This is a genomic window from Lacrimispora sphenoides (assembly GCF_900105215.1).
Classification (GTDB): Bacteria; Bacillota; Clostridia; order Lachnospirales; family Lachnospiraceae; genus Lacrimispora; species Lacrimispora sphenoides_A.
Genome location: NZ_FOIP01000001.1, coordinates 692,057 through 749,727 on the forward strand (window position 1 = coordinate 692,057; position 57,671 = coordinate 749,727).

49 protein-coding genes and 1 pseudogene (2 of these 50 running past the window's edge) are annotated in these 57,671 nt (G+C 43.6%); 15 read left to right on the forward strand and 35 right to left on the reverse strand.

Annotated elements, in window-relative coordinates; genetic code table 11:
* The 5 genes from fusA to rpoB all read right to left on the reverse strand — a co-directional run.
* Positions 1 to 1,779: the 5' portion of an elongation factor G gene (fusA, locus tag BMW45_RS03145; protein WP_092240485.1), read on the reverse strand. The gene continues 342 nt to the left of window position 1, outside the view; 1,779 of the gene's 2,121 nt are visible here — the first part of the coding sequence; the start codon lies at positions 1,777 to 1,779; its stop codon lies off the left edge, out of view.
* A 15-nt stretch (positions 1,780 to 1,794) separates the two neighbouring features.
* Positions 1,795 to 2,265 carry a 30S ribosomal protein S7 gene (gene rpsG, locus BMW45_RS03150; RefSeq protein WP_013274355.1) on the reverse strand — a complete coding sequence of 157 codons (471 nt, stop codon included), beginning with the start codon at positions 2,263 to 2,265 and terminating at the stop codon, positions 1,795 to 1,797.
* Positions 2,266 to 2,444: 179 nt separating this feature from the next.
* Positions 2,445 to 2,864, reverse strand: a complete 420-nt coding sequence (gene rpsL / locus BMW45_RS03155; RefSeq protein ID WP_025231299.1) for a 30S ribosomal protein S12 — start codon at positions 2,862 to 2,864, stop codon at positions 2,445 to 2,447.
* Positions 2,865 to 3,128: 264 nt separating this feature from the next.
* Positions 3,129 to 6,791: a DNA-directed RNA polymerase subunit beta' gene (gene rpoC, locus BMW45_RS03160; protein ID WP_025231298.1), complete on the reverse strand. Its 3,663-nt coding sequence runs from the start codon at positions 6,789 to 6,791 to the stop codon at positions 3,129 to 3,131.
* A gap of 18 nt (positions 6,792 to 6,809) precedes the next feature.
* Positions 6,810 to 10,688 (reverse strand): DNA-directed RNA polymerase subunit beta, encoded by a 3,879-nt coding sequence (rpoB, locus tag BMW45_RS03165; RefSeq protein ID WP_207649045.1) that lies wholly within the window; start codon positions 10,686 to 10,688, stop codon positions 6,810 to 6,812.
* A gap of 263 nt (positions 10,689 to 10,951) precedes the next feature.
* Between rpoB and BMW45_RS03170 the strand changes: the two genes are divergently transcribed.
* From BMW45_RS03170 to BMW45_RS03180, 3 genes are all read left to right on the forward strand, one after another.
* Positions 10,952 to 11,347, forward strand: coding sequence for a hypothetical protein (locus tag BMW45_RS03170; RefSeq protein WP_051515324.1), 396 nt, complete (start codon positions 10,952 to 10,954; stop codon positions 11,345 to 11,347).
* 546 nt (positions 11,348 to 11,893) lie between these two features.
* On the forward strand, positions 11,894 to 12,514 hold the full coding sequence (locus tag BMW45_RS03175; RefSeq protein ID WP_092240487.1) for a superoxide dismutase: 621 nt from the start codon (positions 11,894 to 11,896) through the stop codon (positions 12,512 to 12,514).
* A 16-nt stretch (positions 12,515 to 12,530) separates the two neighbouring features.
* Complete coding sequence (locus tag BMW45_RS03180) at positions 12,531 to 12,962, forward strand: Dps family protein (protein WP_092240488.1); 432 nt, start codon at positions 12,531 to 12,533, stop codon at positions 12,960 to 12,962.
* A 170-nt stretch (positions 12,963 to 13,132) separates the two neighbouring features.
* Here the strand turns inward: BMW45_RS03180 and BMW45_RS03185 are convergent, their stop codons facing one another.
* The gene (locus BMW45_RS03185; protein ID WP_092240489.1) at positions 13,133 to 14,833 is read right to left on the reverse strand and encodes a cell wall-binding protein; all 1,701 of its coding nucleotides are present in this window, start codon (positions 14,831 to 14,833) and stop codon (positions 13,133 to 13,135) included.
* Positions 14,834 to 15,062: 229 nt separating this feature from the next.
* Here BMW45_RS03185 and BMW45_RS03190 point away from each other — a divergent pair, with 229 nt between their 5' ends.
* The 3 genes from BMW45_RS03190 (at position 15,063) to BMW45_RS03200 (ending at position 18,071) form a co-directional block, all read left to right on the forward strand.
* Positions 15,063 to 15,926 (forward strand): tyrosine-type recombinase/integrase, encoded by an 864-nt coding sequence (locus BMW45_RS03190; RefSeq protein WP_092240490.1) that lies wholly within the window; start codon positions 15,063 to 15,065, stop codon positions 15,924 to 15,926.
* A 6-nt stretch (positions 15,927 to 15,932) separates the two neighbouring features.
* The gene (locus BMW45_RS03195; protein WP_092240491.1) at positions 15,933 to 16,778 is read left to right on the forward strand and encodes a tyrosine-type recombinase/integrase; all 846 of its coding nucleotides are present in this window, start codon (positions 15,933 to 15,935) and stop codon (positions 16,776 to 16,778) included.
* Between the two features lie 72 nt (positions 16,779 to 16,850).
* Entirely contained in the window at positions 16,851 to 18,071 is a 1,221-nt protein-coding gene (locus BMW45_RS03200; protein ID WP_092240493.1) for an AAA family ATPase, read from the forward strand.
* A gap of 43 nt (positions 18,072 to 18,114) precedes the next feature.
* Here the strand turns inward: BMW45_RS03200 and BMW45_RS03205 are convergent, their stop codons facing one another.
* Genes BMW45_RS03205 through BMW45_RS03215 form a run of 3 tightly spaced genes read right to left on the reverse strand, consistent with a single transcriptional unit; the run spans position 18,115 to position 20,516 of the window.
* Positions 18,115 to 18,561 carry a YwiB family protein gene (locus BMW45_RS03205; protein ID WP_025231289.1) on the reverse strand — a complete coding sequence of 149 codons (447 nt, stop codon included), beginning with the start codon at positions 18,559 to 18,561 and terminating at the stop codon, positions 18,115 to 18,117.
* Positions 18,562 to 18,573: 12 nt separating this feature from the next.
* Positions 18,574 to 19,392: a glutamate racemase gene (murI, locus tag BMW45_RS03210; protein ID WP_025231288.1), complete on the reverse strand. Its 819-nt coding sequence runs from the start codon at positions 19,390 to 19,392 to the stop codon at positions 18,574 to 18,576.
* A 59-nt stretch (positions 19,393 to 19,451) separates the two neighbouring features.
* Positions 19,452 to 20,516: a D-alanine--D-alanine ligase family protein gene (locus BMW45_RS03215; protein ID WP_092240495.1), complete on the reverse strand. Its 1,065-nt coding sequence runs from the start codon at positions 20,514 to 20,516 to the stop codon at positions 19,452 to 19,454.
* A 97-nt stretch (positions 20,517 to 20,613) separates the two neighbouring features.
* Here BMW45_RS03215 and spoIIR point away from each other — a divergent pair, with 97 nt between their 5' ends.
* Positions 20,614 to 21,273 carry a stage II sporulation protein R gene (gene spoIIR, locus BMW45_RS03220; protein WP_092240496.1) on the forward strand — a complete coding sequence of 220 codons (660 nt, stop codon included), beginning with the start codon at positions 20,614 to 20,616 and terminating at the stop codon, positions 21,271 to 21,273.
* Here spoIIR and BMW45_RS03225 read toward each other — a convergent pair.
* The 13 genes from BMW45_RS03225 to rbsK all read right to left on the reverse strand — a co-directional run bounded on the left by BMW45_RS03225 (position 21,242) and on the right by rbsK (position 35,608).
* The gene (locus BMW45_RS03225; protein WP_092240498.1) at positions 21,242 to 22,438 is read right to left on the reverse strand and encodes a TolC family protein; all 1,197 of its coding nucleotides are present in this window, start codon (positions 22,436 to 22,438) and stop codon (positions 21,242 to 21,244) included. The two genes, spoIIR and BMW45_RS03225, sit on opposite strands and share 32 nt — an antisense overlap.
* Positions 22,439 to 22,441: 3 nt before the next feature.
* A complete protein-coding gene (locus tag BMW45_RS03230) occupies positions 22,442 to 23,593 on the reverse strand; it encodes a TolC family protein (protein ID WP_092240500.1) in 1,152 nt (383 codons plus the stop codon).
* 133 nt (positions 23,594 to 23,726) lie between these two features.
* Positions 23,727 to 26,768, reverse strand: coding sequence for an efflux RND transporter permease subunit (locus BMW45_RS03235; protein WP_092240502.1), 3,042 nt, complete (start codon positions 26,766 to 26,768; stop codon positions 23,727 to 23,729).
* A 12-nt stretch (positions 26,769 to 26,780) separates the two neighbouring features.
* Positions 26,781 to 27,920 carry an efflux RND transporter periplasmic adaptor subunit gene (locus BMW45_RS03240; RefSeq protein ID WP_092240504.1) on the reverse strand — a complete coding sequence of 380 codons (1,140 nt, stop codon included), beginning with the start codon at positions 27,918 to 27,920 and terminating at the stop codon, positions 26,781 to 26,783.
* A gap of 22 nt (positions 27,921 to 27,942) precedes the next feature.
* The gene (locus tag BMW45_RS03245; protein WP_092240506.1) at positions 27,943 to 28,566 is read right to left on the reverse strand and encodes a TetR/AcrR family transcriptional regulator; all 624 of its coding nucleotides are present in this window, start codon (positions 28,564 to 28,566) and stop codon (positions 27,943 to 27,945) included.
* A gap of 198 nt (positions 28,567 to 28,764) precedes the next feature.
* Entirely contained in the window at positions 28,765 to 28,953 is a 189-nt protein-coding gene (locus BMW45_RS03250) for a hypothetical protein (protein ID WP_092240507.1), read from the reverse strand.
* A gap of 15 nt (positions 28,954 to 28,968) precedes the next feature.
* Positions 28,969 to 29,643 (reverse strand): GntR family transcriptional regulator, encoded by a 675-nt coding sequence (locus BMW45_RS03255; RefSeq protein WP_092240509.1) that lies wholly within the window; start codon positions 29,641 to 29,643, stop codon positions 28,969 to 28,971.
* A complete protein-coding gene (gene ispE, locus BMW45_RS03260; protein WP_092240511.1) occupies positions 29,633 to 30,538 on the reverse strand; it encodes a 4-(cytidine 5'-diphospho)-2-C-methyl-D-erythritol kinase in 906 nt (301 codons plus the stop codon). Before ispE ends, BMW45_RS03255 begins: the two co-directional genes overlap by 11 nt.
* Before the next feature lie 320 nt (positions 30,539 to 30,858).
* On the reverse strand, positions 30,859 to 31,785 hold the full coding sequence (locus BMW45_RS03265) for a D-ribose ABC transporter substrate-binding protein (RefSeq protein ID WP_092240513.1): 927 nt from the start codon (positions 31,783 to 31,785) through the stop codon (positions 30,859 to 30,861).
* A gap of 22 nt (positions 31,786 to 31,807) precedes the next feature.
* Entirely contained in the window at positions 31,808 to 32,749 is a 942-nt protein-coding gene (locus BMW45_RS03270; RefSeq protein WP_092240515.1) for an ABC transporter permease, read from the reverse strand.
* Entirely contained in the window at positions 32,749 to 34,236 is a 1,488-nt protein-coding gene (locus tag BMW45_RS03275; RefSeq protein ID WP_092240517.1) for a sugar ABC transporter ATP-binding protein, read from the reverse strand. Before BMW45_RS03275 ends, BMW45_RS03270 begins: the two co-directional genes overlap by 1 nt.
* A 17-nt stretch (positions 34,237 to 34,253) precedes the next feature.
* The gene (rbsD, locus tag BMW45_RS03280; RefSeq protein WP_092240519.1) at positions 34,254 to 34,673 is read right to left on the reverse strand and encodes a D-ribose pyranase; all 420 of its coding nucleotides are present in this window, start codon (positions 34,671 to 34,673) and stop codon (positions 34,254 to 34,256) included.
* Positions 34,670 to 35,608 carry a ribokinase gene (rbsK, locus tag BMW45_RS03285; protein WP_092240521.1) on the reverse strand — a complete coding sequence of 313 codons (939 nt, stop codon included), beginning with the start codon at positions 35,606 to 35,608 and terminating at the stop codon, positions 34,670 to 34,672. Before rbsK ends, rbsD begins: the two co-directional genes overlap by 4 nt.
* 224 nt (positions 35,609 to 35,832) lie before the next feature.
* On the opposite strand from rbsK, the gene BMW45_RS03290 reads away from it, so the two are divergent.
* Positions 35,833 to 36,834: a LacI family DNA-binding transcriptional regulator gene (locus BMW45_RS03290; protein WP_092240523.1), complete on the forward strand. Its 1,002-nt coding sequence runs from the start codon at positions 35,833 to 35,835 to the stop codon at positions 36,832 to 36,834.
* Positions 36,835 to 36,924: 90 nt separating this feature from the next.
* Here the strand turns inward: BMW45_RS03290 and BMW45_RS03295 are convergent, their stop codons facing one another.
* Together BMW45_RS03295 and BMW45_RS03300 are read right to left on the reverse strand one after the other, a co-directional pair.
* Positions 36,925 to 37,503: a GTP pyrophosphokinase gene (locus tag BMW45_RS03295; RefSeq protein ID WP_092240525.1), complete on the reverse strand. Its 579-nt coding sequence runs from the start codon at positions 37,501 to 37,503 to the stop codon at positions 36,925 to 36,927.
* 164 nt (positions 37,504 to 37,667) lie between these two features.
* Complete coding sequence (locus BMW45_RS03300; RefSeq protein WP_092240527.1) at positions 37,668 to 38,453, reverse strand: YesL family protein; 786 nt, start codon at positions 38,451 to 38,453, stop codon at positions 37,668 to 37,670.
* 172 nt (positions 38,454 to 38,625) lie between these two features.
* Here BMW45_RS03300 and BMW45_RS03305 point away from each other — a divergent pair, with 172 nt between their 5' ends.
* A complete protein-coding gene (locus BMW45_RS03305; RefSeq protein ID WP_092240529.1) occupies positions 38,626 to 39,327 on the forward strand; it encodes a hypothetical protein in 702 nt (233 codons plus the stop codon).
* On the opposite strand, the gene BMW45_RS03310 is transcribed toward BMW45_RS03305, so the two are convergent.
* The 4 genes and pseudogenes from BMW45_RS03310 to BMW45_RS03325 form a co-directional block, all read right to left on the reverse strand.
* A complete protein-coding gene (locus BMW45_RS03310; RefSeq protein ID WP_092240531.1) occupies positions 39,263 to 40,012 on the reverse strand; it encodes a GNAT family N-acetyltransferase in 750 nt (249 codons plus the stop codon). The two genes, BMW45_RS03305 and BMW45_RS03310, sit on opposite strands and share 65 nt — an antisense overlap.
* Positions 40,013 to 40,016: 4 nt before the next feature.
* Positions 40,017 to 40,535 (reverse strand): peptidylprolyl isomerase, encoded by a 519-nt coding sequence (locus BMW45_RS03315; RefSeq protein WP_092246123.1) that lies wholly within the window; start codon positions 40,533 to 40,535, stop codon positions 40,017 to 40,019.
* Between the two features lie 458 nt (positions 40,536 to 40,993).
* Complete coding sequence (locus tag BMW45_RS03320) at positions 40,994 to 41,959, reverse strand: choloylglycine hydrolase family protein (protein WP_092240532.1); 966 nt, start codon at positions 41,957 to 41,959, stop codon at positions 40,994 to 40,996.
* 233 nt (positions 41,960 to 42,192) lie between these two features.
* Positions 42,193 to 44,256 (reverse strand): annotated as a pseudogene (locus BMW45_RS03325) (thioredoxin domain-containing protein).
* Positions 44,257 to 44,665: 409 nt separating this feature from the next.
* Between BMW45_RS03325 and BMW45_RS03330 the strand changes: the two are divergent.
* Positions 44,666 to 45,139 carry a nucleotidyltransferase domain-containing protein gene (locus BMW45_RS03330; protein WP_092240534.1) on the forward strand — a complete coding sequence of 158 codons (474 nt, stop codon included), beginning with the start codon at positions 44,666 to 44,668 and terminating at the stop codon, positions 45,137 to 45,139.
* 67 nt (positions 45,140 to 45,206) lie between these two features.
* Here BMW45_RS03330 and BMW45_RS03335 read toward each other — a convergent pair whose 3' ends face one another.
* Both BMW45_RS03335 and BMW45_RS03340 read right to left on the reverse strand, forming a co-directional pair.
* Positions 45,207 to 45,800 (reverse strand): ATP-dependent Clp protease proteolytic subunit, encoded by a 594-nt coding sequence (locus tag BMW45_RS03335; protein WP_092240536.1) that lies wholly within the window; start codon positions 45,798 to 45,800, stop codon positions 45,207 to 45,209.
* A 17-nt stretch (positions 45,801 to 45,817) separates the two neighbouring features.
* Positions 45,818 to 46,207 (reverse strand): helix-turn-helix transcriptional regulator, encoded by a 390-nt coding sequence (locus BMW45_RS03340; RefSeq protein WP_092240538.1) that lies wholly within the window; start codon positions 46,205 to 46,207, stop codon positions 45,818 to 45,820.
* 206 nt (positions 46,208 to 46,413) lie between these two features.
* On the opposite strand from BMW45_RS03340, the gene BMW45_RS03345 reads away from it, so the two are divergent.
* The 3 genes from BMW45_RS03345 (at position 46,414) to BMW45_RS03355 (ending at position 48,158) form a co-directional block, all read left to right on the forward strand.
* A complete protein-coding gene (locus tag BMW45_RS03345) occupies positions 46,414 to 46,827 on the forward strand; it encodes a GNAT family N-acetyltransferase (RefSeq protein WP_092240540.1) in 414 nt (137 codons plus the stop codon).
* A 46-nt stretch (positions 46,828 to 46,873) separates the two neighbouring features.
* On the forward strand, positions 46,874 to 47,785 hold the full coding sequence (locus BMW45_RS03350) for an AraC family transcriptional regulator (protein WP_092240542.1): 912 nt from the start codon (positions 46,874 to 46,876) through the stop codon (positions 47,783 to 47,785).
* Positions 47,786 to 47,918: 133 nt separating this feature from the next.
* Positions 47,919 to 48,158 carry a ribonuclease HII gene (locus BMW45_RS03355; RefSeq protein ID WP_092240544.1) on the forward strand — a complete coding sequence of 80 codons (240 nt, stop codon included), beginning with the start codon at positions 47,919 to 47,921 and terminating at the stop codon, positions 48,156 to 48,158.
* 67 nt (positions 48,159 to 48,225) lie between these two features.
* Here BMW45_RS03355 and BMW45_RS03360 read toward each other — a convergent pair whose 3' ends face one another.
* Positions 48,226 to 49,611, reverse strand: a complete 1,386-nt coding sequence (locus BMW45_RS03360; protein ID WP_092240546.1) for an alanine/glycine:cation symporter family protein — start codon at positions 49,609 to 49,611, stop codon at positions 48,226 to 48,228.
* Positions 49,612 to 49,916: 305 nt separating this feature from the next.
* On the opposite strand from BMW45_RS03360, the gene BMW45_RS03365 reads away from it, so the two are divergent.
* Positions 49,917 to 50,897: a zinc dependent phospholipase C family protein gene (locus BMW45_RS03365; protein WP_092240548.1), complete on the forward strand. Its 981-nt coding sequence runs from the start codon at positions 49,917 to 49,919 to the stop codon at positions 50,895 to 50,897.
* Positions 50,898 to 50,989: 92 nt separating this feature from the next.
* Here the strand turns inward: BMW45_RS03365 and BMW45_RS03370 are convergent, their stop codons facing one another.
* The gene (locus BMW45_RS03370) at positions 50,990 to 51,565 is read right to left on the reverse strand and encodes a hypothetical protein (protein WP_092240550.1); all 576 of its coding nucleotides are present in this window, start codon (positions 51,563 to 51,565) and stop codon (positions 50,990 to 50,992) included.
* Between the two features lie 905 nt (positions 51,566 to 52,470).
* On the opposite strand from BMW45_RS03370, the gene BMW45_RS03375 reads away from it, so the two are divergent.
* Positions 52,471 to 53,994 (forward strand): BCCT family transporter, encoded by a 1,524-nt coding sequence (locus BMW45_RS03375; RefSeq protein WP_029701440.1) that lies wholly within the window; start codon positions 52,471 to 52,473, stop codon positions 53,992 to 53,994.
* Between the two features lie 418 nt (positions 53,995 to 54,412).
* Here the strand turns inward: BMW45_RS03375 and BMW45_RS03380 are convergent, their stop codons facing one another.
* The 3 genes from BMW45_RS03380 to rfbG form a co-directional block, all read right to left on the reverse strand.
* The gene (locus tag BMW45_RS03380; protein WP_092246125.1) at positions 54,413 to 55,252 is read right to left on the reverse strand and encodes a LicD family protein; all 840 of its coding nucleotides are present in this window, start codon (positions 55,250 to 55,252) and stop codon (positions 54,413 to 54,415) included.
* Positions 55,253 to 55,352: 100 nt separating this feature from the next.
* Positions 55,353 to 56,693: a lipopolysaccharide biosynthesis protein RfbH gene (rfbH, locus tag BMW45_RS03385; protein WP_092240552.1), complete on the reverse strand. Its 1,341-nt coding sequence runs from the start codon at positions 56,691 to 56,693 to the stop codon at positions 55,353 to 55,355.
* 116 nt (positions 56,694 to 56,809) lie between these two features.
* Positions 56,810 to 57,671 carry the 3' portion of a CDP-glucose 4,6-dehydratase gene (rfbG, locus tag BMW45_RS03390; protein ID WP_092240554.1) on the reverse strand. The gene runs 215 nt beyond the window's last position, so the window shows 862 of its 1,077 coding nt (coding positions 216-1,077); its start codon lies beyond the right edge, outside the window; its stop codon occupies positions 56,810 to 56,812.

Sequence of the window (57,671 nt, forward strand, 5' to 3'; positions counted from 1 at the left end):
TGCCATTTCACTGGAGTCTACCTCATGGTAGGAACCGTCGTATACGTTTGCCTTAACACCCAGTACCGGGAATCCGCCCAGAATACCGGACTTAGTTGCTTCCTCGATACCTTGGCCAACTGCCGGAATGTATTCCTTCGGAATCGCACCACCGACAACGGAAGACTCGAATTTAAAGGTCTCTTCGCCGTTAGGATCCATCGGCTCAAAGCGAACCTTACAGTGTCCGTACTGACCACGTCCACCAGACTGTTTCGCATACTTGCTGTCAATTTCAACCAATTTTGTAAATGTTTCCTTATAAGCAACCTGAGGAGCACCTACATTGGCTTCTACGTTGAACTCGCGGAGCAGACGGTCTACAATGATCTCCAGATGAAGCTCTCCCATACCGGAAATGATAACCTGGCCAGTTTCCTGGTTGGTCTTTGCACGGAAGGTAGGATCTTCTTCTGCAAGCTTTGCTAAAGCTTCGCCCATCTTGCCCTGACCAGCTTTGGTCTTTGGCTCGATAGCGATATCGATAACCGGCTCTGGGAATTCCATGGATTCCAGAATTACCGGATGCTGATCGTCACAGATCGTGTCACCTGTTGTTGTAATCTTAAAACCAACAGCAGCAGCGATATCACCGGAATATACCTTATCCAGCTCAGATCTCTTGTTGGCATGCATCTGAAGGATACGTCCAACACGCTCTTTTTTGCCCTTGGTTGCATTCAGCACGTAGGAACCGGAATTCATAATACCGGAATATACGCGGAAGAATGCCAGCTTTCCAACGAACGGGTCTGTCATGATCTTAAATGCCAGAGCGGAAAATGGCTCTTCATCAGAAGAATGACGCTCGATTTCATTGCCGTCCATATCAACACCCTTAATAGAAGGAATGTCAGTAGGAGCAGGCATATATTCAAGAACTGCATCAAGGAGTTTCTGAACACCCTTGTTTCTGTATGCGCTTCCGCAGCATACCGGAATGGCCGTGCAATTGCAGGTTGCAATTCTTAATGCTTTCTTTAATTCTTCTACGGAAGGCTCTTCCCCTTCCAGGTATATCATCATTAAGTCATCGTCTAACTCGCAGATTTTTTCAACTAATTCGGCACGATAAAGCTCTGCATCATCCTGCAAATCCTCTGGGATATCAACGACGGAAACATCATCGCCCTTGTCACCGTTAAAGATATAAGCCTTCATTTCGAACAAATCGATGATTCCCTTGAATTCATCTTCTGCACCGATAGGCAGCTGAATGCAGATTGCATTCTTGCCCAGACGGGTTTTGATCTGTTCAACAGCGCCGTAAAAGTTTGCACCCATGATATCCATCTTGTTAATGAATGCCATACGGGGTACGTTGTAGGTATCAGCCTGACGCCATACGTTCTCGGACTGTGGTTCAACACCGCCCTTTGCACAGAATACGCCTACAGCGCCATCCAGTACACGTAAGGAACGCTCAACCTCTACTGTAAAGTCAACGTGTCCTGGAGTATCAATGATGTTAATACGATACTCAGGAGCGCCCGGCTTCACCTGGCAATTTTCATGCATGGTCCAGTGGCAGGTTGTAGCAGCTGAAGTAATTGTGATACCTCTTTCCTGCTCCTGCTCCATCCAGTCCATGGTGGCAGTACCTTCATGAGTATCACCGATTTTGTAGTTTACACCAGTATAATAGAGGATACGCTCGGTCAATGTAGTTTTACCTGCATCGATGTGGGCCATAATACCAATATTTCTGGTTCTTTCCAATGGATATTCTCTTCCAGCCAAAGCTTTTTCCTCCTATTAGAATCTGTAATGAGAGAATGCCTTGTTAGCCTCAGCCATCTTGTGCATATCTTCTTTCTTCTTTACAGCAGCACCGGTGTTGTTGGCAGCATCCATAATCTCATTTGCAAGTCTTTCTTCCTGAGTCTTTTCGCCTCTCTTACGAGAGAACAGAGTAATCCATCTTAAGGCTAAAGTCTGTCTTCTTTCCGGTCTTACTTCGATCGGCACCTGATAGGTAGCTCCGCCGATACGTTTTGCCTTTACTTCAAGTACAGGCATAATGTTGTTCATTGCTTCTTCGAATACTTCAACGGCTGGTTTGCCGGTCTTTTCTTCTACACGGGTAAATGCACCGTATACGATCTTCTGAGCAACACCCTTTTTACCATCATACATGATGTTGTTGATCAGCTTTGTAACAACTTTGTTATTGTAAAGCGGATCTACTAATACGTCTCTTTTTTGTGTATGTCCTTTACGTGGCACGTTACTTCCCTCCTTAATATGGCCGTTCAGCCTTTACCGACTAATCGGCTATTCATTAGATCTTAGGTACTCACAAACATTCAAGTTGCGTTCGCGCTCGGTTTCTATAATATATAACCCTGCAACCTACAGGTTCAATATCTAAAGTCCGGCACTAGAAATTCAAATGTGTGGTCTAATTATTTTTTCTCTTTCGGTCTCTTTGCACCATACTTGGAACGAGCCTGTCTTCTGTTAGCTACTCCTGCGGTATCAAGTGTACCTCTGACGATATGGTATCTGGTACCTGGTAAGTCTTTTACTCTACCGCCACGGATTAAAACAACGCTATGCTCCTGAAGGTTATGACCTTCACCTGGGATGTAACTTGTTACTTCGATGCCATTAGAAAGACGTACTCTGGCGATCTTTCTAAGAGCTGAGTTAGGTTTTTTAGGTGTAGCAGTTTTAACTGCCGTGCAGACGCCCCTCTTCTGTGGAGCAGAAATATCAGTTGCCCTCTTCTGTAAAGAGTTGTAACCCTTCTGCAGAGCTGGTGCCTGAGATTTCTTTGCGCTTGTCTGTCTACCCTTTCTTACTAACTGGTTAAATGTTGGCATTCCATTCACCTCCTGTGATATTGTCTGTGGTTGCTGTTATCTTCAGCTTAATTTACGCACAAAAACATGACGCGTTAATGCACGCCTAATTATTATATACATTTTGTATTTTTCTGTCAAGGATTTTTTTTAAATATACACATCCAGCCAATAAAAAAGGCAAAATGTCTTAAAAACAAGAACATTCAATGGTTGAAACCCGGAGCCAGAATTTTCTTGGAAATTCCAGCTCCGGGTTTTGCAATTTAAGGATTATCTCATTGCTTATTCAACAATCTCATTCTCATCAATATCAAGAACCTCTTCCGCTTCATTGAATCCATCTTCTGCCAGCAGGATCTCATCCTCTCCCTCTGACAGCTTGATCTCATCCTCTCCCTCGAAAGCAGAATCTGTATTCAGTCCGATGGTGCGGTAACGCTTCATACCGGTACCTGCCGGAATCGGCTTACCGATGATTACATTCTCCTTCAGACCAATTAAGTGATCGACCTTGCCGTTAATCGCAGCTTCTGTCAGAACCTTTGTGGTCTCCTGGAAGGAAGCCGCGGATAAGAAGGAATCTGTAGCCAGAGATGCTTTTGTAATACCAAGCATAACCTGCTTTCCTTCTGCCGGATTCTTTCCTTCTGCAAGAAGAGCATCATTTAAGTCATTGTAATCCAGAACATCCATAGAGGTTCCCGGAAGCACATCACTGTCTCCGCTCTCCTCAATTTTTATCTTCTTAAGCATCTGTCTTACGATCATCTCAACGTGCTTATCATTGATCTCAACACCCTGTAAGCGGTATACACGCTGTACTTCCTGGATCATATAATCCTGGACAGCGCGGACGCCTTTGATCTTTAAGATATCGTGTGGGTTCACACTACCTTCCGTCAGCTCATCGCCGGCCTCGAGCACCTGGCCATCCTGAACCTTGATTCTGGATCCGTAAGGGATCAGATAGGTCTTGGAATTGCCTGTTTCGTTCTCAGTAACAATGATCTCCCGCTTTTTCTTAGTGTCCTTAATGGCCACTACGCCGCCGAATTCTGCAATGATTGCAAGACCCTTTGGCTTACGAGCCTCAAAAAGCTCCTCGACACGGGGAAGACCCTGTGTGATATCGCCACCGGCAACACCGCCGGTATGGAAGGTACGCATAGTCAGCTGGGTTCCTGGCTCACCGATGGACTGGGCAGCGATGATACCGACTGCTTCGCCTACCTGAACTGGCTGTCCGGTTGCCATGTTGGCACCGTAACATTTTGCGCAGACACCCATATGGGATTTACAGGTTAATACGGTACGGATCTTCACGGAATCACGGTCAAGCTTCTTTAACACGTTCATAACCGCAGCTGCACGCTTCGGTGTACACATGTGGTTCGCCTTCACGATCACTTCTCCGGTATCTGGATCTGTAATGGTTTCCGCAATGAACCGTCCTGTTAGACGCTCCTGTAAGCCCTCAATGGTTTCCTGACCATCTGTAAATGCTTTGATTTCCATAAACGGAATATCTTTGCCTTCTAAGCAGTCGATTTCACGGATAATCATATCCTGGGAAACGTCTACAAGACGTCTGGTCAAATAACCGGAGTCAGCCGTACGGAGAGCCGTATCGGAAAGTCCTTTACGTGCACCGTGAGCGGAGATAAAGTACTCCAGTACGTCAAGACCTTCACGGAAGTTGGACTTGATAGGAAGTTCAATGGTGTGACCTGTGGTATCGGCCATAAGTCCACGCATACCTGCAAGCTGTTTGATCTGTTTGTCAGAACCACGGGCTCCGGAATCGGCCATCATATAGATGTTGTTGTATTTATCAAGTCCGGTCAGCAGGTCATGGGTCAACTGGTCATCAGTCACTTTCCATGTGTCAATTACTTCTTTATAACGTTCTTCCTCCGTAATAAGTCCGCGGCGGAAGTTCTTTGCAATCTGATCAACCGTTGCCTGTGCATCAGCAATCAGCTTCGGTTTGCTCTCCGGCACTGTCATGTCGGAAATGGATACGGTCATAGCGGCTCTGGTAGAGTACTTATAACCAATAGCCTTAATGTCATCCAGGGTTTCTGCAGTCTGAACTGCTCCATGAACGTTAATAACCTTTTCAAGGATCTGCTTTAACTGCTTCTTGCCTACATGGAAATCAACTTCCATCAAAAGCTCGTTGCCTGGAACAGAGCGGTCAACGAATCCAAGGTCCTGAGGAACAATCTCATTGAAGATGAAACGGCCTACGGTTGATTCTACGGCTCCGGTCTTTACGGTACCATCCGCCATTTTTTTGCTCACTCTGGCTTTAATTCTGGAATGAAGGGTAACTGCCTGGTTTTCGTAAGCGAGAATGGCTTCATTCACGCTCTTAAATACCATTCCTTCGCCCTTGGCTCCCGGTCTTTCCTGGGTCAGGTAGTAAATACCCAGAACCATATCCTGAGAAGGAACTGCCACAGGACCGCCGTCTGACGGCTTTAATAAGTTGTTAGGCGATAACAGGAGGAACCGGCATTCTGCCTGGGCCTCTACGGAAAGAGGCAGATGGACTGCCATCTGGTCTCCGTCAAAGTCGGCGTTGAACGCGGTACAAACCAGGGGGTGAAGCTTAATAGCTTTACCTTCGACCAGAATCGGCTCAAATGCCTGGATACCAAGTCTGTGAAGGGTAGGCGCACGGTTTAACATAACCGGATGTTCCTTGATAACATCTTCCAGGACATCCCAGACCTCTGTCTGAAGACGCTCTACCATCTTTTTGGCATTCTTTATATTATGAGCGGTTCCGTTGGAAACCAGCTCCTTCATAACAAAAGGCTTAAACAGCTCGATGGCCATTTCTTTTGGCAGACCGCACTGGTATATCTTAAGTTCCGGTCCAACTACGATAACAGAACGGCCGGAATAGTCAACACGCTTTCCTAAAAGGTTCTGACGGAAACGGCCCTGTTTTCCCTTTAACATATCGGAAAGAGACTTTAAGGCACGGTTTCCCGGTCCGGTTACCGGCCTTCCCCTTCTGCCGTTGTCGATAAGGGCATCCACCGCTTCCTGAAGCATACGCTTTTCGTTGCGGACAATGATGTCCGGAGCTCCAAGCTCCAGAAGACGGGCAAGACGGTTGTTACGGTTTATGATTCTTCTGTATAAATCATTTAAGTCGGAGGTGGCAAAACGGCCGCCGTCAAGCTGCACCATAGGACGGATATCCGGCGGAATTACCGGAACCACTGTCATGATCATCCACTCCGGCAAGTTGCCGGAATTGCGGAATGCTTCCACAACCTCCAGCCTCTTGATAATTCTTGCACGTTTCTGTCCAGTCGCTTCCTTTAACCCTTTCTTTAACTCCTCAGAGTCCTTTTCAAGGTCAATGGAATGCAACAGCTCCAGAATGGCTTCAGCTCCCATTCCTACGCGGAAGGCACCGTAGCCGTATTTTTCCATTTCTTCCCGGTATTCTTTTTCCGATAAGACCTGCTTATACTGCAGTCCCGTATTGCCGGCATCAAGAACCACATAAGATGCGAAATACAGCACCTTTTCCAAGGTTCTTGGGGAAATGTCCAGGATCAGACCCATACGGCTGGGGATTCCCTTAAAATACCAGATATGGGAAACAGGAGCCGCAAGCTGTATATGGCCCATACGCTCTCTGCGGACACTGGCCTTGGTTACTTCAACGCCGCATCGGTCACAGATAACGCCTTTGTACCGGATTTTCTTATATTTACCACAATGGCATTCCCAGTCCTTGCTGGGTCCGAAGATCCGTTCACAGAACAAACCGTCTTTTTCCGGCTTTAAGGTTCTGTAGTTGATTGTCTCAGGCTTTTTCACCTCACCATGGGACCATTCCAGAATCTTCTCCGGAGATGCCAAACCGATCTTTATGGCATCGAATGTCATTGGGTGGTAAGTTTCATTGTTTTCAGGCATGAGCGGTTCTCCCTTCAATTATTCTTCGTCTGAATCTTCAAATTCTGCGTCATCGAACTCCTCTAAAGAATCGTCGATACCGTCTGCTTCTGTATCCTCACATTCCTCTTCTTCCACGCTTACCAGTTCTGCATCCTTAAATTCCTGCTTCTGGTAACCGAAGTTGCCAAAGGACTCTTCATCCCGGTAACGTCTGTCGCCCTCAATGATGGACCTTAAATCAGTTTCTTCATAGTCGGTACTTTCCGCAATCTGGACCTCCGTATTGTCATCACGCAGCACTCTTACATCCAGCGCCAGTGACTGAAGCTCTTTTAACAATACCTTGAAGGATTCCGGAATTCCCGGTTCAGGAATATTATCACCCTTAATGATGGCTTCGTAAGTCTTTACACGGCCTACCACATCATCGGATTTCACAGTCATGATCTCCTGCAGCGTGTAGGAAGCGCCATAAGCCTCCAGGGCCCAAACCTCCATCTCTCCGAAACGCTGGCCGCCGAACTGGGCTTTACCGCCGAGAGGCTGCTGGGTAACCAGAGAGTAAGGACCTGTGGAACGGGCATGGATCTTATCGTCAACCAGATGGTGAAGCTTCAGATAATGCATGTGGCCGATAGTAACCGGGCTGTCAAAGAACTCGCCGGTACGTCCGTCACGAAGGCGGACCTTACCATCACGGTTAATCGGAACACCCTTCCACAATTCCTTGTGATCCAGGTGATCACCCAGATATTCAATAACCTCAGGCTTTAAGGTATCTTCATATTTATCCTGGAAATCCTCCCACTCAATGTTTACGTAGTCGTTGGCTACATCCAGGGTATCCATAATGTCAATCTCGTTTGCACCGTCAAATACCGGAGTGGATACATTAAATCCAAGAGCCCTTGCTGCAAGGCTTAAATGGATCTCAAGCACCTGTCCGATGTTCATACGGGACGGCACGCCCAGAGGGTTTAATACGATATCTAACGGACGGCCATTGGGAAGGAACGGCATATCTTCTACAGGGAGCACGCGGGAAACAACACCCTTGTTACCGTGACGGCCGGCCATTTTATCACCAACAGAGATTTTTCTCTTCTGGGCAATGTAAATGCGGACGGTCTGGTTCACGCCTGGAGAAAGTTCATCACCGTTTTCTCTTGTAAACACTTTTGCATCTACAATAATACCGTAAGCGCCGTGAGGTACCTTTAAGGAAGTATCGCGGACTTCTCTTGCCTTTTCACCAAAGATGGCACGCAACAGACGCTCCTCTGCGGTCAGCTCGGTTTCGCCCTTAGGAGTAACCTTACCAACCAGAATATCACCGGCACGAACTTCTGCACCGATTCTTATGATTCCTCTCTCATCAAGATCCTTTAAGGCATCCTCACCAACTCCGGGAACATCCCTTGTAATCTCTTCCGGCCCTAACTTGGTGTCACGGGCTTCGGCCTCATATTCCTCGATATGAACGGAGGTATAAACATCTTCCTGTACCAGTTTCTCACTTAAGAGAACCGCATCCTCGTAATTGTAGCCCTCCCAGGTCATGAAGCCAATCAGAGGGTTCTTACCGAGAGCAATCTCGCCGTTCTGAGTGGATGGGCCGTCTGCAATAACTTCTCCCTTTTCCACATGGTTGCCCTTATATACAATTGGCTTTTGGTTATAACAGTTAGACTGGTTGCTTCTTTTAAATTTAGTCAGGCGATAAACATCTTTTCCGCCGTCGGAATCTCTCTTAATGATGATTTCATTGGAAGCGGAACGCTCCACAACGCCGGTATTTCTGGCAACAACACAAACACCGGAGTCTACCGCTGCCTTGGATTCCATACCGGTTCCTACGACTGGGGTCTCTGTTGTAAGCAGAGGTACGGCCTGACGCTGCATGTTTGATCCCATGAGGGCACGGTTTGCATCGTCGTTTTCAAGGAAAGGAATCATGGCAGTTGCAACGGAAAATACCATCTTCGGAGAAACGTCCATAAGATCAATGTTTTTCCTCTGGAATTCGGAAGTTTCTTCACGGAAACGTCCGGAAATATTCTTATGAATGAAATGGCCATCATCATCAAGCGGCTCATTCGCCTGTGCAACCACGAAATTATCTTCTTCGTCAGCAGTCAGGTAAACAACCTCATCAGTAACCACCGGATTCTGGGCATTGGTCTTATCCACTACGCGGTAAGGAGCCTCTACAAATCCGTACTGGTTTACCCTTGCATAAGTAGCGAGGGAGTTGATCAGACCGATGTTAGGACCTTCCGGGGTCTCAATCGGGCACATACGTCCATAATGGGTATAGTGAACGTCTCGAACCTCAAATCCGGCACGGTCTCTGGAAAGACCGCCAGGTCCCAATGCGGATAAACGTCTCTTATGGGTCAGTTCTGCCAGCGGGTTGTTCTGATCCATGAACTGTGACAGCTGGGAACTTCCAAAGAATTCCTTTACTGCTGCTGTGACAGGTTTGATGTTAATCAGCGACTGAGGTGTAATGCCATCCATATCCTGTGTTGTCATTCGTTCCCTGACCACACGCTCCATTCTGGAAAGACCGATACGGTACTGGTTCTGTAAAAGCTCACCGACTGCACGGATTCTACGATTTCCCAAATGGTCGATATCATCAGCCATTCCCACTTCTTCTTCTAAGTGCATGTTGTAATTGATGGAAGCTAAAATATCTTCCTTCGTGATATGCTTAGGAATCAGTTCGTTTATATTTCTGTGAAGGGCTTTTTTAAGAGCCTCATCATCGCCGCTTCCAGCTTCTGCCAGAATTTTTTCAAGAGCAGGATAGAATACTAACTCTGTAATACCCGCTTCCTTTGGATCAAAGTTTACAAAAGAAGTGAGATCAACCATTAAGTTAGAAAGGACCTTTTGCTTACGCTCCACTCCCTCCAGCCATACGAAAGGAACAGCCGCATTCTGAATATCGGTTGCAAGCTGCTTGTCTACTGTGCTTCCAGCCTCAGCTAAAATTTCGCCGGTTGTGGTGTCAACCACATCCTCAGCAAGGACATGGCCTGCAATACGATTTTTAAAATGAAGCTTTTTATTGAATTTATATCTTCCGACCTTTGCGAGATCGTATCTTCTGGGGTCAAAGAACATACTATTTAACAAACTTTCAGCACTATCAACAGATAAAGGTTCACCTGGGCGGATCTTCTTATATAACTCCAATAAGCCATCCTGGTAGTTATCGGACGTATCCTTACCAAAGCTGGCTAATAATTTTGGTTCTTCACCGAACAGTTCAATAATTTCCGCGTTGGTGCCAAAGCCCAGGGCACGGATCAGCACGGTAACCGGAACCTTTCTGGTTCTGTCCACACGAACGTAGAAAATGTCATTGGAGTCTGTTTCATACTCCAGCCATGCACCCCTGTTTGGGATTACCGTACAGGCATAAAGCTCTTTCCCTACCTTGTCATGTTCTATACCATAATATATACCTGGGGAACGTACCAACTGGCTAACAATAACTCGCTCGGCACCGTTGATCACAAAGGAACCGGTATCTGTCATAAGCGGAAGATCACCCATGAAGATCTCATGTTCATTAATCTCATCTTTATCTTTATTGCAAAGCCTTACCTTTACCTTTAAAGGAGCCGCATAAGTTGCATCTCTTTCCTTGCATTCTTCTATTGTGTACTTGAGGTCATCCTTACATAATGTAAAGTTGACAAACTCAAGACTTAAGTGTCCTGCAAAGTCTGCAATCGGAGAGATGTCTTCAAAGACTTCCTTTAATCCTTCATCAAGGAACCACTGATAGGAATTCTTTTGAATCTCAATCAGGTTAGGCATCTCAAGCACTTCTTTTTGTCTTGAGAAGCTCATTCTCAGGCTCTTACCGGCTGGGACCGGACGCATTCTGCTTTTCTCCATTGACGTTTCACCCCTGTTTTCTTTCTAATCGTTTCTGTTTTTGGGCATAAATATGCCGTTAAGGCACACAAATCCACAATAGTGCACATTCCATAATAACATGACATTGTCAAGGTGTCAAGCATTTTTTACTTGTATTCTTCAATAAAATGTGTTATACTATTGCAGATAGGCCCAATTTACAAAATGAACTATTGGAGGTATTCCCGGTGAGCACATTTTTAAACGTATTATTAGTGATTCTTTTTATCGCAGCCGTGGCTATGGTAGTCCTTTATTTTCTCGGAAGAAAGCTGGAAAAGCGTCAAGTGGAGCAGCAGCAGGCACTGGAAGCTGCGGCACAGTCCGTATCCATGCTGGTAATCGATAAAAAGAAAATGAAGCTAAAAGATGCAGGGCTTCCTAAGATCGTGTATGAACAAACCCCATGGTATATGCGCCGCACAAAGCTGCCCATTGTAAAAGCAAAGGTTGGCCCAAAGGTCATGACACTGATCGCTGACGCCAAAGTATTCGAAGTGCTTCCGGTCAAAACAGAAGCAAAGGTTGTGGTAAGCGGTATCTACATAACCGAGATCAAGAGCCTTCGGGGCAAAGCGGTTCCACCGGCACCGAAAAAGAAAAAATTCTTGGACAGGTTTAAAAAGAGCGGAAAGTAAGATATCTGGTTTCTGTATTTGTAAATACATTAATACTCGTTTTTTAGAAAGTGATCTGTATCATAAAAAGATCTGTAGAACGCCGCAGCGCGACTGAAGTCGTACTCCGGCGTTTTTTGTTGATAAATGTTAATTCTCTGACCATAAAGCAATATCTGGTCGGTTCTTTGCAGAAAATGGAATCATGAAAATAATCTGTCCTGCTTCCTAATATATAGGAAGGAATACCAATCGCTTTACGGTATTTAAGGGCAGATATAATTTATCCTATTTGAAAATTTTTATCAATATCGGCCTGTTTTTGATGTAATAATATAAATCGTAATTGTTTTTTAATTTAGTTTGAATCTTATATTAATCTCAATCTTAAAGCTTTTTCTTTACAAATATTAATATTATGGTTGTTTTCAATTTAATTTTAAAAAACCTATTGACAAAACAGCATACATAAGATACAATCAAGCTACAAGGTAGTTAGTTAAAACTAACCTCCTGATAAGAGAACCTTTTCCATATAACATAATTAGAAACGAAAGGAGAACTATTATGTTTAATCAAATACAATTACCATACGCATATGACGCTTTAGAACCCCATATTGACGCTCTCACAATGGAAACCCATTATTCCAAGCATCACGCAGCATATACCAAAAATTTAAATGACGCTGCCCAGATGGCCGGTGTCGAAGACAAAGAAATTACCGCCCTCCTCTCCTCCCTTGACAGCATTTCCGATGAGGCTCTCAGAAAGGCCATACGAAACAACGGCGGTGGTTTTTACAATCATAACCTGTATTTTTCCACCATGAGCCCTAACGGCGGAGGGCAGCCTGTTGATCCTCTCAAGGAGGCGCTTGAAAAGTCTTTTGGCAGTTTTTCTGACTTTCAGAATCAGCTAAGCGGTCTGGCTGCCGGCCAGTTTGGATCAGGCTGGGGCTGGCTATCGGCAAACCGGGATGGTAAACTGGTCCTTTCCGCCAGTGCCAATCAGGATAACCCCCTCATGGAAGGCGGAGGCTTTGTCCCAATTCTTGGCATTGACGTTTGGGAACACGCCTACTACTTAAAATATAAGAATCTCAGAGTTGACTATATAAAAGCATTTTTCAATGTAGTTGATTGGAAGGCGGTTGCTACCAACTATGAAAACATTATAAATGGCTAAGAAAAGGAGGATTGTAATGAGCAAGAATTTATTTGAGAAACTTAATGAGTATCTGGCCAATCAGCAGGTCATGTATATGAAACTTCATAACCTTCACTGGTATGTAAAAGGCCGCAGCTTCTTCACACTTCATGCAAAGCTGGAAGAGCTGTATGACCAGACCGCCCAGATCATGGATGATGTGGCGGAGCGGCTGCTGGCTTTGGGCGGTTCCCCAGTAGCCAGCTTAAAGGAGGCACTGGCTCTCTCTTCCGTAAAAGAGCTGGAGGACGTTCCAATCTCCTCAGATGAAACCATTAAAAGCCTGATTTCGGATGTAGAATACTGGATCCGGGATACAAAGGAAATCGTCAAGCTGGCCGATGATGGAGCAACCGCAGATCAATTTAATGGATATCTAGCCGAATATCAGAAACTTTTGTGGATGTTTAAGTCGTATATCAGCTAAATTAATCCCTATAAACCTGGAAATGCCGCTTTCTGACAGTAATTTCGTCAGGAAGCGGCATTTTTATATTGAATTCCACATAAAAACGGGGCCGCTGCCCCAGGTTGATTTCTCAACTATGGTACAGCGGCCCCTGAAAAGCAACTGAAATCACTTCATTCAATGATGAATTAATCCTCTACAAATACAGCTGTGATTACTTTGTTGCTTTCTACTTTGTAGCAACGATCATCGCCGTCTTTTGCCTTGCTCTTGCTCTTCTGAACACTACCAGAGGTATTAACCAGTCTATATGTTACAGTCTTTTTATTCTCTGTTTTATCTGCAGCTTTAACCTCATAATACTCGGAATATCCCTTTTTGGTTACTTTGTCATATTCCACTTCATCTAAGAACTTCTCTGTTGTCAGAAGTTTGATTTCTGTATATTCTCCATCTTCTGTCGTAGCCTTAACTACAGAATACTTGTCGTCCTTATCAGCCTTTAACAGCATGCCTCCAAGGTAATATTTGTCACTATCAACACCAAATTTACCCTGTCCCTTGGAGCTTCCGGACTTATTGAATAAGAACTGGAAGGAATCTCCGTCAATGGTAACATTCTGCTTGCCGGTCTTCATAGCACCGTCATTGTCGCTTCCAAAATAGTACATTCTGTATTTTGCATCCGTATACAGATCAGATACGTTCTCTTTGAAATTATCTTCTGTATCAAAGTGTAATTTATCTAAGTCGTCATCACCTGCAACATCATCAATGTCAGTTGTACTGTTGCCAATAAACTTAATAGCAACCAGGCCATCCTTCATGACGCCATAGGAATCAAACGCATATTTCTTGCCATTAATGGTCTTGATTTCTGATGCAACTAATTTACCATCCTTATCGGAATAGTACCAGTTACTTTCGTCATCATCATAATCGTCCTGATTAAGATAAGAATCAGGCACAACCTGGAACCACCCCTTGGTTACTCTGGCGCCATCATCAGGGCTTCCATAATATCTGAATCCACTGGTGTATTTAGAACCTCCCTGGGCATCAGAAGCAGTGCTATCTGTTGCTTTCGCATCGGTAGGAGTAGCCTCCCAGTTAACCCATTCAGCATTCATACGGCCATATTCATCAAAGCTGTATTTTTTACCATTGATGGTCTTACCTTTTTCGTCGGTCATTTTTTTACCATTGGTCTTGAAGTAGAAATAACGTGTCTGATCTTCATCATCAAACAACTTGTCACTGGAAAAACCAGGATCTACAGCGCCATCGTAACTATTATCCACGATATCCAGATACGCCCATTCGCCAACTTTCTGGGCACCATCATTCTCATCTCCGCAATAGTAAATACCGTCACGCCACTTGTCATCACCAGTTACTCTTTCGCCGCTGTCGTCAATCCAGCCATACAGCATTTTGCCTTCATCATCAAAGATATATTTCTTTCCGTTAACAGTCTTGAAAGAAGCATTGTTTCCGTTACTGGAGCTCTTAAAAGCTTTACCATTAGATCCGAAGTAGTACCAGTGATTCATTGGTTCTTCATCATCATCATCGCCGCCGTCATAATCATCATTTTCTACGGAAACCCACTTATTAGCTACCATAGCACCGTTCTCATCTACATAATAGTAGTTGTCACTGTATTCAACAACAACATCGGTAGCCATCTCGCCGTCTTCGTTTAAGTAGAACCAGTTATCTCCTGATTTCTCCCATTTCTCTGTCTCTAAATCTCCGCTCTTGTCATAGTACACCCATGTTCCATTCTCTTCCTGCCAGCCGGTTGCTGCGAAAGAGGACATAGAAGCACCTAAAGCCAGCAGCGCTGCTGTGGATAATACAGCAACTAATTTGGTCTGCTTTCTCATAATTAATGCACTCTCCTTTTTTTCTTTTTGAAATATTTTTCGAAATTCCTAATTGCATTACGAGGTAATTATACTTCTAATATTGGAAATTATCGTAAGCAACGGGCTATTTAAGCGCATTTATTCAATATTTATTACAGTTTTTTCGAATTTTTCTTGATTATTTTTCTAAACACCTATATACTTATGTTAAACTGTTTTTGCATCAAACTATAAGGAGAATAAAGACATGGTAAAAGAATACGCCGTAACTAGTTCAGAAGCTGAAAACAAAAGTGTCGTCGAGCAAAGCCTTGATGATTTTCGTGACTACCTGGAGTTCAACAACATGTCCTCCAATACCGTTCACGTATATTTATTTGCAGTAAAACAATTTCTTGGGTTATATCATGTGATCAGCCATGACAATCTCATGCTTTATAAATGTTACCTTATGGAGCATTACAAACCCCAGACAGTCAACTTAAGAATCAGGGCTCTTAATTGTTACACAGAGTCTTTACAGCTGTCCTCATCGAAAATGCTGATGATTCGGATTCAGCAGAAAACATTTCTGGAAAACGTTATCAGTCAGGCTGATTACGAGTACTTAAAAAAATGTCTGATACGTTCCGGAAACATGCTGTATTATTTTGTCATACGTTTTATGGCAGCCACAGGCGTCCGGGTCAGCGAGCTGGTCCAGATTAAAGTAGAGCATGTAAAACGCGGTTATATGGATATTTACTCTAAGGATAATAAAATAAGAAGAATCTACATACCCAAAAGTCTCCGGGACGATGCTTTAAAATGGCTGCGCCAGATTGACCGAGTAAGCGGATACGTATTCTTAAACCGTTACGGAGATCCGATCACGCCTGCCGGAATCCGGGGCCAGCTGAAAAAATTTACAGTCCTCTATGATTTGGATCCCAAAGTGGTTTATCCCCATTCCTTCCGTCACCGCTTTGCCAAGAACTTCATTGAATGCTGTGGGGACATTTCTATGCTTTCGGATATTTTAGGACATGAAAGCATTGAAACTACAAGGATCTATCTTCACCGGAGCAGTACGGAACAAAAGCAAATCGTCAATCAAATTGTGAATTGGTAGGATAATATGTTAAATGAAGAATTACTGAATGATTTTAAGAAATTTCTGAAGAAAAAGAATTTATCAAATAATACTATTACGGCCTATGCGGGCAGTGTCCGGCTTTTTTACAGTATGTATAAGGAAATCACACCGGAGAGTCTTCAGCGTTACAAAAGCTACCTGATTACCCGCTACCGGCCGGCAACCATCAACCAGCGGATCTATGCCATGAATCACTTTTCCCGTTTTCTGGCAGAAACCAATGGAGAGGAATATATTTTAGTCGCCTCTTACCATCTGCCTTCGGTAAAAGTCCAGCAAAAAACGTTCCTGGATACCGTTATTTCTAATGAGGATTACGAGATTTTTAAAGAGAAGTTAAAAGAAGAGAAGAATTATTTCTGGTATTTTATTGTCCGCTTTCTGGCAGCCACAGGCGCCAGGGTCAGTGAATTGATCCAAATCAAGGTAGAGCATTTAAACCTGGGCTATCTGGACCTTTATTCCAAAGGAGGAAAGGTGCGCCGAATCTATTTTCCAGATTCCCTATGTGAAGAGGCGCTGGAATGGTGCCACAACCAGGGCAAACAAAGCGGTTTCCTCTTTTTAAACAAAGAAGGACGTCTGATCACCCCGCGGGGAATCAATTTTCAGCTGAAGCATCTGGCCAGGCGCTATGGAATAAATCCTGACACGGTTTATCCTCATTCCTTCCGCCACCGTTTTGCCAAAAACTTTTTGGCCTGTTTTAATGATATTTCTCTTTTGGCGGATTTAATGGGACATGAAAGCATTGAGACTACCAGGATTTATCTCACCCGTTCCAGCCAGGAGCAGCAGCAGATTCTGGACGAAATTATCACATGGTAAACAACTTTTTTGTAATCTTGTTTATTTTTCCACATTTTTACAGTATAATTTCGGAAAGGAGGATAATATACCATGATAATTTCTTTTCGTTTTAAAAACTTTCGTTCCTTTCTGGATGAAACTTTTATTGATATGAAAGCGGTTAATTACAAGGAACATCCAAATCATCTGGTAATGGCCGGTAACAAAAAACTGCTTAAAACGCTGGCCATATATGGAGCAAATTCCAGCGGCAAAACCAATATTTTTCTCGCTTTTACCAGCTTTCACTCTTTTATCTTCTGGCAGCTTTTTTCAATGGAGGACATTCCCAGAAAACATTTTATGTCGCTCTTACAGATTAGCTCTTTGGATAGAATTCTTCCATTCCTGGATGAGAAAATTAACACCCAGCCAACGGAAATGGAGCTTACCTTTATTAGCGGGGAGCGGGTTTATGAATATGGCTTCTCTGTCCTGAACAAGAAAGTTCTCACGGAAAACCTGGCCGTGGATAACCATGTGGTATTCACACGGAATGCCGATGAAATTACCATCGGACGCCAGTATGAAAAAGTGTTACGGCAGAAGACAGGAATCCGTCCTCACGAGGACCGGTTATTCTGTTCTATTTTAACATGCCTGGATATTCCCGAGATCACGGCATTCATGGAGCCTTTTGAGTCCTTTTTTTCGAAGCAGATCGCATATTATTGTGATTTTCTTGAACCATTCCAGCTTGCGGGCCATCTGGTCATGGATGGAAGGGCATACAAAGCCCTTGAAAACCCGGAGGCTCTTAATTATGCCTTGGGGCAGCTAAGAAAGCTGGGAATCCCAGCAGAAGAGCTTATTATTGAAAAGGGAATCCCCAAGCTCGGATACCGGGTGAAATCCCGGGAGACCGGCGAGTACCGAATACAATATATGGACTACACAAAGGTTTCCCTGGGCACTATGAAATACCTTCAATTATTCATTCAGGTTTATCATCTGTCCCAGGAGGGTGGTGTTCTGATGATTGATAACATATCAAATGAATTCCATCCGTCTGTTACAAAGTTTTTTATTGATACTTTTCAGAAGGACAAAAATTTAAACATACAGATTCTTTTCACGACCTACGATATTTCTATCTTAAATAACCAGCAGTTTCGACGGGATGAAGTAGCTTTTGTAGATATGAATGAATATCATGAATCCAGGCTCTACACCTTAGCAGACATAAAGGTCCGGTCTGACGCCAGCTTCTCCAAGGACTATCTTTTAGGCAAATATGGAGCGATCCCGCTTCTCAAAGAATCCGTTCAATAGATAGAATGAAAAAGGCATACTGCCAATTGGCAGATGTCTTTTTTTAATTTAAGAGACGAAAGTCTGCTGTGGCTTTGGAGTGAATATCAAGCACTATGTTGCATTCCGAAACATGCTGATAATTGATATCAAGGGAATATGCCACCCGCACCTTTAAGCTGTCCTCTTCCTCATGAATCTGAATATCCTTTGTGTTGATCCCGATCATCAGTTCTCCAATGGGGGTGGCATAGCAGGACATATTTTTTTTATCCTTTTCAAATGTCATATGAACGCTGGAACTTCCGCGTTTGATGATATCCAGCCCCGACTGATGGATCTTAATGGTGTTCTTGGTCACTCCCCCTGTATCTTCCTGGATCTCGTCATACAGAATGTAGTGCTTGCCGTTTTTTAAAAAATAATCGCCGGCTGTGATCATCTCAACTGAATTGCTGTCGTCTTCTGCAATCTGCATCCCGCTGATGCTGATGAGAACATCTCTTGTCATAATAAAACTCCTTTAGTACTCCTCAATATTGATTTGTTTTGTCTCTTTTACCTGTCCCGGAAGGATGGAGGCAGCAAAACTGGTGAACTTCTCTGCCAGGTCGCTGACATAGAAACGGTATTTTTCCAGATCACTGCTGTCCTGTCCGCATAAAAGGCCATTTTCGTCCAAAATCTGTTTTAACTCCAATGCAGTTTCATATGCAGGGTTCACCAACGTCACCTCTGGTCCCATGAGCCTTCCCACGGTAGAACGGAGAAGGGGATAGTGGGTACAGCCCAGTACCAGTGTGTCAATATATTTTCCTTTTAATTCACTTAAGTATCTGGAAGCGATTTCATCGGTAACAGAATCATGCAAAAGCCCTTCTTCCACCAGCGGAACCAAAAGAGGGCATGGTTTTCCGGTCACTTCAATATCTTCTCTCATTTCCTTCATCACTCTGGTATATACTCCGCTTCGTATGGTCCCTTCTGTCCCAATGATGCCGATCTTCCCGTTTTTCGTTGACTCTATGGCGGTTCTTGCTCCTGCATGGATCACGCCCACAACAGGAATGTCCACTTCCTTTTCTACCGCCTCGAGGGCGCAGGCGGTGGCGGTATTACAGGCAATCACGATTGCCTTCACATCCTGGGTCATGAGAAAGCGGATGATCTGTCTGGTAAAACGAATTACTGTGCTGCAGGATTTACTGCCATAAGGCACCCTTGCAGTATCTCCAAAATATACGATTCTTTCATCCGGCATCTGCCGCATGATCTCCCGTGCAACTGTCAGCCCGCCTACACCTGAATCAAATACTCCTATAGGTGAATTTCTGTCTGCCATTAATTTTCCTCTTTCCCGCCCTGCTTTTCACATAAATGTCTTCCGACAGGACGTTCCTCCTATATCCTGTAACGGTCCATTGCATGCTCCAGCAGCCGGTCAACCAATTGATCCTTATTCATTCCAGCCGATTCCCAGAGCATGGGATACATGCTGATCGCCGTAAATCCGGGCATGGTATTGATCTCATTGAATACTACACTGCCATCCTTTTTCACAAAAAAGTCAACTCTTGCCAGACCATAGCCGTCTACAGCCTGGAAAATGGCCATAGCAGCTTCTCTTACCCGCTCTGTGGCCCCCTCTGGCAGAACCGGGTCTACAACCGTTCTGGAGTCAGAGTTGTTATACTTCGCATCAAAATCATAGAACTCCGCTGCCGCAAGGATCTCCCCTACTCCAGAAGCTTCTACCGGTACGTTTCCGCCTCCGAATACGGCGCATTCAATTTCCCGTCCGACAATCATCTCTTCTACCAGAATCTTGCGGTCATGATTTGCAGCTTCTACCAAAGCCTCCATAAGTTCTTTCCTGTCACCCGCACGGCTTACTCCCTTGGAAGAGCCTGCATTGGAAGGCTTTACAAACACTGGGTAAGAGAACTTCTCCTCTACCCTTCCTGCAACCGCCTCTATGTCCTTTAAATCATGGCGCATCACCGGCACATAGGCCGCCTGAGTGATTCCCAGATCATCTGCAACGATCTTTGTATATAATTTATCCATGGAAATAGCAGAGGCAAGCACCCCGCAGCCAACATATGGAATCCCCGCCAGCTCCAAAAGCCCTTGAACGGTTCCATCCTCTCCAAATAATCCATGGAGCACCGGGAATACCACATCAACCCTGACGACCTCTGTCTTTTCCCCGTCCATCAGAATAACACCGCTCATAGTTGCATCAGGAGAGATTACTGCTGAAACCGTACCATTTTTCCATGTGCCTTTTTCTATATCTTCTACAGAATCCGTTTTTATCCAACGGCCTTCTTCTGTGATCCCAATTAAAACTACATCGTATTTCTCTCTATTAATATGGTTAATAACATTGACCACTGACATACAGGATACAATATGCTCTGATGACTGGCCGCCGAATAGTACAACCGCAGTTTTTCTATCCATTTTACTCTCCTCATTAATTTCTCAATTTTACAGTGTTTATATTATAGCACATATGGTTACAATTACAAATAGATTCCAGAAAAAAGGAGGAACCCCTATGAAACAGAGACACGATTTATTTTTATGTATTACCTGTCTTCTTATCGCATTTTTGCTTACCGTTTCAGACGGAAGGCAAAAGGATGAAGCACTGGCTGCACGGATCGCTCCGGAAATCCTGCGTTTTCACGTATTAGCAAACAGCGACAGCACAGAAGACCAAACCCTCAAATTAAAAGTTCGCACCATGCTGCTCAATTCAATCTATGAGGACCTTGGAGAAAATGCATCCCTTGAGGAAACAAAAGACTTTGTTCTCACACACACAGACAGCCTGGAAAGAAAAGCGGAACACTACATGAAAAAACTGGGATATAATTATCCCGCACATATGGAACTGACCAATTGTTACTTTCCCACCAAAACCTATGGAGACATGGTATTTCCCTGCGGCAATTATGAGGCCGTCCGGGTAAAAATAGGCGAAGGAAAAGGACGCAACTGGTGGTGCGTCCTTTATCCTCCGCTATGTTTCACAGATTCTTCGTATGCGGTTGTACCGGATGCTTCCAAAGCAATATTAAAAAGTTCCATGGATGAATCTGATTATCAGATAATCAGCCGGGAAGCTCCAAAGATCCATATCCGTTTCAAGCTGGTTGATCTGCTTTCCAAGAAAGCGGAGCCTACTGTTCAGAAGCCGTTACAATCCCGTTAACCGCCCACTGGTAGGTACTATAGGCCTGATATAAGGTGTTATAAGCGGTTTGCTTTTCTCCCTCTGCCTGTGAAAATGCCATCTGGGCCTGCAAATAGTTTATCTTGCTCAGCATGCCCAGCTGATAGGAGCGGTCAGCCTTCTGCTTTTCCAGAACTGCCTTTTCATAGGCGGTGGAGGAGGCGTCATAGGCGGATTTAGACTGAAGGATCTCCTGGTAATAGGACTGCATGGTAACCGTAAGGTTCTGCTCAGCCTCTGAAATACTGGCATCCTTGTTCTTTATACCGGTAGTGGTCTGGTTAGAAGCTCCGTGACGGCTATCAATCAGATCGTAATTATTTCCGATCGCCTTTGCTGTATCCGCTGTCAGGTCCAGTGCCCCGATAACGGAAAGGTCCAGTTGGGGGATCTCTCCAATCTGAACTGATCCATCCGTCGGATAGCCGGTCATCAGGCAAAGAGATCGCTTCAAACCGTCGATGGTGTTGTCAAGCTGGTCAAGAGCGGCCTGTGCTGCCAGGACCCCTTTATTGGCTGCCAGCACATCTGCTTCCGTCGCCAAGCCCTGTTTAAGGCTTATTGACTGGGCTTCATAGCCTGATATACTTAAATCCAGTGCCTTTTGAACCATGGCCCGATTGGCCAGGGCGCTGTTATAGCCAATCATGATCTGATCTGCGGCAGAAGAGAAGGTCTTTGAATAGCGGTCAACATTTTTCTTGACTCCCAAGTCAATTCGTTTGAGTCCGTTATTCAGTTTCTCCGCATTACTGCTCAGGCCCTTTGCCGTGCCTTTTAAGGCCAAGTATACCATCATCCCTTCATCGCTGCCTGTGGCCCCTGAATCTTTCATCGCCTGGGCATCATCATTGAGATCGCGGATATACTGTCTCATTTCGTCATAGACATACTGCTGGTTGCTTAACTCATTTCCAGCCGAATCGGCTATGTTCTGAACATCAGGATTAAAATACTTCACTAAATTGGAAAGCTCATCAAATTCTATGGTCTGATCGTTAAGCCTGTTCCAAGTTTCCTCTGTCATCCCGTCAGGAATGGCAGTTCCCGTACTACCGGGTCCTGCTGCCCCATAAACCGGCAGGGCAGCGGTGAGCGTGAGGGTCACTGCCATACAGGCAGATAAATAGCCTTTCTTTCTCATATCTTATAAACCTCCTGCCGAAGCCAGTCCGTTTAACGCATTATCATAATTTTGAACCGCCTGGAACAGGCCAAGCTCTGCTGTCTTTATAGCGAAATTCTTCGTGTCATATGCATTTTTCTGCTTTAGATAATCCAGTTTGCTTAAAGCTCCCAGGTCATATTTCCTCTGGGCAGTATCCATATTTTTGCTTTCCAGAGCAAATTCTGCTCCAGCCTGGTCATACGCTGCCTTTGCCTGAAGAACCGCCCGGTAGCGCTTTGTTAAATCGGAACCAATATTCTGCTCATTGTTTGAAATCGTCCGGTTCAAGGTCTGCTTTGTAATATCCCCTACGGCATTTTCCAGCTTCCTCTTATTGATTTTTAAGGTATAGCTGTTGCCCAGGGCAGATTCCTTATCTGTATCCGGGTTCATGGCTGCAATGCGTTCCATATTCACAGCTGGAATTTCCAAAATATCCGGTGTGTCGTTGTATTTCCAGCCCAGCATAACGCAAAGCTTCTGTCTGGTCTCCTCAACGGAAGATGTCAGCTTATCAATGGAAGCCTGGGTGCTCTGAATACTCTCTAAGGCACCCAATACATCGGTCTGGGTTGCCATTCCTGCACTTTGTCTTACCAGTGCAGACTGGTACGCAGCCTCTAAAAACTCCAAGCTGCTCTTTGCAGTTTCCAGCTCATATCTCTGCTGAAAATAGGCAATCATGGAAGACTGGGCCGTTGCTACCAGATTGGCCTCCTCCTGCTCATAGGTAAGCTGATATACCTGCAAATCCTCTACGTTGTTATCTGCCATGACTTCCGCACGGTTGGCGCTGGCCGCACCGCTTGCATCAGACACCGGATCATCTCCGGTAATCATGTTTCTGTAATCGTTTGCCGCATCCCGGTAATACTGGGCATTCTGGTCACTGGTAATCCGGTCATCCTTTTTCTTATCATTAATATCCAGCTGGTTTTTCTGGACCGTCACATTATATTCACGGATCAGGCCTGCCAGTTCATCGTATTCCATCACATTGTCACGGAGCTTAGCCCACTCCTCTGGGGTTCTTGCAAACTCCGGGCTTCCGGCCCAAGCTGTGGCCGCCGGTCCGGAGACAGTAAGCGCTGCCGCAAGGCAAAATGCACTGATCTGTTTCCATTTTCTCATCCTGAATCCTCCTTAACTGGGATTTTTATGCTGTTTACCTGTCATTATCTTATCATATCCTGCTTAAAACAAGAAATCCACTTTCTTCCAAAAGGGAACCGGAAGTTACGAAGGTCCGGCTCCCTGCTGCCTCTTAATCCGGCAATAAATTCTTATCCGTTTTACCGCTCATAATGGAATAATATACTGGAAGCATGAGCAGTGACAGAATGGTGGAAGCCGTCAAACCGCCCACGTTTACTAATGCAAGGCCCTGCATGGTCTCACCATTCTTTCCGACCGCCATTGCCATAGGTACCATGGACACCACCGTTGTGAGTGTTGTCATGAGGATGGGACGGAGTCTGGTAGCTCCTGCTTCAATCAGGGCAGTGCGCTTATCCATGGTTGATCGGTACTGGTTGACCGTATCCACATAAAGGATTCCGGAGTTCACCACCGTTCCAATGAGCATTAAAAAGCCAAGGAGGGATGGCATGCTGATAGCAACTCCCGCAGCCGCCAGGAATCCAAAGGACCCGATTAAGCTGAAAGGAATCGTCGTCATGACCATCAGGGAGAACTTTGGAGATTCAAACTGGGCAGCCATAACGATGAAGATCAGGAATATAGCCGTAGCGATCGCTTTAAACAGGCTGGTAAACTCTTCCTGCATAGACTCATCCTCACTGTTCTTTGCTCTTGTAACGATATCATTCAAATACTTATTTACAATCTTTTCATCAATATCTTTTTTTGCCGCTTCTTTATCCTTTTTCGTCTTAACTACATCGGTAAAGGAGCCTGTAATAGTAACTACGTATTGTTTGTTCTTCCTGCTTATTGAGGAAGGACTGTCTTCATAGCCGATATCAGCAATATCCGTAAGCGCCACAGAGCCGCCATAGTTGTTTGGTACCATAATACCCTCTACTTTATCAAGAGTATCATAAGAATCTTTTGGATATTCCACTTTAATATCAACTTCCTGGCCTGCCACTTCCATGGTAGATGCCTTCGTACCACTCAGCATGTTGTTTAATAAGCCGCCCACACTAGCTGGGACAACGCCTTCTGCCGCTGCCTTTATAGGGTCAACCCGGACTTTTAATACAGGTGCCGCATTCTCCAGGTCCGAATGGACCTTGATGAGCTGGGGGCTTTCGATCAGCTCTGCTACCATTTGGTTTGAAACGCTTTTCAGTTTATCCAACTGGGAGCTTTGAAGGATTACCTCAAAATCATTACTGCTGCTCATTTGGCTCATGGAAGAGGTGGACTCTACGGTAACATTGCAGTCGGCAAGTTGGTTCATCTCCTTTTTCCACTTGTTTACAACCTCCTTGGTGGACAGTTTACGGTCATCTTTTAAGTAAGCTGTTAAGGTTCCCTTCTTACCTCCGCTAAAGCTTAGTCCGCTCCCTCCATAGTTTACCATATAGGACTTTAAATCACCCTCACTGGTAACAATATCTTCCAGCTTCTTTAGGATTTTATCCGCCTCTTCCAACTTAAGCCCAGGCTTCATCTCTGCAGAAACGGTTATCGTTCCCTGATCCACGTTGGGCATCAGTTCAAATCCAAGCCTGGTAGCAAGGGCAAAGGAGGCGATCAAAAGCAGAACCGACACGATCATAACCATGGCACGCTTGTTAAGCAAACGATCCACGATCTTTCGGTAGCCGTTCTGCATCGCTTTTACGATTCCTCCCATAGGAGAATTCTGCTTCTCAACAGGCCGGAACCTGCTATAGCACAGAGGAACGATGGTAATGGCTGAAAGCAGCGACGCCAGCATACAGAATACAATCGTATAGCCCAACGGCTTAAAGAGCTGGCCTGTAAGGCCTTCCAAAAGCGCCAGAGGGATAAATACGACACAGGTGGTAATGGTACCTCCAAGAATGGACTGCAGCACAACTCCCGTTCCTTCTAGCGCTGCCTGCATGTATTCCCGGAACCCGGTGCCCTTTTGGGAACGGAAGCAGCTCTCCATAACCACGATTGAGTTATCCACCATCATACCTACACCAAGAACAATACTGCTCATGGTGATAACGTTCAGGGAAAAGCCCATGGCCGCCATTAAGATTAACGACACCAGAATGGATACCGGAATGGAACTTCCTACAATGAGAGATGCCTTGATATCTCCAAAGAAAAGGAAAATAATAATCATGGAAATAATTACCGCCATGATCATGGTATCCTTAACACTGTTAAGAGCTGATGTGATCTGGTCACTGGTATCGTCAACAACTACAATATCCAGGTTGGGATATTCTCTTTTCAAAGTTTCAACGGTCTTTAACACGGCTTTGGAGACATCCACCGCACTATTTTTCTGCTGTTTATTAATGGATAAGGTAATGGTATCTTCCCCATTATACCGACCGATGGCTTCCTGTTTTTCAGATGTTTCCGAAATATCGGCAATGTCCTCCATGTAAATGGTCTTTCCACTGCCAGCCACTACAGGGATCTTTTTAAGGCTTTCTATGTTTCCTACTTCTACTCCGGTACTGACAGATAAATCACGCTTTCCCACTCCGGTACTTCCTGCCGGGTATGTAAAATCAGCCGCTTTGATGGCCTGACTGATGGAATTCATAGTAAGATGATACTGGTTCATCTTTTCCGGGATCAGACGGACACTCACATAGCCTTTCTGGCCTCCGCTTACGCCTATGCTTGCAACGGATGAAATCTTTTCAAATTCCGGTACGATTTTATCGTTTACATAGTTATAAAGATTATTCTGAGATGGATCCTTAACGGCCAAAGTCACCACAGGCATATCATTGATATTGAATTCCATAACGCTGGGAGTTTCCACGTCGTCTGGAAGCTCAACATTATCCATTTTCTTTTTCAGATCCGAATACGCCTTATTCATATCCGTACCATATTCGTACTCCAGAAGCACGATGGAAACATTCTCCTGGGAGCTGGACTGAACATTCTTAATGCCTGACAAGGTGCCGACAGCATCTTCCACCGGCCTGGTAACCAGGTCGTTTACATCCTCCGGGTTAGCTCCTGCATAAACGCTGCTGATCAACAGCATGGGGAAGTTCATTTCCGGCGTCAGCTCCATTTTAGAAGACAAAACAGAGGACAAACCAAATACAATCAAGCACAATATTGCTAAGACGGTGGTTACGGGCCGCTTTAAAACGCTTTTTGTGATTCCCATATTCCCGCCCCCTTACTGTGCTGGACCGGAAGGTTCTGTTCCAGTTTCTTCTTCTGCCGCGTCTTCTTCTGCCTGAGATTCATTATCATTCCCGCCTGCAAGAGTAACCTTAGAACCCTCATACAATTCACTGGTCCATGTGGTCACTACCTGATCATCGGCAGCAATACCGCTTTGGATCTCAGTATACTCATTGTCTGCCAGCCCTACGGTTACCGCATTCTTCTTAAGTGATCCATCTACATATGTATAAATGAACGGGTTCCCGCCCTCATAATAAACGCTGTCAACCGGAACTGTCAGGACATTCTCTGCCCTTTGGGCGATTACGTAAAGCTTTACTGAAGTCCCAGTAGCCAGGGTATCTCCATCGGGTATGGAAGCCTTTACCTTAAATAAGCCGCTTGCCTGATCAATCATTGTGCTTACTTCCGTTATGGCCGCGGTATGATCGGTACCATTCTTTTCTACCCTTATGGAATCTCCTGCCTTCAGTCCTCCTACAATGCGCTCCGGAACATAAAAGGTCAGGGATTTCCCGCCTTCCCCTGAAATAACGCAAAGGGTGGTCTGAGGTGAGACCATATCATGAACGCTGATGTTAAAACTTTCCACACGTCCTGCAATTGGCGCCGTCACCTGGCTGCTTTCCATCTGGATCTTATATGCAATTTTGGCATTCTCATATTGAAGCCTTGCCATCTCCATTTTATCGACTAGAGACTGATAATCTGCTTCCGCCACATCGCCGGCTGCATAAAGAACGGAATAACGATCGAAATTTTTCTTAGCGTCTTCATAAGTAATTCTGGCGGTTTCCGTAGTGATCCGGGAGCTTTCCACCTGTTTTGTGTCAATGACACAGAGAAGCTGGCCCGCGGATACCATATCGCCGGTCTTAACTCCTACGCTTGTAATTTCTCCGGCTCCAAGAGGTGTAACATGCACAATACTGTCCGGCTCAATCGTTCCGATCAGCTCATTGCTTAACTCAATGGTCCTGATTTCAGACTTTTCTACAGTTACAGCCGGCGGTACCTCCGCCACAAGCTCTTCCTTTTTTCCTTCCAGTGCCCTTGGAAGAATCAGTCCTGCCACGGCTGCCACAATTACAACCGCTCCTGCAATGATGAATATTTTTTTCTTCGTCATAATAACTCCTTATTTGGCCATATTAAGATTGTAATGATTGTTTACGAATTCCATATTGCAGAATTTCTAATTTTTCCAGGAAAATTTTCTTAATTTTTTCTTCATCTTCCCGATGATGGTAGTACCAGCCCATACAATGAGCAAGTTCCAAGAAAATCATGGATACCAGTTTCCCAAAGGTTTCCATACTCTGATCTTTAAAATCAGAAGTATCGATGGCACGGTACATCATCTCCTGCAGCTCTTGCTGGCTTTTGGAATTTTCCTGGCATAGCTGATGGGTCGCACCAAACATTGTCTCACTGTCGGCAATGTTCTTAATCAGCTGCAGAACATTTTCCTTTGTATTGGATATGCTGTATTGCAAAAATGTTTCGGCCGTTTTCCATAAATTACCATTATTTTTTTCCGCGCAATCTACCCAGCTATTCTGAAAATTTTCAGCAGCATCTTCGAAAATATATCTAAGAACATCACGCTTATCTTCAAAATAAGTATAAAAGCTTCCTCTTGATATTCCAGCGGCCTGGATTATTTTATTAATAGAGGCCTTTTCAAACGGCACTCTTGTAAATTCCTCCACCGCTGCATCGCGGATGGTTTTCCTTTTTCCTGCCGGAAGATTATAAAACCGTTCCGTTGGCATCTTTTCATCTCTCCTTTCTCTTTTCCCATGTGAATCCTCCGACCACACGAAAAGGTGACAACATGCCACTTATTATAATGACACGTTGTCACCTTGTCAAGAAAGGTTATATTTATTTAATAATTTTTCCAATTCTGTTTATCTTTTGCAATTTTCGGCCCTCGTTTTTGGGCAAAATGGTATGACTGCCAGGCGTTCCTATCTCCTGTCCAGAAGCTCCTTTAAGGCTTCATCGCTCTCTTCGATCCACACATCCTCTTCCTCTTCATTAAGGCCGAGAAACTTTGCAAGGGTTTCGGGCGCATCGCTGCTATTCCATTCTTCAATAAAATCATCAATGGCTTCAAATTCTATCTCACCGGCCAGATACTTCTCCTTAAACGTCATAAAATACCTCTCTTCTTATTCCTGTTCCTTGATATTCTTTGATACTGTGATCTCCTGGTTATCAATATGCTCCCGCATTGCTTCTTTTGCTTCCTGAACCTTCCGCTGTCTGACCGCCTTCAATATATTGTCATGTTCCAGCAAAAGAATCTGGCGTTTATCCTCATCCTTAATGTATTCCAGACGGTAACGGTACATCTGCTCTCTTAGATTGTTGATCATCTGCACCAGCCTGTCATTGCATGTGCCTTTATAAATCACATCATGATAAGCTTCATCCGTCTCCGCAATCTCCATGGGATTGCCTTGTTCCACGGCCTCTTTAAATTCTTCCTGCTTTTTTTCAAGCTCCTCTACGGCTTCCGGGGTCATACGCTGGCAGGCCAGTTCAATCGCCAGCTCCTCTAAGGATCTGCGGACCTCCAATACATCTCTTAAGCTCTTCTCTGAAATCTTAGCAACCTCGGCTCCCTTTCTGGGTATCATTAGTACAAGCCCTTCCAGTTCCAGTTTCCGGATGGCTTCCCGGATAGGCGTACGGCTGACTCCAAGACGATCCGCAAGCTGGATCTCCATAAGGCGCTCTCCCGGTGCCAGTTCCCCTTTTAAAATCGCCTGGCGCAGCGTGTTAAATACCACGTCCCGAAGGGGCAGATATTCATTCATATTTACCTTTAAATCATTGCTCATTTGTAACCTCCCTGGTATTGTAAAAATTCGTTAGATAAACCTGCTTTGCAAGGCTCTTGGCCTCGCCATACCTCAATTCCTCATAAGCCCTTTCTGCGGCTCTGGGGCTTGTAAATATGCCAAAAACCGTAGGGCCGCTTCCGCTCATTAAGGCGTTCACAGCTCCCAATTCTTTCATTTTGTCTTTAATCTGTGCAATCACCGGATATTCTGGAATCGTAACTGTTTCAAGCACATTTCCCAGGCGCTCTGACACCTGGTATATGTTGCGGTTCCCAATGGCTTCGATCATGCCGTCAATATCCGGATGGTCTTCTTTTCGTAAACCGGGCAAATCCAGATGCTCATAAACGAACTTCGTGGATACGCTGACCCCAGGCTTTGCTATGAGCACCTGACACTGGGGCATATCGGGAAGAGGCGTTAAAATTTCCCCGATTCCTTCACTCAGTGCTGTTCCTCTCATCAAACAATAGGGAACGTCTGCTCCGATCTTCACCCCCCGTTCCATCAGTTCTTCTCTTGTCAGGCCTAGCTGGAACATCTTGTTCACTCCGAACAGTACCGTTGCCGCATCGCTGCTGCCGCCGGCCATGCCTGCAGAAACCGGTATGAATTTATTTAAATGAATGCGGATTCCGTGAATAATATGAAACTCCTCCATCAAAAGCCTGGCTGCTTTATAAACCAGGTTGTTTTCATTCACTGGAAGATAATAGAGATTTGTCACTACCTCAATTCCCGGGGTCTCTTTTAAGTAAATATCAATCTTATCATAAAGGCCTACGGTCTGCATGATCATTCGTACCTCATGGTATCCGTCTTCCTGTTTTCTTAAAACATCAAGTCCCAGATTAACCTTACCATATGCTTTTAATCCCAGATGTCTTATCATAGGCAAACATCCCTCACTTTTTATCTCTTAGGATTGTATTTTTTTATTTTTTTGTATACAGTATTTAGTATATAACGAAACAGGAAAAAGTACAAGAGGTTTATTCCCTAATATGCCTTCTTCATTGTTAAATTTTCATAAACAATGGGAATAGCCGCTTGCTCCTGTTAGAACAAACGGCTATGCAAAAATTATATTTATGTTTGATATGACGACTGCTGCTGCATTTGCCGCTCTAATAGCTTGGAGATCTGTGGTTTGCTGCACAAAAAAATACAGTCAGATTATCTTATTTAGATAATCTGACTGTATTTAAGTTATTATTTCTTAATCAGCGTAACTTCCACCGGTATGGACTTCTCAACACTTTTCCCTTCCATGATTGATATAGCAGTTTCAACAGCTGTCTTTCCCATCAGTTCCGGCTGCTGTGCGACTGTCGCTGCCATTGTACCGTCTTCCACCGCTTTTCTCGCATCATCCGTAGCGTCAAAGCCAACTACCTTGATATCTTTTCCGGTTGATGCAATTGCTTCTACAGCCCCTAATGCCATCTCATCATTGTGCGCAAACACTCCTTTTATATCACCGTCAGCCTGCAGGATATTTTCCATAACAGATAAGCCTTCCGCTCTGTTAAAATTGGCTGTCTGGCTGGAAACCACTTTTAAATCTTTGTCAGCTACTTCGTGGAATCCCTGTCCGCGGTCAATGGCAGCAGATGCTCCCGGTACACCTTCCAGTTCAGCAACTTTTGCTCCTTCGCCAACCAGCTCTTTTAAATATTCTGCCGCCATTCTTGCACCGGCTACATTATCAGAGGCAATCTGGCACTCTACCTCGGCTCCATTTACCGCACGGTCAACTGCAATGACTTTAATTCCCTTTTTCGTGGCTGATTCTACCGCTGATGCTACCGCATCGGAATCCACCGGATTGACAATCAGAACTTTAATATTTTTTGATATTAAATCTTCAATATCGCTGATCTGCTTTGCGCTGTCATCTCCTGCATCTACTACTGTAAGCTGGATTCCTTTCTCTTTCGCAGCATTTTTGGCTCCGTCTGATAATGTCACGAAAAATGGATTATTAAGCGTTGAAACAGAAAATCCGACCGTCTGGGCACTGCCTGCAGGACTGCCTCCTTCTTTCTTCTCACCGCCGCCCGCGCTGCATCCAACTACCGCACTTGCCCCTAAGGCCATAACAGTTACCAATGCTGCTACTTTTTTAAATTTTTTCATTTTATATTCCCTCCTTTTATTTTTACCGTTTTCGGTCTGACAGAACGGCTGTCAGAATCACCAATCCTTTGATCACATCCTGGTAATACGAGGATACGCCAAGTATGTTAAGACTGTTGTTTAATACTGCTATTATGAGTACTCCGATAAATGTTCCATATATCTTACCCCTGCCACCGCTCATACTGGTTCCGCCGAGAGCGACAGAAGCAATGGCATCCAGTTCATAACCGGAACCCAGGGTAGGCTGAGCCGAATTAAGACGGGATAAAAGAATAAGACCTGACAATGCGGCCATGACGCCGGATATGACATAAGCTATAATCTTTGTTTTACGTATATTGACGCCAGCCAGTTCGGCTGCCTTCCAGTTACTTCCGGTTGCATAGATATGGCGTCCAAACGTGGTTTTTGTAAGCAGGAACCAGAAAAATGTGAACATAAGTATCAATAATATAACCGGTACCGGAATTCCAAAAACATCGCCTTTTCCAATTGATTTTAAAAGCATGCTCTCACCCAGCCTGGATATAGGCTTTCCATTGGTGTAAATCATTGTCAGCCCCCGGTATGCGGTCATTGTTATCAGCGTAGCTATAAACGGCTGTAATCTTCCTCTGGTCACCAGCACACCGCTTATCAGTCCAAGAAATGCTCCGATCAGCAGAGAGACCAGCATGGCAACACCTGCCGGCACTCCTGAAGTTATCATTCCCGCACAAAGTGCAGTGGACAACGCCAGAACGGAACCAACTGATAAATCAATGGCACCTGTAAGTATAACAAAGGTCATACCAAAAGCGATAAAACCATTTATGGAAGACTGTCTTAAAAGTGAGAGAAAATTGCCGGTCGTACGAAATTCCGGGCTTATGATACTGATCAGTGCCACAATAAGAACCAGAGAAATCAGTGCGCCATAATCTCCCATAATATTGAACCATTTTTGTCTCTTTTCTTTCATCACAGTTTCCCTCCTGTTGCAAGAGTCATGATTTTTTCCTGATTCGCTTCTCCCTTATTAAGGATACCGCGGACTGTGCCTTCCCTGATTATCATAATCCGGTCACTCATTCCCAAAATTTCCGGGAGTTCAGAAGAAACCATAATGATTGCAACTCCTTTTGCTGCCAGTTCATTAATAATGTTATAGATCTCTTTCTTTGCGCCTACATCTACTCCCCTTGTTGGCTCATCAAGGATCAATATTCTGGGATTGGTATATACCCATTTGGCAAACACGACCTTCTGCTGGTTTCCACCGCTTAACTTTCCACATTCCTGAGCCTGATGGAAACAGCGTATTTTCAATTCATTGATTGCATTTGCGGCTAAACTTTTTTCTTTTCCTTTATTAATTACATGATACCGGTCAGATATGGAGGCCAGATTTGTCAGGGAAATGTTGTTTTTTATGCTGTCTTCCAGCATAAGCCCCTCGGTTTTTCTGTCTTCCGTGATAAAGCCGATTCCATATTTTATGGCTGCAGCAGGATTGTCTATGGAACATTTGGTGCCATCAATAAAGATGTCACCTCCATCATGCTGCATATTTCCAAATATGGACCTCATGATTTCCGTGCGCCCCGCTCCCATGAGGCCGGACACCCCCAGCACTTCGCCTTCTTTTACTGAAAAATTAATATTTTCATATATTCCTTTTTTTGTAAAACCTGATACCTTTAATATTTCTTTTCCAATAGAACTCTTTCTTTCCGGATACCGTTCCCCAATCTCACGTCCAATCATCATTTTTACGATATCTTTTTCATTGGTATCTTTTGTTTCTTTTGTTCCCACATACTGCCCGTCCCTTAAGACTGTAATCCTGTCACACAGTTCAAATATCTCCTCCATGCGATGGGAAATATAAATGATGGAAACTCCGTCTTTCTGCAGCTTCTTTATTACCTTAAAAAGAATTTCCGTTTCACTGGCCGTAAGTGCCGCCGTAGGCTCATCCATGATGATCACCTTTGCCTCGCTCATAAGCGCCCTGCAGATTTCTATCATCTGCTGCTGCCCTACCGCCAGCTCTGCCATCCTTTTCTTCACAGGTATTTTAACCCCTAATTTATCCAGAATAGTTTCTGCCTGTTTTTGCATTTCTTTTTTATTGCAGATTCCTCCACGAGTGGTTATTTCCTTCCCCAGGAAGAGATTTTCTTCTACTGTCAGGTCAAAAAGTACATTCAGTTCCTGATGGATCAGGATAATTCCTGCATGTTCCGCTTCTTTCGGCGTTTTATATACAACCTCTTCTCCATCGATCAAAACCGTTCCGGAATCTTTCTCATAGATACCTGTCAGTATCTTCATGAGAGTGGATTTTCCAGCCCCGTTTTCTCCCATCAGTGCATGGACCTCGCCGCTTTTCAGGCTGAAACCGGCATCAGACAGTACTGCATGATCACTAAACGATTTACAGATTCCTTTCATCTCAATTTGCATAGCTCTTCTCCCTATCCTTAACCCTGGGCTGCAAAAATGCAGGCTGAAACCAATATAATGTTTGCAAACGCAGTTATTTCACCGGTCCTTATGACAGCCTTACACGTTTTTGTCTGTTCTTTCAGATTTTCATGGGATGTAAAGCATTCCACTGCATCCGGAAACTTTTTTTTCATCATGCTTCGTATGTTTTCCACCATTTCCGGATTATGTTCTTTCATTTCCTCTGCCAAAATGTAAGATTCTACTGCCATATCGTCAGTAACCGCATCTAAAGTTTCCAGGAATGAAGGAATATTAAAACGCAAAGCTAAATCAATCCGTTTTGTCTCATCCGGTATAGGCAGTCCGCAATCTCCGATGCAAATCGAATTCGTATGCCCCATGGAAGAAAGTACGCTTGATATGCTGCTGTTTAAAATTCCATTTCTCTTCATGGTTTTCCTCCAATCCCACAACTGTCACCTGCATTACTACCGTCAGACTGGCTTTCCAGCTCTCCGATCACATCTTTAAGTTTCGGCATACCGCCCTGGGCACCAAACCGCTCTACCGACAAACCGGAAGCCATGACTGCAAACGTCAGCGCCGTTTCCATGTTATCGTATAATCCAAGTGCTACGGCAAATGCGCCGTTAAATGTATCCCCTGCTCCCGTAGTATCAACTACATTAGATTTTCTTGCCGGCAAAGTCACTGCTTCTTTTTCATGATTGATGTAAATGACTCCTTTTTCCCCCAGGGTAATAATGAGTTTTTCCGGATATTGTTTTAATAAAGACTTAGTATCAGCCATATCTCCAAATATGATCCTGGCTTCATGTTCATTTGGAGTAATATAATCCACCAGTTCTACCAGTTCTCTTTTTATCTCTCTTGCCGGTGCAGGGTTTAATATGACCTTTACCCCATGATTCGCACATAGGCCAATGACATATTCCACGGTTTCCTGTAAAATCTCCTGCTGCAATAATACAATGTCGCAGGTTAATAACTTTTCTTTGATACCGTCAATGTACTCAATATCGACCGTATTATTTGCACCCGCTAAAACTATAATACAGTTATCGCTTTCCGCTACCGTTATCACAGCCAGCCCTGTCACCTGATTTTCAACTTCTTTTATATATTCTGTATGAATACCTTCATTTTTCAGGTTCTCAATCAGAGCTTTTCCATGGTCATCGCTTCCAACACAGCCAAACATCGTTACATCCGCGCCTAATCTCGCGGCCGCAACTGCCTGATTTGCACCTTTTCCTCCCGGGATATAGGAAATGGCATCGCCTGTAATCGTTTCCCCTTTACCCGGTATCCGCTGTGCTGTAACAGTCATATCCATATTGATGCTGCCTACAACTCCGATTTTCATTTCTATCTCACCTTTCCGAAATCTAAAATTGTCTAGTTTTGTTTGTAATACGGAATTTATGGTTGATAAAACGTTTTATCAACTTTGCAAATTCATATTATCATTATTTTTTATTCATGTCAATACAAAAAATAAGATTGATAAATCGTTTTATCAATATAAGTTGCTTTTTTATGTAAAATACGGTATTATTGTTCATATCAATACACCAGAGGTCAAAAACTATGTCCATAACAATAAAAGAAATAGCCAGATTAGCGGGAGTTTCTCCAAGCAGTGTATCCCTGGTTCTAAACAACAGACCAAATAGAATTTCTGAACAAAAGAAAAATCTTATCCTGCAGATTGCTGAGAATAACCAATATATTCCAAATGCGGCTGCACGCAGTCTGGTAACCAGAAAAAACAATACGTTTGGGCTTCTGATCCCTGATATAGAAAACCCTTTCTTTTCCAAATTATCAAAAACTTTAGAATTGCAGCTCAGAGCTGAAGGATATTCATTGATCATCGTTAACTCCAACGATACATTTGAAGGAGACATGATATTAATTGATCTTCTTGCAGCAAAAGGAATCGATGGAATATTTGTGGTAATTTCCAATGAATCCTATCTTCATCAGGATATTATCGAGCAGAAATTATCACAGCTTAACCTTCCATTTGTAATGGTTGACCGCATATTTGATTCATTTTCCTGTAATAAAATATATTTTGATAATGTAGAAGGTTCTTATATTGCAACAAGGTATCTTCTGGAGAAAGGCCATAGAAAGATTGCCTGTATCTGCAATACTTTCATTTCCCACAACTCTCTTTCCCGTATACACGGATACCGGAATGCAATGACGGAATATGGAATCAAGGTGCCGAAAGAGTATATCATTCCTGCAAACTACCGCATAGAAGGCGGATATGAAGCCGCCAAGCAAGTCCTTGATACGGATTGCACGGCCATATTTGTATGCAATGACATGATGACCCTGGGTATATTAAGATACTTTTCGGAGCAGGGTATCCATGTACCCGGAGATTACGCCATTGTAAGCTATGACAATCTGCTGTCTGATTATTTATTCGGAATAGAAATATCAAGTGTGAACCAGGACGTGGAAGAGCTTGGAATAAAGGCCTGGAACATTATGAAAGAAGCGGCCAGACAGGACAGGAAAAAAGAAACAAAACAAAAGGAAATATGTTTAATGCCCACATTGGTCATTCATTGAGACAGTCATACAACACAAAATAAAAAGGCATGTTCCAAAGCTATGCATGAAAACTCATAGCTCTGGAACATGCCTTCTCTTATTTTCACCTCAGAGAAATTCCTCCATCTCATCCTCCATCTGCCTTAAGGCAATGGCATACTTTTTAAATTCCTCTGCTGCCTGTTCTCTCTCTTCCCCCTTATAGCAGATCCTGTGCTCCATACTGGCCCATAAGTCCATGGACATGGTGCGCAGCTGTATTTCTACCGGGTAATATTCCATACCATCGGTGTGATAGACCGGAACTCCAAAAACAATGTGGGAACTTCTATATCCATTGGGCTTTGGATTGGCAATATAATCACTTTCCTTTATGATTACAATATCCGACTGCTTCTTTAACAGGCTGACAATGGCATAGATATCCGTGATAAAATAGCAGATGACCCGGATACCAGCAACATCCGTCAGATAGTTTCTGGCCGAATCCGCGCTGGCCTCATATCCGTTCTTATCCAGCTTGTTTTCAATGCTTTCCTTTTGCTTAATTCTGTACTGGATATGATGGATGGGGTAATTCTGGTTTTTTCTCCTGTAATCATTATTCAGCACATCCACTCTTACACGAATGTTTTTAAGCGCATCCTCATAGGGCTGGATAAAACAGAGATACTCTTCTTCAGTCATATTCCACCTCCCAGGCATTTCCTTGTCACAATTACTAAGTATACTGTTTTTTTGTGTCCATATGGTGTCCATAGTATGAACTCCTCATAAAAGAGTCCATGCTGATATGCAAAAAAACAGCCGGAAGGGATACATGTTGATCCCTGTCCGGCTGCCAGCAGGAATTATTCCTGCCCGTCTTTTGTTTCTTTATTTTCTATCTCTTCGTTCTCAGGCATCTCTTCCTGATGCTCGTCCCCTTTTGCCATTAGAATGCTGTTTACAGGCTCTTCCTCATCTGCAAACAGCGGCTTAAGCTGGTCCCCCTTCTCCTCTTCCTCTTTTGGAATATACTGATTAAACACGGGAGCAAGGATATAGGAGTTAATAAATGCTAAAAGCGGAAAGCCAAAGAGCATGAATACCATCAGCATCGGAGGTACCATAAGCAGGAATGCAGCCGCCAACAAAGCCCCGTCAATGGCAATCATTCCAATAGTGCGGAATAAATGGCGCAGAGACATAAAAAAGGCGTTGAAAAAGGTACGCTTTACCGTATTGAAAAATCTGGCCTGAAGTGGGAAAATATACGTAAAAACAGCCGCATAAATTAGAACCATTGCCAGGAACACGGTAAGCATCACCGTCCGGAAAGACCCGGAACCTGTAAACAATCTGGTAAAGAAGTATAAGTCAACTCCAAGAATCAATCCTACAACCAGAAGGATCAGCCAGATGATCGTGGACTGCTTAAAGTTTTCTTTAAATGACTTAAAAAAAGAACGGATAGTATACCCATCGTCATCTCTTGCAAGCTTTAAGGTTACATAATATACAGCTGTGGTAGAAGCTCCTATGGTAAAAATTGGAATGCTGCATATCAGCCATAAGATATTTAAAATAATCAGATCTCCAAATTTACCGATAAACCGCCATACCGGATTATCATAATTAAAAAAACCAGAAAACATACGTTCTTCCCCTTTTCATAGTGGCATTAAAAGATATTATAGCGGATTTACCCTTAAAAAGCAAACATTCTTTCTTATTTCACCAAAATTTTATTTTTATTTTAATGAAAATCCATGGTTGTGTGATATAATTAAAAAAGTACCTTTAATAATAAAGAAAGAGGCGTAAAACATGACCCCATACGAAGACAAAACCCTAAAAAACTCCATGCGGGAGGAACGGGACAAGCTGAAAAATATGAGTGTGAAAGACAGGCTCTGGTACATCTGGGAATATTACAAGATTCCCATCATCATTGCCGTTGTGTCCGTGATTTTTATCTCTTCCATTGGTTCGGCCATATATAACAACCGGTTTGAAACTGCTCTTTCCTGCGTTATTTTTAACAGCAGCCCTGCCGGTGAAGCTGATTCTGTTGATGATTACTTTAACCAGGGCTTCCGTCAATACATTGATCTTAATGAGGATGCAAAGATCGAGGTGGACTACTCCATGTCCCCGACCTTTGACGAATCCTCCATGAATGAATTTACCTATGCCCAGCTAGCCAAAATCACCGCCATGATATCCAGTAAGAGCCTGGATGTTATGATAGGAAATCCCGAAACCATAGACCACTTCGGTGAAATGGGCGGATTTGTTGACTTAAAGGAAATCCTCCCTGCAGACGTTTACGACAAGTTAAAGGAGCACCTCTATTTTGTAACCAATCAGGAAACCGGCGAAAACACGGCCTGCGGTCTTCTCATCGGCAACACGGATTTCTGCGATAAAACCGGCCTTATCATTGATGAGCCGATTCTTACCGTCATGAGCAATTCCACTCATACAGACACAGCCGTGGAACTGATCCGCTATGTGTTCGGGCAATAAGACGGAACCCAAGATCCTCTGCCAGCTTTATTGACGCTAAGTTCCGTTCGTCGATCCTTGCATAAATCTTCTCTGAAACAGCCAGGGCAGCGTAGGAAAGAATGGCCTTACAGGCTTCCTTTCCATATCCCTGCTGCCTGTATGGGGAAAAAATGTGATATCCCAGTTCCACTGGGGTATCATTCTTTTTTATTGCATCTAAAAACTCCTCCTGCCCGGTAATCTCTAAGTTGGATATCCCCGCCTTTCCCACAAGCTTTCCTTTCTCATGGTCAACTACGGCCCAAATACCGTACTCATAAAATCCGTATTGATGGCTGATGTAATCCTTCAGGGTTTCTTTCGTTGAAAACAGGAAGCCAGACTTCCCAGCCTCAGGCTCATCTGGTATAGAGACATAGTCCTGAGGAACGAATTCCCGGATTGTAAGGCGCCGGGTTTTGACTATATTCCACGGAAGTCCCTCTTTTCTCCTGATGACCCGCTCTAAAAATGCATCATCAATGTCATCAATATCCTCTACAACATAAGCGGCAGGGGCAAGGTTCTGATCCGTTCGTTCCCGGTCCCATAAACCAACAACGGCCCTGCCTTCCGCAAAAGCAGAACGCAGGGCCTCATGATCATCGGATATGGTAACCTGGAAAATCTTCCCTTCTACTATAATATCCCGATCCCAGATCATTGATTTAGCAGGTCTCCGGTTCCGGATATTCTTCCCCAAAGGTTTCCACTGTCATGGACTGGATCTTCTGCTCTTTCATGGGGCGGTCATTGTAATCGGTCTTCACATCAGCAATTTTGTTCACAATATCCATGCCTTCCGTGATCTTACCGAATGCAGCATAGGAACCATCCAAATGGGGAGAAGCCTTGTGCATAATGAAAAACTGGGAACCGGCAGAATTGGGGTTCATGGCTCTTGCCATGGAAAGCACTCCCTCTGAATGCTTGAATGCATTGTTTACGCCGTTCTGGCTGAACTCTCCTTTAATGGAATAGCCTGGACCTCCCATTCCGCTTCCTTCCGGACATCCTCCCTGAAGCATGAACCCATTGATAACTCTGTGGAAGATCAGTCCGTCATAAAAACCTTTTTTAATTAAACTGATAAAATTATTTACTGTGTTTGGTGCAATCTCCGGATAAAGCTCTGCTTTCATCACATCACCGTTATCCATTGTAATCGTAATAACCGGATTTTTCATGTTTTCTCCCTTTCTGCTTTCCTGCCCATGTTCTTTGGGCATAAAGGTATACCAATAAGGTATTTATTGCGTCAGATTCCGCATATGGCTATATTTTATCAAATACTCCTATATTTGTATAGTCCCATTTGAATACAGTTCTGTATATATCCTATCGTTCATACTTTGTTTAAATTTCATTCAAAAACCTTTTACACAAATAACATGATTTCTTCATGTTTCATGGATATACTTAAAACATAAAATACAAATTGCTTATAAGATTTTTTTCATAATACTCGAGCTGGTAATTTATTATCAGCTCTCCTCCCTTTTTGAAACAACTTTTTGAAAAGCGTATTGCATGACTGGTTTCAGGATCAGCCATGTAATACGCTTTTTTATTTGGTCATGCTATTTTATTTGGAATTTGTTTCATATGGATTTATAACAGTTAGGCCGCATCCTCCGGCTTGCTCCTATAATCCCCCCAGATTCACAAGCTCCGGGGATTGGGCGCAATTCTCAAAAAGACTTGCCATTCTTACCTGTATATTGTCATAAGTCTTGAAAAAATATTCACATGTAGCTGTATTGATAAAGGCCGTATATTTGGTGTAATCATATGAATTCCGGCTTGTTACGACTGCTCCTTTCGGAATGGAAACGCTATCCATGACATGAAAGCATGAAACTACCCCTTCCATACGGCTTTGAGGTATCGGAATAAATGATTTTAAATAAGCGGTCCTGACAAAGCGCTCCGGGGAGGTATACCCTCCCGGCAGAGTCTGGGTGCCTCCCGCCTGTCCAAATGGAATCAGCCGGACATTCCCCCAGGTATCCTCCTCGGACTGATAGGGAGAAGCCTCCATATAATTTCTCAGGTTCGTCTTATGCCACTGATAATCGGGACTGTTTGCCATAACGCCAACAGAATTTGCCATTACCTCCATCCCTCTTTCCGTCTGCTCTATGACAACACATTCCCCGCTGCGGTCTACCGCCATCCAGTGCAATGGGGCCACAGTCTGTGTCACCGGATCCTCAACTCCTACGATTGAGAGATTCTTAAGTAATTGCCGTAAATCATCGACATCTGCGCATCTTCCTAAAATATAATGAAGGAAATCAATGGATGGGATTTGTTTCCTGTACCTTAAATCATGAATGGTATCATATTGAGCATAGCCTGCAAAATAAAGTGCAGCAGCAGCAAAACCCATCTCATTGACCCCATCAAAAAATCCCAGGTCCCCATCCAGTTCCGGCCCAATTCCGATAAAACAGTAAATATCCTGGATTTTCTCCATATTTAATGAATTATCCCATTCATAATTCTTAGGAATTATGTAAAGATGAGGCTTTATATCATAAGAAAAATCCATATTCCTTCCAAAAAAGGTTTCCCCTTGCCGGGTTCTTAAGGTAAATGCCGTGCACATAAAAATTACCTCCCTTATTGTAAATTGCTTATTTATTTATATGGGGGCCTGTGGTTTTTATGTATGTAATATAGGGGATAAGACAAAGGGGCTGTCAAAAAATAGTATCGCTTAAAATAGTATGCAAAAATGAGCTTTGATTGGATTTAATCCATTTTCAAAGCTCATCTTCTGCCTAAAACGCTATTTTAATATATAGCTGCCATTGCAATTAATTGCAGCCCATATACAGGCTACAGGGATTCCAGCACTCCTTTTAACTCATCTATGCCATCTACAGGCTTCATGCACGCCCCATTACGGCAGACATAATATTTGCTTCCTTCAGAAGGAACCGGATAATCTGCCGTGAACGGTGCTGCCTCTGACAGGGCATCCTTGTTCTGAGGAGTTTTTAAGATCACGCTGATATCAGGCTTCGGACTTCTTTGTAAGCTCTGAAGCTCTGTTAATATAGAATCCTCTGCGGAAACACAAACAATTTCCGTAGATGGATAAAGGATGCTTTGAAATGCAAGCAGAGAAAAGCAGTAGTTTGCAGGGCTTTTTTCCACCTCTTGCGTCAGGTAAGATACCTGCTTTTCCAGAACGTTCTGCCATTTGATTTTCCCGGTCAGGTGATAGAGCCTGCTTATTACATATGCGGCAACGGAATTTCCTGAAGGAAGCGCACCATCGTAAAGCTCCTTGGGACGGCTTATGAGTTTATCCCTGTCATGAGCATACATATAAAACCCTCCCTGAACTTCATCATAAAACAGTTCAAGCATCTTTTCAGATATTTCAGCGGCAATATTAAGATATTTGATATCAAAGGAAGCCTCATATAACTCCAGCAGGCCAAAGGCATAAAACGCGTAATCGTCAAGCTGTCCGTCGTGAACTGCCTGCCCCTCCCGGTAACGGATAAAGAGCCTTCCCTGTTCAGAGGTCAAATTCTTCTCTATAAACGCCTGCGCATTCTTTGCCGCATCAAGGCACCAGGCATCTCCCAGTACCTCATATGATTTTGCAAGTGCCCCGATCATAAGTCCGTTCCAGGAAGTCAATATCTTATCATCCGTATGAAGGGATGTCCTTGTTATTCGGTAATCATAAAGCTTTTTACACAGATCCTCTAATTTATCACTGTTAGAGCCGTAATTTTCATTTTCTATAAGATTTGGAATATTCTTTCCCTCAAAATTACCTTGTTTTGAAATTCCAAACCATTTGCAGAATTCATCTGCATCGCCGTTAAGAATCTGTTCGATTTCTTCCTTCTGAAACGTATAAAACTTTCCTTCCACCCCTTCGCTGTCAGCGTCCTGACCGCAGTAAAACCCGCCCTGCTCATCAGTCAGCACGTCTTTTACATAACGAAGAATTCCCCGGGATACCCTGGCATAAAGGCTGTCCCCCGTCAAGGCAAAGGCTTCTGTGTAGGCATACAGCAAAAGCGCATTGTCATACAGCATTTTTTCAAAATGGGGCACAAGCCATTTTTCATCTGTGGAATAACGGGAAAAACCGCCTCCGATGTGGTCGTATATTCCGCCCCGGTACATTTGCTTAAGGGTCGTTTCCGCAGCGAGAAGAGCAACTTTATCTTTTTCATAAAAGTAATGCCTTAAAAGGAAAAGCAGATTATGTGGCATAGGAAATTTGGGCGCCCTTCCAAAGCCTCCCCATTTCTTATCAAAAGACCTCTTTAACAGGCTTGAAGCTGACAGAAATAAGTCTTTATCCGGTTCCCTGCCCTCATTATTAACAGATGTCCCTTCCTTGTTTAAATATCCGGTTATCTCATCTCCCGCTTCCAGAAGCTTATGTTTCTCATTTTCCCAAAGCTTCCGGATAGAGGTTAAAACATCCAGAAGACCGGCAGATCCCCATCTTGAAAATTTAGGCAGATAGGTCCCGGCATAAAAAGGCTTTTGATCCGGTGTCATAATGATCGTTAATGGCCACCCGCCGGAACCGGTGAGAGCCTGGCAGACCGACATATATACGGAATCAATATCCGGCCGCTCTTCCCTGTCCACCTTTATTGCCACATAAAACTCATTAAGAACATCCGCTGCCTCCTGGTCTTCAAAAGACTCATGAGCCATGACATGACACCAGTGACAAGTACACATATTCAACCGGAGTTAGCTATACCCAATAGATAAAAAGATGGGCTTATCTTCTTCTTTCGCCTTGGAAAAAGCCTCTTCTCCCCAAGGAAACCATTTCACCGGGTTATATGCATGCTGTAGTAAATAGGGGGATTTTTCATAGATTAATCTATTGGGTACTCTATCAACGTTTGACATATGGCATCACCTCCTTTATTTTTCTATATTTTAATAATTTGGTTAAAATTATAACAATCCTTATGAAGTCTGTAAACTTCTTGCGGTTTCTATTATTTTACCATTGATACATAGGTTTCGCTTAAAGTAAATTTTTATACTTATACCACTTTTATTCTGCTAAAAGCTTGTGATAAAAGTACCTCTTATTATAACAGTAGAAATAATACCGGAATTAGACAGAGGAACTTTTGGCTGCCGGCATAATTTTGTAATAATGATTTGCTTTTTCCTTCATATTTTGATATTATATCATGATATTCCAGTATTTTCCTATATAATACTTTTGAATTCTGATATGCAAGATCGAAGATTGAAACAATTGACAATGGATGAGTTAATGAATATATAAATTTAACGGGGTGGCGGAATGGACGATATAAAACACAAGCTGACGGTATTAGCTCGTATTGCAGAAGAATTTAATCACAAAGATGTTACATGGGCCGTTGGAGCCTCCTTGCTGTTATACTTCAAAGGAATTACATCTGAGTTTCATGATATAGATATTATGATTGCGGAAGAAGATGTGGAAACAGTTAAAGATACCTTATTATCTTTGGGTGATATTCAACAGCCTAATCCAAATGCCAAATATAAAACAAAATGTTTTTTGGAGTTTCATGTTGATGATGTAGATATCGATGCAATGGCCGGATTTGTTATCGTGAACCAAGATAAGGAATATTATTTCCCATTAAAAAAGGAAAATATTAAAGATTTCACTGAAGTTCATGGAATTAAGATTCCCTTGCAGTCGGTTGACGAATGGCGTAATTACTATGAATTGATGGGACGGAATGAAAAAGTAAAAATGATCGATACATATGCAGATTCCCACTGAGAAAAACCCGCTTACGGCTGCCTTGTCAGACCTTCCGTTAGCGGGTTCTTATATTAATATTCCGGTATCACCTGCGGCATAATAGAATTTCATCAATTAAGCCATACTCCTTTGCCTCCTCAGCCGTCATATAACGATCCCGTTCCATATCTTCCTCAATTTTTTTTATCGGCTGGCCAGTCAGTTCACTGTATATCTCATTGAGCTTTTTCTTTGTTCTTTCAAGCCAATCACTATGGATTTTAATATCCGTAGCCTGCCCCTGCAGCCCGCCGGATATTGACGGCTGATGGATCAGAATCTCGCTGTTTTTAAGGGCAAAGCGCTTTCCCTTCTTCCCTGATGCCAGAAGCAAGGAAGCAGCGCTTCCCGATTGGCCTATACTAATGGTGGAAACATCACATTTAATGTTATTCATGGTATCCATAATAGCGAACCCATCTGTTACAGAACCTCCGGGGCTGTTGATATATAAGTGAATATCCTTATTAAGGTCAGCGGATTCCAGAAAAAGCATCTGTGCTATAATCAGGCTTGCTGTGTCATTGGTCACTGTGCCATTCAGCATGATAATACGGTCGTTCAGCAGCCTGGAAAATATGTCATACGACCGCTCTCCCCGGTATGTCTGTTCAATAACCATTGGGATAAGATTGTTCATAGAAACCTCCTGGATTATTATGCAGCCATGTTCATGATTTTGCTGGAACGGCAGCCTAAATCAATCACATGATTGGAATTGATGCTATACCTTTTCCGGTACTTTCCCGGCGTCAGTCCATAAATCTTTAAAAAGGCCCTTGAAAAGGATTCCTGAGAAGCATATTGATATTCCAGGGCGATATCGATGATCGGCCTGTCTGTCCGGGCAAGCTCTCCCGCTGCCTTTTCCATCCGCCTTCTGGTGATGTATCTGGTAACGGATTCTCCTGATACTTTGTGAAAAATTCTATGATAGTGATATTTTGACAGATAGGCTCTTTTTGCAAGATCATCAAGATTAATCTTACCATTTAAGTTTTCCTCGATATATTTAAGCGAGTCCCCCACTTTTGAATGATAATCCATATACCTGCTCCTTTCCAAAAATATATTATCATTATATACTCTTTCGGAAATTAATTCTTGATAATTTTTGCTTAAATCAGGTCTGGTCTTTTCCCATCTATTTGTTTCTATAAAGGCCTGATATGGACTGTGGAATTGTGCTGCAGGATATGATATGATAAATACAACCGAAAACTCATATAAGCCAATAAGGAGAAACGATTAAAATGAACTTTGAAATAACTGATAAAATTAAAGAACAAGATGAGGAAATCATTCTCCAGGGCTTATTGAATTATAACTTACCTAGAATTGAGGACAAGAACCCAAGAGATTTAGGAATCTATTTGCAGGACGATACAGGAGAAAAAGTCGGAGGACTGATCGGAAATACACACGGCAACTGGTTGTTTGTCAAATATTTATGGGTCAGGGAAGATTTACGAGGACAAAATATTGGCAGTAAGCTTTTAAATCAGGCCGAAGAAACAGCCAAGGAACGGGGGTGCAGATATGCATTTCTGGATACTTTCAGTTTTCAGGCGCCTGCCTTCTATGAAAAGCACGGATATAAGAGCGTGTTTGCACTGGAAGAATATCCTGTGACAGGAAAACGCTACTATTTTACTAAAACTTTGTAAATGCTTTTCTTAATATCACAATAATCGGGAAAGGGTGGAAAAGTCATTGAAAAACGTTTATAGAATAGAATTTCATACGGGAAGCAAAGAAGAATTATTCCCTGATTTTACGCCGGATTTTCCATACACTGCCTCCTGCTCTCAATTGGATAAATTTATGGGGCGTTTTGTTCCATGGCATTGGCATAAAAACGTGGAGCTGTTTTATATGGAAAGCGGAAGAATGGAGTATTGCACACCAAAAGGAAGGATGATATTCCCTGCAGGTTCCGGCGGAATGGTCAATTCCAATGTTCTCCACATGGCAAGGCCACAGGCGGAATCAGAAAAAAACATTCAGTTCCTTCATATTTTTGATCCTTCTTTCATTGCCGGTCAACATGGAAGCCGGATAGAGAAAAAATACGTTACACCGATTACCGCAGCCCCACAGGCTGAAATCATTGCCTTATATCCTGAGGATCCGGTACAGGCGAAAATTTTAGATACCATTCGTGAATCGTTTCATCTTTCCGAAAATGATTTTGGATATGAAATAAAACTGAGGGAAGCATTATCTGACATATGGATCCAGCTTTTCGCCATATCCCGTCCCCTATTGGAAGAAAAGGGTTATTCCAACAAAACAAATGATAAAATAAAATCGATGATGGTATATATCCATGAGCATTATGCGGAAAAAATATCAATCCCAGAGATTGCCGCCGCCGCGTATTCCAGCGAACGTGAATGCTTCCGGGTATTCCACGACTGTCTGCACATGACACCGGTGGAATATGTTAAAAACTACCGTTTACAAACGGCCTGTCATATGCTGGCAGACAGCAGGGAAACGATTACGAATATAAGCCACGCTTGCGGATTGGGAAGCAGCAGCTACTTTGGAAAGGTCTTTCGGGAGTATACCGGCTGCACGCCCCTGGAATATCGCCGCAAATGGCAGGAAAATGATATATAACGGCAGAAATAATATATTTATTTGAAAAGGATTGCACTATAATGATACCTGTAAAGGTAATAGGGCAATCTTTTTATTATAAAATCATTGCCGTCACCAAATAATCACTGTCTTTCATAATGGAGGGTTTGTAATGATAAAATTAAATATCTTGAATATGGATAACTTTTTACAAACAGTAAATGCGTGCAGTGATGCGGTTAATTTACTGTACCCTGACGGTAGTAAAGAAAATATCAACAAACACTATGGACTCCAGAACGAGCTGATTCATCAGTACAGAGAAAATAAAAACTTCCTGAGTCTTTCACTGGATATTCCGGCTCCAAAGGATTATATGAGTATTATCTCCTACTATTCAGGGGATTGCTGACCATTTGCTTGCAACTAATTCATCATAAAGGGGTCTGACCGCTATTTGGGTCAGGCCCCTTCCCCATTCACCGGCGGGTATATTTCAGTGCCCATTCTTCTGCGTTTCTCGGAACCGTTACTTCCTTCATCAGGAAAATAATGGCAATGATGTTAGGAAGCGCCATCAATCCATTCCAAATATCAGAAAATTCCCACACTGTCTCAAGCTTTGCCAGACACCCAAGGAACACGGCCCCCAGATAAAGTATAGTATAAACCTTTCCCCTTAAAATGCGCTGCAGTATGTAAAGGGATCTGCGCTCTTTTAAACGCTCCGCCAGATATATGGCGGCCTGACGGCCAAGATAATACCATGCAATGATGGTAGCAAAGGCAAATATCAGCATGGCTCCTGATACTACATATTCCCCAAGTAATCCTAAGCGTTTTGAAAAACAAAAGGCGGTTAGAGCCGCTCCGTCATATCCTGAGCCGGCAGCATCCCCTTCCGTCATGCACAGGATCACAAAGGCGGTCATGGTGCAGATCAAAATGGTATCAAAAAACACCTCAAACATGGCCCACATTCCCTGCTGCTCAGGAGTCGTATCCTCTGCTGCGCCGTGAAGGACTGCCATGCTCCCAAGTCCTGCCTCATTGGAAAAGACTCCTCTGGATATGCCGTATTGCAGGCTTTTACTGATCTGATAGCCTGCAACTCCTGAAAAAGCAGAAACCGGGCGAAAGGCATCCTGAAAAATACATTGAAAAATATATGGGATCTGATCGTAACAGGACATGATCACAACCATGGAAAACAGCATATAGGCGCCGGCAGAGATAGGAATGAGCCGCTCGGAGACAAAGGCGATTCTTGCAATCCCTCCCAGTACCACCAATAATACGGTTCCAGTCAGCACGATCCCAATAGGAACCGGCGGTATGCCAAAGGAATATTCAAGAGTTTCCGCTATGGAATTGGACTGCACCATGCTTCCCATTCCAAGAGAAACCATGATACAAAGAAAGCTGTAAATCATACCTAATACGGGAAGCTTAAGCCCCCTCTCCAAATAAACCATAGGCCCGCAGATCCAGGCGCCGTTCCGATCCCGGTAACGGTAACGGATCCCCAGCATAGTCTCCGCATAGCCTGTCATCATACCGATTCCGGCAGAAACCCACATCCAGAATATAGCACCAGGTCCGCCGGCTGTAAGTGCGGTGGCCACACCGGCGATATTACCAGTCCCAATGGTAGCTGCCAAAGCCGTACAGGCTGTCTGGAATTTTGTCACTTCTCCTTTTTCTTCTCCCTCATCCTCCTGTATGCTTCCAATAGTATGCTTCCACCAAAATGGGAATTTTCTAATCTGAAAAAAACCTGACTTTACCGTAAAAAAGATTCCGGTCCCCAAAAATAAAACCAAAAGCCACGGTCCCCACACCATTTCATGTATACGATGTATCATCGGATCAGCTCCTGAACGCTCTCCTTAACACTTATTCGACCTACCCGGCTAGTATGAAAATTTCCAATGATTTTTACACAAAATAAAATCTGATATGGTATAATCTCCATATAAGCAATGAGCAGTGCGAATTAGAACACAGAAAAATTTTCGTCGTGCTCGCACGTAAGAAAACTTTTCTGTGTTCTAATTCATAGGGCGAAAGCCCGTGAGCGAACGAATCCGCAGGATTCGCGAGCTGCACTGCGGACTCGCGGGCTGCACTACAGATTTCGCGAGCTGCAAATAAATGCGAGGTGAACAATATGCCTGGTTTTACCACTCACTATCTGCTGGGAGTCAAAGTTTTCAATGACATGCCTAACACCCCTTTAAAACGCATAATCTCCAAGTACCGCTGGCTTTACCAGCTTGGCCTCCAGGGACCGGATATATTTTTTTATAATATACCCATTCTACGCCACCGGGATTACCGCAACGTAGGTTCCTATATGCACGAAAACCATGTACATGATTTTTTTGTTTCCTGCTTAAACCACTTATCCCAGATCGAGTCCAAACAGCAGAGAGAGCAGGCCATTTCTTATATAAGCGGTTACTTCTGCCATTACATTGGGGACTCCATCTGCCACCCTTACGTGTACGGCCGAATCGAATATGATGTAAAAAACTCCAGCAACTATCATCATGGGCTTCATGCCATGTTGGAAAATGATATAGATGCATTGCTATTGATGAAATACAAAAAGAAAAAACCATCTCAGTTCAACCAGGCGGCCACCATTTGTTTAAACGGCCAGGAATTGCAGTTCATCTCCGGCTTTTTGTCCGTATGCATCAATGAAGCCTATTATCCTTTAAACTACCGGAATAATTTCCGTGTAACATCCCAGATGGTATCCCGTTCCATCCTGGCTATGCGCTTAGGATGCAGAACTCTTGCCGATCCGTCCAGCCGCAAGAAAAACAGCATTGAATTTATGGAATCTCTTTTCTTGCGCACTCACCTTGCTTCCCGGAAGCTGGTAACGGACATCCCGCCGGATCCCGTCGTCACCATGAATTTAAACCATGAAACCTGGTGTAATCCCTGGAACCGCCGTCTTGCATCCCAGTCCTCATTTCCCGAGCTCTTCCATCAGTCCATGGTAAAATGCAATGATGTGTTTTTTCTGCTGAACGAGGAACTGACTTCGCCGGTTCCACTAGATAGCCTGGATCACAATAAGCTTTTAAAGGAGCTTGGTAATTATTCCTACCACAGCGGATTGGCAGTAGATCCATAACGAACATACAAAAAAGGAACAAAAAAACATGGCTGAGGAGCGATCTACAACTCAATTCCTCATCCATGTTTTTTAATACCTGCATTAAAAATCTATTGATCCGACTCCGAGCTTTCAGTATCCGTCTCCTCATCCTCAGAGGTGGTCTCCGTGATAACTGCACCTTCCTTTGGAACAATCTTTTCATCAGATCCCTTAGGGATGTCCATATCTACCAGCCAATACTGTTGTTCATTCATCATATAATCCGGCATGACAATAAGGTGCATGTCATAATCCTTAAAAAATCCGCCATAAGAGGTATCGCTTGATTTTTCATAGGAAAAATCCTGCATAGCAGCCTCGTCGCCTATAAACCGAACTGCTGCATTTGCAAATACGACTGCTTCCTCGGGTGTGGATCCATCCTTAACAAGCAATGTCAAATCAATGCTATTCGTCTCCCGTTCTACCTTGTAATTAACACTTAACGCCATAGGATATTCTTCGTTGTCCACGAACTCTTCATCCAAGTCATTTCCAATCTGATCCCAATCCAGAATAATCCCCTGCTGAGTTTCAAAAACAGGCTCTGCCGGAGCTGTGGATTTAAGAATGTTACTTTCCGTGCATCCGGTCAACAACAATACCGACATCGCACACATCAATAGAGCTTTGTTCTTCATCATAATTTCCTCCTTATTGAACATCTAACATTATATCGGATGTAATACTTTTTTTGTAGTGGTTTTAGCAAAATGTCAGAAAATCTTCACAAATACGTTAGTGATTACTGGTATGAAAGCCTTGTTTTACCTTGATTTCCATGTGTTTTTCTTAGTGCGGTTACTTGTTATGCTCCCCTTGCCAAAATAATAGTATCATTTAAGTATCATGAGAGTGCAAAAAGTACGATGAGAATACAGTTCAGGCACTATATATGATTTATCATCTATATATGCTTGAATAGTGGTACCAGATATGTTATATTAGAATTACAAAAGAGTAACCGCCACACAAGGTGGAAACTCCCAGTATATGGACTAAATGCTCATATGCTCATGAGCCAGCCTATCCTGTTCGCAGCAGGGTAGGCTATTTTTTTAACTTATCTATGTAAGTCAGCAATGCCAAGATAAAAGTTGCAAATAAAAGCACATCTGCAAATGAAAACATATCCGGCACCACCTCCCCTCTCGTTATGACATAAAGACATAAAAGCTGGAAGGTTCCACCCTGTATTCGGTTACTCCTGGAGATATATTACCATATATCCCCTTATTCTACAATCTTCTTTTCTGCAAGCTGAGGAAAGTACGCAGACAGATTGACCTTTATTCCGGTTTTATGGATATGCAAGGATAAAGGCACTAAACACTTAAAACGGCAATACCGACTTTCGGATAGGCCGTAAAAGATTCTGGCTGTTTTTATTCAGAAAATCTTCACAAATACGTTAGTGTTTTTACTGGAATAAATCCCATACATTTTCTAAATCCTCTTATTTAATTCTTGCATTTTCTGGTTATCCATGGTATCATGTTCAATATCAATATTAAATTTATTTTTTTGAACACTTTAGGAGGCTATGTACATGGACCACAATGAGAAAAAGGCTTTGTTTAAAAAGCTGGATTGGATAACGACCCTGATTCCTTTTATATGTATCATTCTTTTATGCCTTGTTTTTACCATATATCCCAGCAAGTCTGCGGATACACTGGCTGCTATCCGGTCATTTTTAGGAGATGAGCTGGGAAGTTACTATCTTATCATCGGGCTTTTTACCTTCCTTTGCTCCCTGTATATCGCATTTTCCAAATACGGTACCATAAAGCTTGGAAACTTGGAAAAACCCCAATATTCAAATTTTAAATGGGGTACTATGATGTTTACAGCCGGTCTGGCCGCTGATATCCTCTTCTATTCCCTTTGTGAATGGATTCTCTATGCAGGGGAACCACATATCGCGGACCTGGGAGCCATGCAAGACTGGGCCTCCACTTATCCGCTGTTTCACTGGGGCCCTATCCCCTGGAGCTTTTATATGATATTGGCTGCAGCATTCGGCTTCATGCTCCATGTTAAAAAACGGACAAAACAAAAATACTCGGAAGCCTGCCGCCCTCTTTTGGGAAAGCATGTAGACGGCCTGTGCGGAAAACTCATTGACTTAATTGCCGTATTTGCCTTACTGGCTGGTACTGCAACCACATTTTCTCTGGCAACTCCTCTTCTTTCCATGGCGATCAGCAGGGTAACGGGTCTGCCGGATTCCAGATTATTGACCATTGCAATCCTGGTCATTATATGTATCGTTTACACCATTACGGTTTATTTCGGCATGAAGGGCATTGCAAAACTGGCTGCGTCCTGTACATATCTATTTTTCGGCCTGCTTCTCTATGTGTTGATCGGCGGTAAGGAAGCCAGATATACCATTGAAACAGGGATCACAGCAGTAGGAAACCTGACGCAGAACTTTATTAGCCTGTCCACATGGACCGATGCGCTGCGGACCTCCTCCTTCCCTCAGAACTGGACCATCTTTTATTGGGCTTACTGGATGGTTTGGTGCGTAGCCACTCCTTTCTTTATCGGAGCCATCAGTAAAGGGCGCACCATAAAGCAGACCATCCTCGGGGGATATGTCTTTGGAATCTCAGGAACCTTTACTTCCTTTATTATATTGGGAAATTACAGCCTTGCCCTTCAGACAAAGGGTGTGCTGGATGTGATGGGCATTTATGCTTCCACAGGAAACTTGTACCAGACGATCATGGCAATCCTTGAAACCTTGCCGTTTGCTAAGCTGGGGCTGATCCTTCTGGCAGTTACCATGGTGGCTTTTTACGCAACCAGCTTTGATGCCCTGGCCCTGGTTGCTTCCACCTACTCTTATAAGGAGCTCCCCGAGGACGCTGAGCCAGATAAATGCGTAAAGCTGTTCTGGTCCGTGCTTTTAATGCTGTTTCCCATTGCTCTTATATTTTCGGAGAATTCCATGGCCAATCTGCAAACGGTTTCCATCATCGCAGCATTTCCTATAGGAATTATCATACTCCTTATTATTTTCAGTTTCTTTAAAGACGCAAAGGAATATTTAAACCAGCAATAGGAGTTAAGCTCCATGGACATGAAGATCCGCATTGAAATGGCTTATAAAAGGCCTGATCAATGCGGATTTTCCTTGCTCCCGCCCGGTCTTATATCTCATGGCTGCAGTATGCGATCATACTAAAAATGCAATCATTACCGGTTTACTTTTTGATAATAAATGTATTATTACTTTTTTCAATTAGATATTTTAACTCTCCAGATTTCATAGAAAACGATAGATTAAGAGTTTATCATTAAAAAGTATTCTATTACAGATTAGGAAATCAATGTTTCCCTATTGGGGCCCGGCATAAAGTACCGTTGTCCCTTGTGGGAAGCTTATAAATGAAAAACAAGGGCGGGATTCGTTTGAATCCCGCCCTGTCATTGTATCCCATACAATCATTATTACCGGCTTATCCAGTAATAACTGCGTTCTAATGATATATTTTAATTTTCGTGCTGGAATGAGATGGAACCCGTTGTACCTCCGGCGGAAGCTTCTTATAATCACCGTAAATCCAGGTGAGGACCTCATGCCAGCCTTTTGGCGCCATCAGCCTGGTATCTTCAAATTCCAGGTCCACAGTTTCTTCACACCATTCCTTCTTAAGCGTCACATAGAGATAATCCGGCTGGTAGTTGCTGTAATACCTAAGGCGGCTCTTTCCCTTATGATCTTTGACCGCAATCATATGCTGCAGCTTACTCAAGGTTTTCATTGGAATCATTTTCCCTAAAGAAGCCAGCGTGCCTATAACGATTTTATTGATCAGGCTGTACTTTTTATAGTCTAACCGATAACGGTGGCCCATGGCCATACCGTAGATCACAGTATGCAGAAGGCGGGTACAGGCAGAAGCTGCCTTGCCTTCAGGAAGTTCATCAATGGTAAATAAGTCCACCCACAGATGGTTTAATTTTCCTTCATAAAACCGCATCTCATCTGAGTCCTCATGAGTCCGGCTGTTTTTATAGATGATTCTCGTTGTAAAATCATAAAAAGCCGTCCCGCCTCTTAAATCCTTTGGTTCAAGAAGTTCCATCTCTTCCGGAAGTTCCCGCCGCACTACCTTTAAAAAGGCATCATAATTGGAACGAGTAAACGCCACATCCGCATCATCATCCCAGGGAATGAAGCCTTTGTGCCTTACCGCGCCTAAAAGCGTTCCTGCATCCAGAAGATATTTGATCTTATATTTCCGGCAGATACGGTCAATTTCCTTTAAAATAGCCAGGTTCGCCTGATGTACCTCCGTTAAATCGTATTCCTTCATGTTTCCTCTTTCCTGCCCGTGTTTTCTGGGCATAAAGGTATACTTGCAGAGTGTTTCCTCTTTACGGCCCTTGCTTTTGGGGCGCAGAGGTATAAAACCCTTATTGGTTCAGCGCCTCCTTAATGATCTTTGCCATGTAATCGATCATCTCATCAGTCATTCCCGGATATACTCCTACCCAGAAGGTATCTTCCATGATCCGGTCGGTATTGGTCAGCTGCCCTACGATCCGGTATCCTTCTCCGGACGCTCTCATCTGGTCAAAGCATGGATGTTTCGTTAAATTACCGGCAAAGAGCATCCTTGTCTGAACGCCTCTCGATTCCACATACTGCACCACCTGATTCCGGCTTACGCCTTCTTTGCAGGTTATTAAAAAGCCGAACCAGCTTGGCTTGGAGTCCGGGCATGCCTCCGGAAGGATCAGTTTGTGGGAAACCTCTTCCAGGCCCTTATGAAGACGATCGAAATTATGGCGCCGCCTCTCTACAAAGGATGGAAACTTATCAATCTGAGCACAACCGATGGCCGCCTGCATGTCAGTAGCTTTTAAATTGTAGCCAAAATGGGAATACACATATTTATGGTCATAGCCCTCAGGAAGCTCCCCGTACTGGCGGTCAAACCGGTGACCGCATAAGTTGTCACGTCCGGAAGGACATACACAGTCCCGGCCCCAATCACGGAATGAGCGGATTATTTTATTTAACAGTGAGTTGTTCGTATAAACCGCACCGCCCTCTCCCATTGTCATATGATGAGGCGGATAAAAGCTTGAAGTTCCAATATCACCGATGGTTCCGGAGAAACGCTCTTCCCCATTTATGGTGTAATTTGTTCCAAGGGCATCACAATTATCCTCTACGAGCCACAGCTGATGCCTGTCGCAAAATGCCTTAACCGCAGAAAGGTCAAAGGGATTTCCCAGGGTATGAGCAATCATGACAGCCTTAGTCTTTTCTGAGAGCGCAGCCTCAAGCATGTTCACATCAATGTTATACTGGGGGATGGTAACGTCTACAAATACGGGAACCGCACCATACTGGATCATAGGAGTCACAGTAGTTGGAAATCCGGCTGCCACCGTGATCACTTCATCACCGCGCTTTATCTGGCGTTCCTTTAAAAGCGGTGATGTAAGGGTCATAAATGCCAGCAGATTCGCCGATGAACCGGAATTCACAAGGGAACAGAACCTGACTTTTAAATATTTCGCCAGTTTTTTCTCGAATTCATCGGTATACCGCCCAGATGTAAGCCAGAACTCCAGAGAGCTGTCCACCAGGTTCACCATTTCCTGATGATCGTACACACGGGATGCATATGAAATGCGGTCTCCTTCTTTAAAAGGATCTTTTTGATTATGGTAGGTGCTGCAGTATTCCTTTACCAGAGAAAGGATCTCCTCCCGCGCCACTTTTTCTGTCTTGTTTTCAAACATTCTATTTTTTCCTCTTTCTTGCCAATGTTTTTTGGCAGAGCATTTACAGCGTGCCCCGCACCACCGGGCATTGGGTGTGAAGGTATACCCGGAGGATGGTTCCTCTCAAACTTATATTAATTGAAGAATTCTTTTATCTGCAAGTCCATGAACGTAAGCATATCTGCCTCTTCCAAATGGGCCTTAGTCCATTCCACGGTCTTTTCCACTGCTTCCTTTACCTCATATCTGGGGCGCCAGTCGAAAACCCTCTTGATCTTGGAACAGTCCAGCTTTAAAAAGTTGGCTTCATGAGGGCCTCCTTCAAACTTGTCTATCCACTTTATCCCCTGGCCCCAGGCCTCACAGAACAGATCCGCCAGCTCCCCAGTGGTCACGCAGTCTCTGTCATCCGGTCCTACGTTATAATATCCCTGGAACTTGGAATCCTTATACTGCTTCATGGCAATCGTCATATAAATGGCCAGAGGCTCCAGAACATGCTGATACGGCCTTGTTGAATGGGGATTTCTCACGATGATGTCGTGCCCTGCCTCTGCTGCCCGAATGCAATCCGGAATAATTCTGTCATTGGCAAAATCTCCACCTCCGATCACATTGCCGGCACGGGATGTGGATATGGCCACACGTCCGTCAGAAAAAAAGGACTTGGCATAGCTGTGGGTCACCAGTTCAGAACATGATTTGCTGTTGGAATAAGGATCATAGCCATCTAATGGATCGTTTTCCCGGTATCCGTACTCCCATTCCTTATTTTCATACACTTTATCCGTTGTAACATTTAAAAAGGATTTGACCGAAGGGGTCAGGCGAATGCATTCCAGCACATTGACCGTACCCATAACGTTAGTCTCATAGGTGTAGACCGGATCCTTATAGGAGTCCCTGACAATTGGCTGGGCGGCCAGGTGAAACACGATTTCCGGATCCTCCTGTAAAAACACCTTTTTTAAATGCTCCAAATCCCTGATGTCCCCG

Coding starts and splice junctions, on each gene's coding strand:
- rpsL (WP_025231299.1), bottom strand. CDS start 2,864: ATGCCAACATTTAACCAGTTAGTAAGAAAGGGTAGACAGACAAGCGCA.
- rpoC (WP_025231298.1), bottom strand. CDS start 6,791: ATGCCTGAAAACAATGAAACTTACCACCCAATGACATTCGATGCCATA.
- rpoB (WP_207649045.1), bottom strand. CDS start 10,688: ATGGAGAAAAGCAGAATGCGTCCGGTCCCAGCCGGTAAGAGCCTGAGA.
- BMW45_RS03170 (WP_051515324.1), top strand. CDS start 10,952: ATGGTAGTCCTTTATTTTCTCGGAAGAAAGCTGGAAAAGCGTCAAGTG.
- BMW45_RS03175 (WP_092240487.1), top strand. CDS start 11,894: ATGTTTAATCAAATACAATTACCATACGCATATGACGCTTTAGAACCC.
- BMW45_RS03180 (WP_092240488.1), top strand. CDS start 12,531: ATGAGCAAGAATTTATTTGAGAAACTTAATGAGTATCTGGCCAATCAG.
- BMW45_RS03185 (WP_092240489.1), bottom strand. CDS start 14,833: ATGAGAAAGCAGACCAAATTAGTTGCTGTATTATCCACAGCAGCGCTG.
- BMW45_RS03190 (WP_092240490.1), top strand. CDS start 15,063: ATGGTAAAAGAATACGCCGTAACTAGTTCAGAAGCTGAAAACAAAAGT.
- BMW45_RS03195 (WP_092240491.1), top strand. CDS start 15,933: ATGTTAAATGAAGAATTACTGAATGATTTTAAGAAATTTCTGAAGAAA.
- BMW45_RS03200 (WP_092240493.1), top strand. CDS start 16,851: ATGATAATTTCTTTTCGTTTTAAAAACTTTCGTTCCTTTCTGGATGAA.
- BMW45_RS03205 (WP_025231289.1), bottom strand. CDS start 18,561: ATGACAAGAGATGTTCTCATCAGCATCAGCGGGATGCAGATTGCAGAA.
- murI (WP_025231288.1), bottom strand. CDS start 19,392: ATGGCAGACAGAAATTCACCTATAGGAGTATTTGATTCAGGTGTAGGC.
- BMW45_RS03215 (WP_092240495.1), bottom strand. CDS start 20,516: ATGGATAGAAAAACTGCGGTTGTACTATTCGGCGGCCAGTCATCAGAG.
- spoIIR (WP_092240496.1), top strand. CDS start 20,614: ATGAAACAGAGACACGATTTATTTTTATGTATTACCTGTCTTCTTATC.
- BMW45_RS03225 (WP_092240498.1), bottom strand. CDS start 22,438: ATGAGAAAGAAAGGCTATTTATCTGCCTGTATGGCAGTGACCCTCACG.
- BMW45_RS03230 (WP_092240500.1), bottom strand. CDS start 23,593: ATGAGAAAATGGAAACAGATCAGTGCATTTTGCCTTGCGGCAGCGCTT.
- BMW45_RS03235 (WP_092240502.1), bottom strand. CDS start 26,768: ATGGGAATCACAAAAAGCGTTTTAAAGCGGCCCGTAACCACCGTCTTA.
- BMW45_RS03240 (WP_092240504.1), bottom strand. CDS start 27,920: ATGACGAAGAAAAAAATATTCATCATTGCAGGAGCGGTTGTAATTGTG.
- BMW45_RS03245 (WP_092240506.1), bottom strand. CDS start 28,566: ATGCCAACGGAACGGTTTTATAATCTTCCGGCAGGAAAAAGGAAAACC.
- BMW45_RS03250 (WP_092240507.1), bottom strand. CDS start 28,953: ATGACGTTTAAGGAGAAGTATCTGGCCGGTGAGATAGAATTTGAAGCC.
- BMW45_RS03255 (WP_092240509.1), bottom strand. CDS start 29,643: ATGAGCAATGATTTAAAGGTAAATATGAATGAATATCTGCCCCTTCGG.
- ispE (WP_092240511.1), bottom strand. CDS start 30,538: ATGATAAGACATCTGGGATTAAAAGCATATGGTAAGGTTAATCTGGGA.
- BMW45_RS03265 (WP_092240513.1), bottom strand. CDS start 31,785: ATGAAAAAATTTAAAAAAGTAGCAGCATTGGTAACTGTTATGGCCTTA.
- BMW45_RS03270 (WP_092240515.1), bottom strand. CDS start 32,749: ATGAAAGAAAAGAGACAAAAATGGTTCAATATTATGGGAGATTATGGC.
- BMW45_RS03275 (WP_092240517.1), bottom strand. CDS start 34,236: ATGCAAATTGAGATGAAAGGAATCTGTAAATCGTTTAGTGATCATGCA.
- rbsD (WP_092240519.1), bottom strand. CDS start 34,673: ATGAAGAGAAATGGAATTTTAAACAGCAGCATATCAAGCGTACTTTCT.
- rbsK (WP_092240521.1), bottom strand. CDS start 35,608: ATGAAAATCGGAGTTGTAGGCAGCATCAATATGGATATGACTGTTACA.
- BMW45_RS03290 (WP_092240523.1), top strand. CDS start 35,833: ATGTCCATAACAATAAAAGAAATAGCCAGATTAGCGGGAGTTTCTCCA.
- BMW45_RS03295 (WP_092240525.1), bottom strand. CDS start 37,503: ATGACTGAAGAAGAGTATCTCTGTTTTATCCAGCCCTATGAGGATGCG.
- BMW45_RS03300 (WP_092240527.1), bottom strand. CDS start 38,453: ATGTTTTCTGGTTTTTTTAATTATGATAATCCGGTATGGCGGTTTATC.
- BMW45_RS03305 (WP_092240529.1), top strand. CDS start 38,626: ATGACCCCATACGAAGACAAAACCCTAAAAAACTCCATGCGGGAGGAA.
- BMW45_RS03310 (WP_092240531.1), bottom strand. CDS start 40,012: ATGATCTGGGATCGGGATATTATAGTAGAAGGGAAGATTTTCCAGGTT.
- BMW45_RS03315 (WP_092246123.1), bottom strand. CDS start 40,535: ATGAAAAATCCGGTTATTACGATTACAATGGATAACGGTGATGTGATG.
- BMW45_RS03320 (WP_092240532.1), bottom strand. CDS start 41,959: ATGTGCACGGCATTTACCTTAAGAACCCGGCAAGGGGAAACCTTTTTT.
- BMW45_RS03330 (WP_092240534.1), top strand. CDS start 44,666: ATGGACGATATAAAACACAAGCTGACGGTATTAGCTCGTATTGCAGAA.
- BMW45_RS03335 (WP_092240536.1), bottom strand. CDS start 45,800: ATGAACAATCTTATCCCAATGGTTATTGAACAGACATACCGGGGAGAG.
- BMW45_RS03340 (WP_092240538.1), bottom strand. CDS start 46,207: ATGGATTATCATTCAAAAGTGGGGGACTCGCTTAAATATATCGAGGAA.
- BMW45_RS03345 (WP_092240540.1), top strand. CDS start 46,414: ATGAACTTTGAAATAACTGATAAAATTAAAGAACAAGATGAGGAAATC.
- BMW45_RS03355 (WP_092240544.1), top strand. CDS start 47,919: ATGATAAAATTAAATATCTTGAATATGGATAACTTTTTACAAACAGTA.
- BMW45_RS03360 (WP_092240546.1), bottom strand. CDS start 49,611: ATGATACATCGTATACATGAAATGGTGTGGGGACCGTGGCTTTTGGTT.
- BMW45_RS03365 (WP_092240548.1), top strand. CDS start 49,917: ATGCCTGGTTTTACCACTCACTATCTGCTGGGAGTCAAAGTTTTCAAT.
- BMW45_RS03370 (WP_092240550.1), bottom strand. CDS start 51,565: ATGATGAAGAACAAAGCTCTATTGATGTGTGCGATGTCGGTATTGTTG.
- BMW45_RS03375 (WP_029701440.1), top strand. CDS start 52,471: ATGGACCACAATGAGAAAAAGGCTTTGTTTAAAAAGCTGGATTGGATA.
- BMW45_RS03380 (WP_092246125.1), bottom strand. CDS start 55,252: ATGAAGGAATACGATTTAACGGAGGTACATCAGGCGAACCTGGCTATT.
- rfbH (WP_092240552.1), bottom strand. CDS start 56,693: ATGTTTGAAAACAAGACAGAAAAAGTGGCGCGGGAGGAGATCCTTTCT.